The sequence below is a fragment of the Kitasatospora sp. SC0581 genome (assembly GCF_048159585.1).
Taxonomy (GTDB): domain Bacteria; phylum Actinomycetota; class Actinomycetes; order Streptomycetales; family Streptomycetaceae; genus Kitasatospora.
Map to the genome: position 1 here is coordinate 1 of NZ_JBLRWA010000033.1, position 55,983 is coordinate 55,983.

The window sequence follows — 55,983 nt, forward strand, 5'->3', positions numbered from 1 at the left end:
GGGGGGGGCGGCCGCCCCCCGCCCGCCCCGCCCGCGCCCCCCACTCCGCCCCCCGCCGCCCGCGGGGGGGGGGGGGGGGCCCCCCCCCCCCCCCCCCCCCCCCGCCGGTGCCCCGTCCCGCCGCTCCCCGGCGCGTCAGCCCGCCGTGCCGAGGAAGCTCTCCCAGCCGCCCGCCGGCGCCTGGCCGACGTTGAGCGAGCGCAGCTTGCGCAGGGTGGACTGGTCCTGCACCTCCAGCCACTCGACGAGCTGCTTGAAGGAGACCAGCCGGACGTCGGGCTTGCCCGCGATGGTCTTGAGGGTCTCCTCGACGGCGTCCATGTAGATGCCGCCGTTCCACTGCTCGAAGTGGTTGCCGACGAAGAACGGCGCGCGGTTGCCGTTGTACGCGCGCTCGAAGCCCGCCAGGTAGGAGTTGGTGGCCTGGGTGCGCCAGTCGCCGTACTTGGCCGGGTCGCCCTTGGTGCTGCCGGCGGACTGGTTGGCCAGGATGTTGTAGTCCATCGACAGGACCTGGAAGGTGTGCCCGGGGAACGGGATGGACTGCAGCGGGAAGTCCCAGACCTTGCCGTCCTGCACCTTCTGCGGCCATATCTGCAGGCCGCCCGAGGAACTGGCGTCGTACTTCCAGCCCAGCTTGGCGATGGTCGGCAGCAGCGCCTTCTGGCCCTCCAGGCACGGGGTGCGGCCGCCGATCAGCTCCTTCTTGTAGTCGAAGGGGAGCGGGTCGACATCGGTGAAACCGGTGTTGGTCCGCCACTGGGTGACGAAGCCGATCGCCTGGTCGATCTCGCTCTGCCAGTCCTCCGGGGTCCACACGTTGACCCCGTTCTTGTCCGGACGGCTGGAGCAGAAGTGCCCGTTGAAGTGGGTGCCGATCTCGTGCCCGGCCAGCCAGGCCTGGCTGACGAGCTTGAGCGTGCTCTTCACCGCGCCGTCCGACAGGTACGGGATGTCGGAGGCGCCGACCGAGTGCTTCGGCGGGTGGTAGAGGTCCGCCTTGCCCTTGGGCAGGGCGTAGATGCCCGAGAGGAAGAAGGTCATCGTGGCCTTGTGCTGCTCCGCCAGCTTCAGGAAGCGGGGGAACTGGCCGTCCTCGGTGCCGCCGGCGCCGTCCCAGGAGAAGACCACGAACTGGGGCGGCCGCTCGCCCGGCTTGAGCTTCTCGGGCTTGGGCTGGTTCGGCTGCGGGCCGGTGTCCGCGTTGGAACCGTCGCCGATCGGGGTGCCCTTGGGCACCACCGCCTGGGTGGGGTCGCCGCTGCCGCCCTGGGTGGTGCTCGCGCCGCCGGGGCCGGGGGAGGGGGAGCCCTGGCCCGAGCCGGACCCGCCGCTGGAGCAGGCCGCGACCGCGCCGAGGGCCGCGGTCGCGGCGGTTGCGCTGAGCACCGTCCTGCGCGAGATGCTGGTCATGGTCTCCCCTGGGTGCCGATACCGGTGGTGAGGGCGGCCCGCGGCCGCACCGGTCAAATCGGGCAATTGATGAATATTCCGCCGTTAGCATGTCATGTCGCCGCAGCGGTCACCAAGGTCGCCGAGCGCTGACGACTCTCAACACGCCGGGCGCGTACGGCTGGGCTGCGGGGATGCCTCGACTGTTGCCGTCCTGTGACGCTTCCCGCCCCGTGCGGTCCGGTCAGTACGCTACCGCCGGTCGGTCCGCTCCCCGCCGGAGTTCGTCAGCGTTCGGCCCGGTTGGTCGCCCTTTTGGGAAAACTTTTGCCCCTTGCTGGGCCGGGCAGCCCGAAGCCCGCTATGGGGCCGCTCCGGGCGGGCCGGGCGGGAGGGGAAAGGAGGGAGAGAAGGGGGAGAGGCGGCCGGGAGGGCCGTCAGAGCGCGGCGAGTCGCCGGGTGCGGCGCACCATGCGCGCGATCGCGGTGCTGATGGCGGTGGCCGCCGCGCAGGAGACCACGAGGCTCAGCCAGGCGGTGTTGAACCAGTGGCTGTTCAGCCAGCCCAGCGTCACGATGTAGGCGGCCCAGACCAGTGCCGCCAGTGCCGACCAGTGCAGGAACCGGTGCGGATGGGCGGGGGAGTGGCCGATGGCCAGGTCGAGGACGGTCCGGCCGGCCGGGACGAACCGCGCGACCACCACCATCGCGGCGGCCGCTCCGTGGGGGCGTTCGATCAGGGCCTCCTGGACCCGGGTCACACTGGCCGCCAGTTTCGGGCGCCGGGCGAGCCGGCGGTGCAGCACCGGGGCACCGCGCCGGGCCAGGTTCAGCAGCAGGAGGTCGCCCAGGAAGGAGGCCACCGCCACGCCCAGTCCGAGCATCAGGGGCGCGCCGTTGATCTGCGAGGTCTTGAGCACGGCCAGGATGACCAGCGTCCCGCTGGGGATGAATGGCAGGAGGGCGTCCCCGAGCACGGCGACGAGCGCCAGCGCGCAGATCCACGAGGATCCGATCGCGGCCACGAAGTTCAAGACCCTTTACTCCCTCCGTGCCTCCCGGGGGAGCAGGTGGCTGCAGGGGTCAACGCTAGCGCCTCGACTTTTCATGCCATGAAGCACCCCGGTATGGCATGGATCACGAGTGCTGATTCCGGCCGTGCCCCGAGGCGGCGGGGCCGTGCGTCCGGGCCGTATGTCCGGGTCGGCCGGGGTGAGGGGCGCCCGGGCGGCGGAGGGCCGCCGAAGCCGAACGAGCCCCCGGGGCGGGGTGCCGCGCCGAGGGCTCGCAGTGATCGTCCGGTGCTGGTCCAGCCCGACGATCTTGCTGGTGGAGTGCGGATCCCGCTCCGGCGGTCCGCCTCTGGGCCCAAGCCTGCCGGACGCCGACCCCCGGTCGCGAGGACCCGGGCTGGCGACTTCCGGCGCTGGCGGGAAGTCGCCAGCCGTGTTCGCCCACTGGCTCTCCGTCAGCCGAACGGTCGGTCGGACGCCCGTGCGAAATGGCCGAAACCCACTCGGACCGTGGCCGGACGACATCCCCGAGGCGGGAACAGCGAGCCCCCGGCCGTGGTTGACCCCGGTCGGCGACAGCGACCGGCGGACCACCCGGGCCCGCGCGGCCGGCCACGACGGCCGGCTCAAGGACGGCAGCCAGGAGGGCGGACGGGATGACCACCGAGGACCAGCAGGAGCACGGGGCCGAACCGGCGGCCGACACGGCGATCCGGGGCACCGTCCGGGGAACGGCACCCGCCCCGCTCTCCATCCTCGACCTGGCCACGGTCGGCGTCGGCCACACGCCCGCCGAGGCCCTCGCCGCCACCACCGAACTGGCCCGCCAGGCCGAACAGTGGGGCTACCACCGCTTCTGGGTGGCCGAGCACCACGGCATGCCCGGAGTGGCCAGCTCCACCCCCGCCGTCCTGCTCGCCCACCTCGGGGCCAACACCACCACGCTGCGGCTCGGCTCCGGCGGCGTCATGCTCCCCAACCACGCCCCGCTGGCCATCGCCGAGCAGTTCGGCCTGCTGGAAGCCCTGCACCCCGGGCGGATCGACCTCGGACTCGGCCGCGCCCCCGGCACCGACCAGGCCACCGCCCGGGCGCTGCGCCGCGGCCTCGCCGAAGGCGCGGACGACTTCCCGCAGCAGCTCGCCGAGCTGACCCACTTCCTCGACGGAGACTTCCCGGACGGCCACCCGTACGCCCGGCTGACGGCCGTCCCCAAGGGCGAGGGCCGCCCGCCGGTCTGGCTGCTCGGCTCCTCCGGCTTCAGCGCCCAGCTGGCGGGCCGCCTCGGCCTCCCGTTCGCCTTCGCCCACCACTTCAGCAGCGCCAACACCGTCCCGGCGCTGGACCTCTACCGCTCGTCCTTCCGCCCCTCCGCCGTGCTCGCCGAGCCGTACGCGCTGATCGGCGTGAGCGCGGTCGCCGCCGACGACGAGCCCTCGGCCCGGCGCCTCGCCCGCTCCGCGGCCCTCGGCATGCTCCGCCTGCGGCGCGGCAACCCCGGCCCGATCCCCACCCCGCAGGAGGCCGAGGAGTACCCGTACAGCCCGGTCGAGGCCGACTTCATCGACAGCTGGCTCGACAACGTCGTGCTCGGCGACCCGGGCCGGGTCGCCGACGGGCTGGAGGCCCTGCGCAAGCGGACCGGCGTGGACGAGCTGATGGTCACCTCCCACATCCACGGCCACGAGGCCCGGCTCCGCTCGTACGGCCTGATCGCCGAGGCGTACGGCCTGACGGCGACGGTGTGACGGCTGCGGCCTGACGGCTGTGGCGGGACCGACGGCCTGCGGTCCTGCTACAGCCGTGACCGCCGCCGGGAGGTTCGACGCCCCGGGCCGGCCGGGGCGCGGGCCGAGCGCCACGCGGTGGTGGGCCACACCACCGCGGGCCGGGCGGACCGACCCGTCGGCCCGCCGGCCCGCGGCTGTTGCTCACTGCGACCGGTTCGGCTTCGCCGGGGGCAGGCGAAGTGCCGGCTCCGGGCGGGCGTCGGCCGAGGCCCCGTCTCGTTCCGGCCCGCCCCTGCGGCTAGCGGCCCTGTAGGGCGGGGCGGCCGTCGCGGAGTATGGCCGCGACGAGTTCGGCCTCGCCGGGGCGGGCGAAGTACCAGCCCTGGGCGGTGTCGCAGCCGGTCAGCCGCAGGCGTTCGGCCTGGGCGGCGCTCTCGATGCCCTCGGCGGTGACGGTCAGGCCGAGGGTGTGGGCGAGCTGCACCATCGCGCCGACGATCTGCTCGTCCGCGTCGCTGCGGCGGGAGCCGAGTTCCGGGCGGCCGGGCCGGTCCGTCGGGGAGGGCTCGCGGAAGCCCTCGATGAAGGTGCCGTCGAGTTTGAGCACGTGCACCGGCAGCCGGGAGAGGTAGGCCAGGTTGGAGTAGCCGGTGCCGAAGTCGTCGATCGCGATCCGCACGCCCATGTCGGCGAGCGCCTGGAGGGCCTGGAGGGGCCGGCCGCCGGGGCCGAGCAGGGCGCTCTCGGTGATCTCCAGTTGGAGCAGCCGGGCCGGCAGGCCGGTGCGTTCGAGGGCCCGGGCGACGTCGGCGACGATGTCGGAGTCCCAGATCTGGCGGGCGGCGAGGTTGACGCTCACGAAGGTCTCGGTCTCGGGGAACTCGGCGAGCCACTGCCGGGCCTGGCGGCAGGACTCCTCCAGTACCCAGGTCCCGAGCGGCACGATCGCGCCGGTCTCCTCGGCGAGCGGGATGAAGCGGTCCGGGGAGAGCGTCCCGTAGCGGGGGTGGCGCCAGCGGACCAGCGCCTCCGCGCCGTGCACGGTGCCGTCGGCCAGGCCGACCAGCGGCTGGTACTCGATCGCGAACTCGCCGCGTTCCAGGGCCGGGCGGAGCGCGGTGGCGAGCAGCTGCCGGGTGAGCTGGTGGGCGCCGCGGTCCGGGTCGTAGAGGGTCCAGCGGGCGCGGCCATCGGCCTTGGACCAGTAGAGCGTGGCGTCGGCGTCCTTGACCAGGTCGGTCGAGGTGGTCTCGTGCACGGACCGTTCGACCACGCCGACGCTGGCGGTGACCACCAGCCGGTGCCCGGCCACGTCGAAGGGACGTTCCAGCACCTCCAGGATCCGGGCGGCCAGCTCGGTCAGCTGCTCGCTGCCCAGGCTGTCGGTGACCAGTACGGCGAACTCGTCGCCGCCCATCCGGGCCACCAGGTGGGTGTCGCGCCCGTCGAACCCGCGCCGCAGCCGGGTGGCGACGGCGATCAGCAGCTGGTCGCCGATGTGGTGGCCGAGCGCCTCGTTGATCGCCGCGAAGCCGTCGAGGTCCAGGTAGCAGACCCCGACCCGGCGTTCGTCCGGGGCGCCGACCGGGCCCGGCTGGTCGGCCGGTGCGAGGCAGGCGGCGTCGAGCCGCTCGAAGAAGTAGGTCCGGTTGGGCAGCCGGGTCAGCGGGTCGTGCAGGGCCTGGTACTCCAGCCGGTCGCCGAGCCGGCGCTGCTCGGTGATGTCCTCGACCAGCGCGAGGGTGTAGAGGGGGTCCCCGGCGCCGTCCCGGATCAGCGAGACGGTGACCTTGCTCCAGACCGTGTGGCCCTCGCGGTGCTTGAGCTGCTTCTCCACGCGGAACCGTTCCCGCTCGCCGCGGACGAGTTCGGAGAAGAGCCGGTCCGGCATGCCCTCCGGGTCGATGATCTCGTGCAGGTGGGTGCGGACCAGGTCGCCGACGCCCTGTCCGATCAGGGCGGCGAAGGCGGGGTTGACCTCGATGATCCGGTCCTCGGCATCGATCAGGGCCATGCCGATGACGGCGTCGCAGAAGGCGGCCCGGAACCGGGACTCGCTGGCCCGCAGCGCCGCCAGCAGCCGGTCGGTGTCGATGCTCTCCCGGCCGCTGCCACGGGTGAGCCCCCGCTCCCGGCGGGAGTCGCCGCTGAGCGGGGCCGCGCAGGTGGGGCAGAGCAGCGGCTCCGGCTCGGTCAGCGTCCCGAGGGCGGTGAAGGAGGTGACGGGCCCCGCGGCCGGCCCGGTGACGGATCCGCCGCCCGTTCCGCCGCCCGTTCCGCCGGTCGATCCGACGACAGGTCCGACGGCTGATCCGGCGGTGGGTCCCAGGGTCGGTTCAAGGGCCGGATCGAGGACCGGTTCCAGGACCGGAGAGGCGAGGTGGCGGTGGCACGGTGACTCCTCGTGCCGCCCGCCCGGGTGGTGTGCGTCGGCCCCCTCGTTCTGGCCCGGCACGGCATGCTCCCGTCCGCTGCTGACGCTTGACGATGTCCGGCCGGCCAGTCGGGACCCGGCGGTCGGCTCCGCACTCTGTCGTGGTCCTCGGAGTCGGTCCGCTGCGGGGCCGCCCGTCGTGGGGCGCCGGTGCGCGGGGACCCGCCTGAAGGACAGGGCGCTGCGGCCGATCATAGGCCGCGACGGCAACACGCGGTGACCGCCGCCAGGGTGATTCGCCCGCTTTGTGATCATGAATGGCGGTACGTGCAGACGCCCCCGGTGCACATCACATGATGTGCGCCAGGGGCGCGTGCGCTGAAGCCGCGCCCCTGGGCGCCGACCGTGCGCCGGACGCGGACCGGTCGCGCGCCGACCGCGGGCCGGACACCGGCCGGGAGCCGGACGCCGGCCGGTCCCCGAGGGGCGCGGAGAGGAAGAAGAGGAGAAGAGGGGTGCGGTTCAGGCCAGCTTGGCGGTGAGGGTGATGGTGGTGCCGGTCAGGGCCTGGCTGACCGGGCAGTTGGCCTTGGCGTCCTCGGCGGCCTTGACGAAGCCCGCCTCGTCCAGGCCCGGCACCGTGCCGGTGACGGTCAGGTGGATGCCGGTGATGCCCTCGCCCGGCTGGAAGGTGACGTCGGCCTGGGTCTCCAGCGTGGTGGGCGGGGTGCCGGCGCCGGTGAGGCCGTGGGAGAGGGCCATCGAGAAGCACGCCGAGTGGGCGCCGGCGATGAGCTCCTCCGGGCTGGTCTTGCCGTTGGCCTGCTCGGCGCGGGACGGCCAGGACACCGGGTACGTGCCGATGCCGGACGATTCGAAGGTCACCTGGCCCTGGCCGGCGACGAGGTTGCCCTCCCAGGCCGTACGGGCGGTGCGGGTGGTTGCCACGATCGGTTCCTCCAGTGCTGAGGGAGAGTGTTCGAGCGGTCACTTCCGGTCATGCGTGCCCCAGCCTACGGGCAGGGGCCTCCTCGCTCCGGCGTGTCACGCCGCAGCGGGGAGGCGGTGCGCGGTGCCGGCGGGCGGCTCCGGGGCGCTGTCCGGATCGTGGACGGTTCTGTTCGACGGTGCGGGGCCGGAGCGGGGGCCCTGTTAGATTTGCCCGGGCCCGAGCCCGGCCGGCGTACGGTCGGGCGCCCACTCCAGACACCGGGAGCCGCCCCGATGACGGACCACTCCACGACCCCCGACGCCGCTCTGCCCCAGGGGATCGACGACGCCGTACGGGCCGAGCTGGCCAGCCTGCGCGAGAGCATCGACAACATCGACGCCGCGGTGGTCCACATGCTGGCCGAGCGTTTCAAGGCGACCCAGCGGGTCGGTCGGCTCAAGGCCGAGCACAAGCTGCCGCCGGCCGACCCGGCGCGCGAGCGGGACCAGATCAAGCGGCTGCGGGAGCTGGCGGCGGGGGCGAAGCTGGACCCGGTCTTCGCGGAGAAGTTCCTGACGTTCATCATCGCCGAGGTCATCCGCCACCACGAGGCCATCGCCCGCGCCTGACCGGGCCGGAGCCCGCACGCCCGGAGGCCGGAGGCCCCCGCGCCCGGAGCCCGCACCCCACCCGGAGACGGAGGCGGAGCGAACCCCCGGCAGCGGGCCCCGGTCGTGCCCGGCCCCTCCCGGCTGTTCCCAGGTGACCCCCGGTGATCCCCGGTGCGACCCCCCGGGCTCCTCCGGGACACCCGGCGATGTCGGCGGCGGCTAAATGACCGATTTCGTCAGGCTCCACGGTTGGCGTAGCGTGCAGGTTTCCCCAGCCGGAGAGGTGGAGCAGCGACGATGGCGGTGAACCTGCCCGAAACGCCCAGCGGGGCCGGAGCCCCCAGCGGCTCCGCGTCGAACGTCCACGAGGTGTCCGGCGGCCGCGCCGAGGCCCGTCGTCGGGCGCGCGGTTCGCGCGGCCGTACGGACCGCCGCGCGGGCCGGCGTCCCCGGCCGTGGTGGATCGAGCTGCCGGTGATGGCGGCGGTCGGCCTGGTGGTCGCGCTGCTGATCAAGACCTGCCTGTTCCAGGTGTTCACCATCCCGTCCGGCTCGATGGAGAACACCCTGCGGATCGGCGACCGGGTCGGCGTGAACAAGCTGGCGCCGCTGACCGGCTGGGAGCCGGAGCCGGGGCAGCCGGTGGTGTTCAAGGACCCGGGGGGCTGGCTGCCGCCGCAGCCGACCGACCCGAACCCGGTCACCAACGCGGTGAGCTCGGTGCTCAGCTTCGTCGGCCTGGTGCCGCCGAAGGACGACAACTACCTGGTCAAGCGGGTCATCGCGACCGGCGGCCAGACCGTGCAGTGCGAGGGCACCACGCTGACCGTCGACGGTCGGAAGGTCGACGAGCCGTACCTGCACCCCGGGGACGACTCCTGCGCGGGGCTGGACTTCGGGCCGGTGAAGGTGCCCTCGGGCTACGTCTGGGTCGAGGGCGACCACCGCAGCGACTCCGCGGACTCCCGGTACCACCAGCACGGCCCGGGCGGCGGCGCCGTGCCGGTGGACAACGTGGTCGGCCCGGTGTCGGCCGTGGTGTGGCCGCTCAGTCACCTCGACTGGTTCGGCTGGACCGGCCGCTGATCCCGCGCTCGGCGGCCACCCGGTCGGGGGCCCCGGGCCCGGCGGCTCCAGAGCTGTCGGCCCCCGCGTCTGAACCCGATCCCGAACCCGTTTTCGAGCCCGTCCCCGAACCCGCCTCCGCGGGCTTGCTCGCCTGCGCCGCGAAGGCGCCGGTCAGCACCAGCAGGCCGCCCGCGATCTGCGGCACCCCGAGGTGCTCGCCGAGCAGCACCCAGGCCGTCACGGTGGCGACCACGGCCTCCAGGTTGGCGACCACCCCGGCGATCGGCGGCGAGAGGTAGCCGACCGAGATCACCCCGGTCAGGTAGGCGAGCACGGTCGCGATCAGGACCATCCACGCGGCCGGGACGAACGCGGGCAGGGTGTGCCCGTTCATCACCACCGACCCGCCGAGCCGGCTCCAGTCGGCCTGCCACGGCCGGGTGAGGACGGTGAGCAGCACCGCGCCGACGAGCAGCCCGAACGCGCTGACGGCGAGCGGGTCGACCGGGCGGTCGCCGTGCCGGCCGGCGTCGGCGAGCACGAAGTAGCCGACCTGGCAGAAGGCCGCGCCGAGGGCGAACAGCACGCCCAGCGCGTCGAAGCTCAGACCGTTCCAGACCTCGACCACGCAGGCCAGCCCGGCCACCGCGACGCCGGCGCCGATGGCCGCGCCGCGGGTGATCGGCTTGCGCTGGACGAACTTGACGTAGCCGATCAGCAGTGGCGGGCCGAGGTACTCGATGAGCAGGGCGACGCCGACCGGGATGCGGGAGATCGCCGCGAAGTAGCAGGCCTGGACGCCCGCCACGGCGAGCAGGCCGAAGCCGAGCAGCAGGCCGGGGCGGCGCAGGACGGCGTCCCGGTGCCGGTAGGCGATCGGGAGGAGTGCCACCGCCGCCCCGGTGACGCGGAGCCACACCACGTGCAGGGGGGAGAGTCCGGCCTCTATCAGCGGCTTGGCCGCGGTGCCGGAGCCGCCGAAGGCGAAGGCGGAGACGAGCGCGAGGCCGAGGCCGAGGGTTCTGCCCGAAGGGAGGGTGGGCGAGGCCGTTGATCTGTGCACGGCCGCATTGTGACAGTCATACCAATGATCGGGTAAGGCGCCATTCCGTCATTCGGTCCTGCCCTTCACCGTACGCAGCGGCGAAATCACTCGGCCCCGGCCGCCCGGTCTCAGCTGAGAGCGGGCGGCCGGGGCCGAGTGAACGGGCCGGGGTGAACGGACCCCCGTCAGCCCCCGGACCGGGACGAGGCGCCCGCCCCCGTGAGCGCGTCCGTCCCGCCCGTCCCGCCCGTGGGCTGGCCGGTCGGCTGGCTGGTCGGGGGCGCGGTCGGCTGGGTGGTCTGCGTCGGCTTCGAGGTGGGCCGGGGCGGCCGGGTGGGCTGGGTGGTGGGCTGGCTGGTCGGCGGGGCCGTCGGCGCGGTGGTCGCGCCGCCGTCGGTGCCGCCCGACGGGGTCGAGCCCGAGCCGTCGCCCGGCGCCGTGGTGGGGCCGGTGCTCGGAGCGCCGCTGGGGGCACCCGTCGACGGGGCGCTGCTCGGCGTGCTCGGGGCGGTCGGCAGGTCGGTGGCGCCCGAGGAGTCGCCGCCGGCCGGGGTGGCGAAGTCGCTGACCGGCTGGCCCTTGAGCGCGGCCTTCATGTAGCTGGTCCAGATCTGGGCCGGGAACTGGCCGCCGGCCGCGCCGTCGATGCCGCCGACGCCGCTCAGGCTGACCTGGGAGCCGTTGCCCGGGTCCTGGCCGAACAGGGCGACCGAGGTGACCAGCTCGGGGGTGTAGCCCACGAACCAGACCGACTTCTGGTCGTCGGTGGTGCCGGTCTTGCCCGCCACCGGGCGGCCGAGGCCCTTGGCCCGCCAGCCGGTGCCGCCCGGGTCGCTCACCACGCCCTGGAGCATCGAGGTGACCTGGTTGGCGGTGTCCTCGCTGATCGCCTGGGTGGTCTTGTGCGCGGGCAGCGCGACGTTCTCGCCCTCGCGGTCCACCGACTGCACCAGCCACGGGGTGATCTGCTTGCCGCCGTTGTCCAGCGTGGCGTACACGCCCGCCATGTCGAGCACGCTCGGGGTGGCCGCGCCCAGCGGGATGGACGGCACCGGGTCGAGGCCCGGGGTGTTGCCGGGCAGGCCCATCGCGACGGCGGTGTCCTTGACCTTCTGGAGCCCGGTGTCCTGCGCGAGCTGCGCGAACGCCGAGTTGACCGACCAGTCGGTGGCCTGCTGGAGGGTGATCTGGCCGTAGCTCTTGTCGCCCTCGTTCGGCGGCGCGTACGGGGTGCCCTTGCCGCCGCGGACCTTCCGGCCGCTGGTGCCGTCGTAGACCGTGCGCGGGGTGACGGTGCGACCCTCCTGGGTCTTGGCGTTGTTCTCGAAGGCGGCGGCCAGCGCGATCGCCTTGAAGGTCGAGCCGGCCTGGTAGTCGCGCCGGGTGGCGTTGTCGACGTAGTGCTTCACGTAGTCGACGCCGCCGTACAGGGCGACGACCGCGCCGGTCTTCGGGTCCACCGAGGCGGCGCCGGCCTGGGCGGCCGCGTCCTTCTTCCGCTTGTCCGGGTTCAGGCTGTCGTGCAGCTGGGCCTGGACGGAGTCCTGGAGGGCCTGCTGGCGGGCCGGGTCGATGCTCAGCTTGATCGTGTAGCCGCCCTTGGCCAGCTCGGTCTCGTTGATCACGCCGCTGGAGGTGAGGTACTGGGTGGCCGCGTCGACCAGGTAGCCGGCCTGGCCGGACAGGCCCGGGTTGGGCTGGGGGTCCCGGACCTCCGGGAAGGCGGTCCGGGCCCGCTCGTCCGCGGAGAGCCAGCCCTCCTTGACCATGCCGTCGAGCACGTAGTTCCAGCGGTTGACGGCGTTCTGCTTGCCCGCCGCGGTCGCGGTGGCGACGTCGTAGGCGCTCGGGGCGTTCAGCAGGGTGGCCAGGTAGGCGCCCTGGGCGGGATCGAGGGCGGACGCGTCGATGCCGAAGTACGCCTGGGAGGCGGCCTGGATGCCGTAGGCGCCGCGGCCGTAGTAGGAGGTGTTCAGGTAGCCGGAGAGGATGTCGTTCTTGCTCTCGGTGGCGTCCACCTTGATGGCGATGAACAGTTCCTTCACCTTGCGGGTGACCGACTGCTTCTGGTTCAGGTACGTGTTCTTCACGTACTGCTGGGTGATGGTGGAGCCGCCCTGGGTGCCCTGGCCCTTGGCGGTGTTGACCGCGGCCCGGGCCAGGCCCTGGACGTTGATCGCGCCCTCGTTGTAGAAGTTCCGGTCCTCGGCGGCCAGCGCGGCGTGCTGGGCGGCGGGGGAGACCTTGTCCAGGGAGACGTTCTGCCGGTTGGTCTGGCCGGTGCGGGTGAGCACCGAACCGTCCGCGTAGAGCCAGGTGTTGCTCTGGGCGGTGGCGGCGGCGTGCGCGTCCGGCACCTTCACCAGGGCGATCCCGAGGGCGAACAGACCGATGCCGAGCAGCAGCGCGGAGCCGAAGCCCAGCAGGGTCATCCGCCAGGTGGGTATCAGCCGGCGCCAGCCGGTGCGCTTCGGACGTCGCGGCTTCCTGCCGCCGGACCCGCCGGACCCGCCGGCCGGGCCGGTGGAGCGCTTGAGCCGTTTGACCGGCCGGAGACTGATCGACGGCGTGCGACGGCCGCCCTGGGCGTTTCTGGACAAAGCGCGGCCTTTCCTGCGGGCGCATCGAGGCAGCCCGGCACGGACGGGGACATCGGCGGTTGGGGACCTTTGTCCCGATTCCGGTTTTACTGCCCTGGACGAGCAGAACGGGCCGGATAGCTCCGGCGGATCGCCAATCGAGACCGACATCACACGCAAAACGGACGTCGGAGGCCAAAAAATCGGGGAGCCCCTCGCTGCTGCGAGAGGCTCCCCAAATGTCTGTGCGCCGCCAGGGACTCGAACCCCGGACCCGCTGATTAAGAGTCAGCTGCTCTAACCAACTGAGCTAGCGGCGCCTGCTGACCTGGAAAACAATACACGGTTCCGAGGGGTGCCTCGAACCATCACCGAGCCATCACCGAACCGTCGCCGGGCTGCCCCCGGGTCGTCCCCGGGTCGTGCCCGGGGCACCCGCGAACGACCCGGGCGGCGGCCGATCGATCCGTCCCTTTCCTTCCGGTTGGTCCGGAGTTCGCCGCTGGTTAGGGTGGAACGGTGCCCCGCCCCCAGCCAGGCCACCGCGCCGCGCGGACGACGGTCGCCACCCTGCTGCTGCTCAGCGCCGTGGCGTACACCGCCTGGGTGCTGGAGGTCGTGCTGAGCACCGGACTCGACCCGGTGCAGGCGTACATCAGCGAACTCGCCGCCGAGGACCAGCCGCTGGGCGGCCTGTTCCGGGCCACCGACCTGGCCGCCGGACTCTGCCTGCTCGCCGCCGCCGGCACCGCCCTCGCCACCGGTCGGGTCGGGGCCTCGCGGCGGCGGCGCTGGGCGCTGGCCGGCTGGTCCGCGCTCGTGCTGTTCGGCGCCGCGACCGCCGCCGACTCCCGGCTGCCGCTCAGCTGCGCCCCCACCAGCGACGAGATGTGCGCCGCCCGGGAGACCGCCGGGCTCGTCCCCGCCACCCACACCGCGCACGCGGTCACCAGCAGCCTCGCCATGGCCGGGGCGCTCACCGCACTGGTCTCGCTCACCGTGGCCGCCCGGCGCTACCACTGGTGGCCGCCGGTGCGCCGGTTCGGGCCCTGGCTGCTGGGCGCCGAACTGCTCGCCACCGGCTGGAGCCTCGCCTCGATCGCCGCCTTCCAGGCCGGGCACGGCACCTGGGCGCTCGGGGCCGGGCAGCGGCTCCAGGTGCTGCTGGTCGCGCTCTGGCTCGGCCTGCTGGCCCTCGGCGTCGCCCGCTCGGACGGTACGGACGAGGACGCCGAGGTGGACGAGGGGGACGAGCAGGCCGCGGGGCGGCGCCGACCGGCCGAACCGTCCCCGGGGCGGAGGCCGACATGAGCACCGCCGGACCGGAGGCCGTCGACCGGGCGCGCTTCCTGCGCGTCGACGGCGTCCCGCTGCACGTCCGCACCGAGGGCAGCGGCCCGGTCTGCCTGCTCTCCGGCGGCCTCGGCAGCAGCTGGTTCGACTGGGACCTGGTCGTCCCCTTCCTCACCCCGTACCGCACCGTGGTCCGCTTCGACCGGCCCGGTTACGGGCTGAGCGCCGGGGAGCCCGCCACCGGGCGGCCCGCGCCGACGGCGGCCGGCGAGGCCGGGCGGATCCGGGCGGTGCTGGACGGCCTCGGGCTGCGGGAGCCCTGCACCGTGGTCGGGCACTCGCTCGCGGGCTTCCACGTCGAGGCCTTCGCCCGGCTGCACCCCGAGCGGACCGCCGGGCTGGTGCTGGTCGACGGCAGCGTGGAGGCGGCGGCCCGGCCCTACCCGGCGCCCGCCGCGCGCGACCTGGCGGCCCGGGCGGCGGCCGGCGCCGCCACCGCCCTCGCCGTGCCCTACCTGCTGGGCCCGACCGCCCGCCGGGCCATGGCCCGGCTGTCCACCGTCCGCCGCGAGGACCTCGCCCCGGCGCCGCTGGTCCGGCACTGCTACCGCACCGGGCGGGCGCTGCGCGCGCTGCTGCGGGAGAACGGCCGCTACCTCGACACGGCCGCCGAACTGGACGAGCTGCGGCGCACCCGGCCGCTGGCCGAGGACCTGCCGGTGACCGTGCTGGCCGCCGACGACGGCTGCCGGACCCGCCGCACCGAGGACTGGCTGGCCCGGCAGCGGGAGCTGGCGGCACTGCTCGGGGCGGACTTCCGCACCACCGCCCCGGCCGGGCACCTGGTGATGTTCGACCGCCCGGACGCGGTGGCCTCGGCGGTGCTCGACACCCGCTGAGCGGTCGGCCCGGGTGCCGGGGGCCGCGAGGGCGGGTGCCGGAGCACGGATCAGCCCCCGGACTGGGACCTCCGCCGGGTGATCTCCCGCTTCACGGCCCGGGGGACCGGCAGGTCGCGGGCCAGCTGCCGGACGGCGTGCCGGGTCTCGGCGCCGTCCGGACCCCGGTAGAGCCGGCGCTCCAGCCCGGCCGCCCCGATCAGGCCGGCCAGCTGCCGGTCGCGCTCGTCGGCCGGATCGGTCGGATCAGCCGCACCGGTCGGACCAGAGAGACCAGTCGGACCAGAGAGACCGGAGAGCCCGGAGAGCCCGGCGCGCGCCAGCGTGGCCGCCGTCCGGGCGGCGATCAGCGCTCCGGCATCCGGCCGCACGGCCGTCCAGCGGCGGTAGGGCAGCCCGAGGAAGCGGTGGCTCCGGACGGTCAGCACGCCCTGCCCGACCATCCGGTCCAGGTGGTGGTGGGTCGCCCGGCCGTGCGGGTGGGTCAGCGCGCGCAGCGCGTGTTCGAGGGTCCGGGGCCGGCCCTCGCCCGCCTGCCCGAGGTCGGCCAGGACGGCGGCGGCGAGTTCGTCCTGGTCGCCCGGCGGCCGGTGTCCGGTGATCCGGCGCCCGTCGACGGTGATCGTGCCGGCCAGCTGGAGCTCGGCGAGGACGGCGCCCGCGACCGCCGTCGAGAGGGTGAGGGCGGGGATCCGAAGGCGTCCGTCCGCCGGGTCGGCGCAGAGCAGCAGCAGTTCCTCGGCCAGGGGCCGGGTGCCGGTGTCGGTGTCGGGGGAGTTCATGGGGAGAAGGCCTACCCGGCCCGGAAACGCCTCAGGCCGCCCACCGGAGTGGACGGCCTGAGACCTTGCCATGTGCGCCGCCAGGGACTCGAACCCCGGACCCGCTGATTAAGAGTCAGCTGCTCTAACCAACTGAGCTAGCGGCGCTTGCTGACGTCGAAGACTTTACACGCCGCCGACCGGATCCACCGAATCGTGTTCGAGTGATCACCGATTGTCACTGCCCCCGGGTTGCCGGCTCCGGGTGGTGGCAGGCCGCCTGGTGGTCCGCCCCGGGGGCGCCGAGCAGGGCCGGCCGCTCCTGTTCGCAGCGGGCCCGGTCCGCCGGTGCGGTGAGCGCGGCGTAGCGCGGGCAGCGGGTGCGGAAGACGCAGCCGGTGCGGCGCTCGGTGGGCGGGGGCGGGTCGCCGGCCAGCAGGATGCGGTCGCGGGCGCGCTCGGCGGCGGGGTCGGGCAGCGGGACGGCGGAGAGCAGGGCGCGGGTGTACGGGTGGCGGGGGCGGTCGAAGACGGCGGAGACCTCGCCCTGCTCGACCGTCCGGCCGAGGTACATCACGCTGACCCGGTCGGCGAGGTGCCGGATCACCGAGAGGTCGTGCGAGACGAACAGGTAGGAGAGGCCCAGTTCGGACTTGAGGGCCTGGAGCAGGTTGAGCACCCCGGCCTGGATGGAGACGTCCAGGGCGGAGACCGGCTCGTCCAGCACCAGCAGCCCGGGCCGGACGGCGAGGGCTCGGGCGATCGAGACGCGCTGGCGCTGGCCGCCGGAGAACTGGTGCGGGTAGCGGACGGTGTGCTCCGGGTCGAGGCCGACCTGGCGCAGCAGCTCGGGCACCCGGCGGGCGATCTCCTCGCGCGGGGCGCGCTGGGCGAGCAGTGGTTCGGCGACGATGTCGCCGATCGGCATCCGGGGGTCGAGGCTGGCCATCGGGTCCTGGAAGACGATCTGCACCCGGGCGCGGAGCCGGTGGGCCTCGGCCCGGGTGAGCGTCGCGGTGTCGTGGCCGAGCAGTTCGATCCGGCCGGTCTCCGGGGCGCCGAGCCGCAGCAGTTCGAACAGGGTGGTGGACTTGCCGGAGCCGGACTCCCCGACCAGGCCGAGGGTCTCGCCCTCCCGCAGGTCCAGGTCGACGCCGTCCACCGCGTACACCTCGCCGACCTTGCGCTTGAACACCGTGCCCTTGAGGAGGGGGAACGTTTTTTCCAGGCCGCTCACCGACAGCACCGGCGTCCGGGTGGAGCGGTCGACGGGGCCGGCGGCGGCCGGCGGCAGCTCCGGAACGGGGTAGACCTCGGCCGGCGCGGGCCGCCGCTCGGCGAGCTCCGCCGACCGTACGCAGGCCGACAGGTGCTCCTCCGTACCCTCCAGGGCGGGCTCGGCCGTCGTGCAGCGCTCCTCCGCGAGCGGGCAGCGCGGCGCGAAGGGGCAGCCCGGGGGCAGTTCGGCCATCGGCGCCGGAGCGCCGGGGATCGGTACGAGCGGACCGCCGCGCCCGTCCAGCCGGGGCAGCGCGCCGATCAGGCCGAGCGAGTACGGGTGGTGCGGGGCCGCGAAGAGCTCGTCCACCCCGGCCGTCTCGACCACCCGTCCGGCGTACATCACCGCGACCCGGTCGGCCGCCCCGGCGATCACCCCGAGGTCGTGGCTGACCAGGACGAGCGCCGCGCCGGTCTCCCGCTGGGCGGTGCGCAGCACGTCCAGCACCTGGGCCTGGATGGTGACGTCGAGGGCGGTGGTGGGCTCGTCGGCGAGCAGGATGTCGGGATCGTTGGCGACCGCCATGGCGATCATCGCGCGCTGCCGCATGCCGCCGGAGAACTCGTGCGGGAAGCTGTCCAGGGCCCGGTCGGGTGCCGGGATGCCGACCAGGTCGAGGAGTTCGGCGGCCCGGCGGCGCGCGGCGGCCCGGTCCACCCGCTGGTGGACGCGGACCGCCTCGGCGATCTGGTCGCCGATCCGGTAGACCGGGGTGAACGCGGACAGCGGGTCCTGGAAGACCATGGCGATCCGGCGGCCGCGGATCGCGGCGAGCTCCCGGCCCGGCAGCCCGACCAGTTCCCGCCCGTCCAGCCGCACCGAGCCGCTGACCCGCGCCGTGCCGGGCAGCAGCCCGAGCACGGACAGCGCGGTCACGGACTTCCCGGAGCCGGACTCGCCGACGATGCCGAGGGTCTCGCCGCGCCGCAGGGTGAGGTCCACCCCGCGGACGGCGGGGACCGGGCCGTCGGGCCCGGCGAAGTCGACCCGCAGGTCCCGGACGGCGAGCAGCGGGGTTTCGACGGTGGTGGTCACGGGAGCTTCCTACGGCTGGCAGGGCGGTGGGAACGGCGGGCGGACCGGGAACGGCGGGGCGCGGCCCCGGAGGTGGGGTCGAGGGCGTCGCGCAGCCCGTCCCCGATCAGGTTGACGGCGAGCACGAACAGCACCAGCAGCGCCGCGGCGAAGTAGAACAGCCAGGGGAACACCGGGGCCTCGCCGGTCCCGGCGGCGAGCAGGGTGCCGAGCGAGACGTCCGGCGGCTTGACCCCGAAGCCGAAGTAGGAGAGCGCGGTCTCGCTCATCACGGCGCCGCCGACCGCGATGGTGGCGTCGATGATGAGGAAGGAGGCGACGTTCGGCAGGATGTGCCGGCTGATGATCCGCAGCGGCCGTACGCCCATGAACCGTGCGGCGCGGACGAATTCGCGCTCGCGCAGGGAGATGGTCATCGAGCGGACCACCCGGGCGGTGATCATCCAGTTGAACAGCGCGAGCAGCAGGACGAAGGCGATCCAGCCGGCGCTCTTCAGCCGGGACGAGACGATGGTGATGACCAGGAAGGCCGGGAAGACCAGCAGCAGGTCCACCAGGAACATCAGCGCCCGGTCGGCCCAGCCGCCGAAGTAGCCGGCGCAGGCGCCGACGACGGAGGCCAGCACGGTGGAGAGCAGCGCCACCAGCAGTCCGATGACCAGGGACTTCTGCAGGCCGCGGACGGTCTGCGCGAAGACGTCCTGGCCGACCCCGTTGGTGCCGAACCAGTGCTCGGCGGACGGGGGTTGGTGCAGCGCGGAGAAGTCCGGGGCGGCGTAGTCCCAGGGTGTGAGGTACGCGCCGCCGAAGGCGAGCAGGAACAGCAGCAGGACGATGACGGCCCCGGCGACGGCGCCGCGGGCGGCGAGCAGCCGGCTGAGGACGAGCCGGCCGCGGCCGGTGCCCCGGGGGGCGGTGGCCGGGGCGGAAGGCTCGGCGACGGTGGTGGTCATTCGGCTCTCCTCCGGTCAGGACCGCACGCGCGGGTCGAGGGCGGCGTGCAGGGTGTCCGCGAGGAAGCCGGAGACGAGCACGACGACGGCGGTGAACAGGTTGATCGCCACCACCGAGTTGACGTCCTGTTCGTTGATCGACTTGATCAGCCACTCGCCCATGCCGTGCCAGCCGAAGATCGTCTCGGTGAAGATCGCGCCGGTGAAGATGCCCAGGAAGCTGTAGGCGAACATCGTCGACATCGGGATCACCGCGGTGCGCAGCCCGTGCTTGAGCAGTGCCCGGCCGCGGGTCAGGCCCTTGGCCTCGGCGGTGCGCAGGTAGTCGGAGCCGAGCACGTCGAGCATGGTGCCGCGCTGGTAGCGGCTGTAGGTGGCGAGGCCGCCGAGGGCCAGCGAGATGGTGGGCAGCAGCAGGTGCAGCGCCCAGTCGGCGAGGTGGGCGCCGAGGCCGCCGGCGAGCCCGGGGGTCTCGTAGCCGGTGAACGGGACCACCTCGTGGCCGGCCGCGTCCTTGGCGGCGATGGCGCCGTTCTTGAGGAACAGCGCGACCAGGAAGACCGGGGTGGAGAGCAGCACGAAGGACAGCACGGTGAGCAGCCGGTCGGAGATCCGGTACTGGCGCACCGCGCTCCACGCCCCGGCGGCGACGCCGAGGACCATGCCCAGCAGGCTGCCGAGCAGCAGCAGCCGCAGCGAGACCCAGACCCGGCGGCCGAAGTCGTCGGTGACCGGGGTGTCGTGGATGGTCCGGCCGAGGTCGCCCTCCAGCAGCCCGCCGGCCCAGTGGCCGAAGCGCTCGACCACCGGGGTGCGGTCGTTCAGGTTGAGCGCGGTGAGCTGGCGCTCGACCGATTCGACGGACGGCCGGGGGACCTTGGCCTCGAAGTAGGTGCGCGGCTGCAGGGCGGTCGCGGAGATCGCGTACGCCAGGAAGACGGCGGCGATCAGCAGCACCGCGTAGTAGCTCAGCCGTTTCGCCAGGAAGCGGAGCATCAACGGCCGCCCGTCGCGGTGCGGGTGGGGCCGACGCGTCTGGTGGGCATCGGGTGGTGGCCTCCGGTCCGGGCCCGGTGGGGGCGTCGGGTGGCAGGGTTCGTCGGGGTTCGTTCTGGTTCGTCGGATCGTCAGATGACGTTGTTCGTCGGACAGTTGGGAAAACGCAGGTCAGAGTGAAGCACCCGGGCACTGAGGCGGTGTTGCGCCCGTGTTGCCGCGTGTGACTTTTCGATCAGGTGTGCCCTCCTCCCCCTGGTGGCGGATCTGATCCGCTGTTACCTTCTGCTCGCCCGGTGCCGAATTGGCTGCCCACGCTCAAGCCCCGTCACACCTCTCGCGCCCCAACTCCCGTCATCGATCCCAGGGGGACCCTCATGGACGCTTCCACCACGGCCCGCCGCCTCGGCCGGGCCGCCGCGCTCGCCGTCGCCGTCGCGCTCGCGGTCACCGCGTGCACCTCGGGCGGGGCCGGCTCCGCCGACAAGGTGGCCAAGAGCGAGCCGCCGAGACAGGACTCCGAGGACGTCAACCCCAAGGCGCCGGACCAGATCAAGGACGGCGGGGAGGTGCGCTTCCAGCTGGACCAGTGGATCACCCAGTGGAACCCGCTCCAGGTGGACGGCGGCTCCTACACCGACACGGTGAACCTCATCCGCGCCCTGGAGCCCTCGCTCTTCCGCACCGACGCCTCCGGCGCCTTCCGGGCGGACCCGGACTACCTGGTGGGGGCCGAGGTCACCTCGACCTCGCCGCAGGTGGTCACGTACAAGCTGAACCCCAAGGCCACCTGGTCGGACGGCAAGCCGCTGAGCTACCTGGACTTCAAGGCCGACTGGCAGGCGGGCAACGGCAAGGACCCGGCGTACAACATCTACGACCCGTCCGGCTACGAGCTGATCTCCGCGGTCGAGCAGGGCGCCGACCCGAGCGAGGTCAAGGTCACCTTCTCGGAGCCGTACGCGGACTGGCAGAACCTGTTCCGCCCGCTGATCCCGGCGGCCGGCATCGCCACCCCGGACGACTTCAACAAGGGCTGGGTGGAGAAGGTCCCGATCACCGCGGGCGCGCTGAAGATCGGTGTGGCGGACAAGACCGCGCAAACCATCAGCCTGGTGCCGGACCCGGCCTGGTGGGGCACCCGGGCCAAGCTGGACAAGATCACCTTCCGGGTGATGGACAAGGCCGCGAGCATCCAGGCGTACCTCAACAACGAGATCGACTTCGCCTCGGCCGGCACCGCCGCCGCGTACGGGCAGCTCAAGAACGCCAAGGACACCGTGATCCGGGCCGCCAGCCCGTGGGACGAGGTGCACATCTCCTTCGGCGGCACCGGCGCGCTGGCGGACCGGACGGTCCGCCAGGCACTCGGCAAGGCGCTCGACCGCTCGGCGCTGATCAAGATCGCCAACAACGGGGTGCCGGTGGAGTTCAAGCCGCTCGGCAACCACATCATCATGCCCAACCAGACCGGCTACCAGGACAACTCCGGTGAGTGGGCGACCTTCGACCTGGCCGCGGCCAAGAAGCTGCTCGACCAGGCCGGCTGGAAGGAGTCCGGCGGCGGCCAGCCGCGCACCAAGGACGGCAAGCCGCTGGAGCTGCACTGGGTGCTCAGCGACGGCACCGCGCAGGCCCAGCTCGACCTCGCCACCGCGGCGGCGGCGATGTGGCAGGCGGCCGGGGTCAAGGTCGACCTGGACAAGGTGGCGGCCAACGACTACTTCGCCAAGTACGTCACCCCGGGCAAGTTCGACATCGCGAGCTGGCGCAACACCGACTCGTTCCCGAACTCCAAGAGCCTGGCCAACTTCCGCCTGCCGGTGGGCGACAACACCTTCAGCAACCCCTCCCGGCTGGGCACCCCGGAGATCGACGCGCTGCTGAAGAAGGCGGCCGGGACGGTCGACCCGGCGGAGGCCGCGAAGCTCTACAACCAGGCGGACGCGAGGATCTGGGAGCTCGGCCACACCGTCGAGCTCTACCAGCGGCCCGCTGTGGTGGCGACCCGCAAGGGGCTGGCCAACTACGGCGCCTTCGGTCTCGCCCAGGAGGACTACAGCAAGCTCGGCTGGGAGAAGTAGCCGCCGCCGGGGCGGGGCGGGCCGCACGGCAGGCGCTGGCGAGCAGCGCGGTGATCACGAGGCCGGTGGCGCGGACGCGGGGGGATCGGCTCCGCCGCCCCCGCAATCCCGCCACCCGCCTTGACCTTCCGCGTTGCCCGCACGCCACCCGTGTCGTGGGGCCCGGCAGGGCCCGCGCTCTTCCAACCGGGGAAGAATCTAGCGGCGCTCCGGTCGCTCGCGACGCAGCGCGCGGGGCGCGCCCGGAAACCCGCCGCGCTGTCACCCGGTTCGCGCACCGGAGCGTCAACTACGGCTGACGGCAAGGAAAAAAGGGGACATACGGGGCCATCGTACCCGGGGGCGCGCGGACATTCCGGGCCGCGCCGGAGCGTGCACAGCTGTTGCGCCCGCGTGCACAGCCGTCGCGCCGGTGCGTGCGCCGGGCCGGGGCCGCTGCCAGGATGCGCGGGACGGTCCCCCCGCCCTCCTCCCGACTCCCCGGAGCAGCTCCGATGGCCAGTGACCCCGCCGCGACGGCACGCCCCAGCCACCCCGTCGATCCGCCGCCGGTGCGCCGGATGGTCCCGCGCGACCGGAGCGAGCCGCACCGGGTCGCCACCCCGCTGGAGCTCTTCTTCGACCTCTGCTTCGTGGTCGCGGTCGGCCAGGCCGGGCGCGAACTGGCGGGCTCGCTGGCGGCGGGGCACTACGGCGACGGCCTGCGCGGCTTCGTGCTGGCCTTCTTCGCGATCTGGTGGGCCTGGATGAACTTCACCTGGTTCGCCTCCGCGTACGACGTCGACGACGTGCCGTACCGGATCACCACGCTGGTGCAGATCGCCGGGGTGCTGATCCTCGCCGCCGGCGTGCCGCGGATCTTCGCCGCCCAGGACCTGACACTGGGGATCGTCGGCTACGTGGTGATGCGCCTGGCGATGGTCACCCAGTGGCTGCGCGCGGCCGCCTGCGAACAGGGCCCGGCGCGCCGGGTCGCGCTGGGCTACGCGGTGGGGATCACGCTCTGCCAGGCCGGCTGGGTGGTGGTGCTGTTCCTGCCGCAGGACGTCCGGCTGTACCTCTTCCCGGTCGGGGTGCTGTGCGAGCTGGCCGTGCCGGTGGTCGCCGAGCTGTGGAGGCAGACCCCCTGGCACCCGCACCACATCGCCGAGCGGTACGGGCTGTTCACCCTGATCGTGCTCGGCGAGACGGTGGCGGCGGCGACCGTCGCGGTGCAGTCGGCGGTGGACGAGCACGAGGAGCTGGGCCGGCTGGTGCCGGTGGCGGTCGGGGGGCTGCTGATCTGCTTCGCGGCCTGGTGGATCTACTTCGCCCGGCCCGTCCACGAGCACCTGCGCTCCAACCGGCAGGCGCTGGTCTGGGGGTACGGGCACTACCTGGTGTTCGGCTCGGCGGCGGCGATCGGCACCGGGCTGGAGGTGGCGGTGGAGTCGGCGGTGCACCAGGCGCACATCTCCGAGACCGCCGCCACCGCGACGGTCACCGTGCCCACCGCGCTCTACCTGGTCACGGTCTGGTTCCTGCACTCCCGGCACACCAAGCGGGGTGCGGCGGCCCAGTCGGTGGCGCCGACGGGGGCCGCGCTGGTGCTGGCCTGCACCGCGCTCGGCGGCTCCGGGGTGCTCGCGGCGGGCCTGGTCTGCGCGCTGATGGTGGCGGTGGGCGTGCTGGTCCACGGCCGGGAGAGCAGGCGGGCGGGCGCCCGCCGGGCCTACTGATCCGCGGTGCGTACCGATCCACGGGGCACGCCCAGTCCGAACCGCTCAGTCCGAACCGCCCTGCCCGCCCCGCCCGTCAGCCGACCCGGCCCAGCAGCACCGGCTCGTGCCGCGCCAGCCAGTCCAGGTAGGCCGGGTTGACCTTGGCCAGATCCAGGTAGGCGGCCCGCAGTTCGCCGTACAGCGCGTCCAGCGCGGGCGGGCTGAGCACGCGCGGACGCCAGGTGAACAGCAGCCGGACGGCCAGCGGGTCCCCGTGCACCGGGCGGACCACCGTGCCGGGCCCGGGCAGCGAGGTGGGCTGGCAGGGGCGGACGGCCTCGCCGGAGGCGACCAGTTCGGCGGCGGTGGCGTTGTCCCGCACCTGCAGCACCCGGGGGTTGAGCCCGGCCTCGGTGAACACCCGGCGCATCGCCGCGTACTCGTGGTCGGCGGTCGGGTCGACCATCCAGGTGTCCTCGGCGAGGTCGGCCAGGTGGACGACGTCGCGGGCGGCGGCCGGGTGCCCGGCGGCGAGCGCGACGAACTGCGGCTCCCGGGCCATCAGCACCCGGTGCTCGGCGTCCGGCGGCACCCGCAGCGGGAAGCCCTCGCACTCGTGCACGAAGGCCACGTCCAGCTGGTCGGCGGCGACCATCCGCAGCAGCGCGCTGGCCGAGATGTCCACGTGGATGGTGGTGTCGGTGTCCGGCAGCCGCTCGTGCACCCGGCGCAGCCAGGCCGCGACCGCCCGGCTGCCGACGCTGCCGATCCGCAGCCGCCGCTGCCGGCCGGGGCCGGCCGAGTCCCGCGCCTCCTGGCGGGCGGCGGCCACCAGGGCGGCCATCTCGGTGATCACCGGCCGGGCCCGGGAGAGCACCGAGTGGCCGAGCGCGGTGGGCCGGCTGCCGGTCTGCTCGCGGGTGAACAGGGTGCCGCCGATGGCCCGTTCGATGCGGTGCAGCTGGGTGGTGAGGGAGGGCTGGGTCATGCCGAGCTGGAGCGCGGCCTTGCGGAGGCTGCCGCTGTCGGCGATCGCGCACAGCACCCGGAGGTGTCTCACGTCGAGCTCCACGTCGGGAGCATAGACGCCGTCGCACCCCTTCGCCAAGGACATGACAGGCATTCAAGGCATGCCGAAGGGCCGGCCGACGGACCGACCGGCTGAACGGCCGACGGATCGACCGGTGCGCCGCACGACGGCACCGGGCCGCTATGCGGTGGTGCTATCGCCGGTTGGCATCATCCGCGACGGCCCCGCCCGGGTCGAAGCTCGGGGGCAGCAACCCGCCCCTCGGCCACCGCCCGGGGCGGCCCCCACCGTGCGCCCCGGCCGGGCCCGGCCCCCATCGGGCCCCGGCGAGCCGGCGCACCGCGAAACCGGAGTCCCCACATGAAGCGATCCGTGCTGTCCGCAGCCCTGGGCCTGACCCTCGCGGCCGGCCTGGCGGTCCTGCCCGCCACCGCCGCGAACGCCGCTCCCGCCGCCCCGGCCGTCCAGGGCTACACCCCCTCGACGTACGCCGGTTCGGCCGCGGAGGCGGCGAACAACCAGGCCTTCTTCCAGGCCGTGATGGCCTCGGCCAAGGCCAAGCAGGCCGCCAACCCCGGCCTGGCGACCGTCACCGTCACCTACGACACCGCGAACGCGCCCTCCTTCACCAGCCAGATATCCCAGGCCGCGCAGATCTGGAACAGCTCGGAGACCAACGTCCGGCTCCAGGCGGCGAGCGGCAGCGGCGACTTCTCGTACTACGAGGGCAACGACAGCCGCGGCTCCTACGCCAGCACCGACGGCCACGGCCACGGCTACGTCTTCCTCGACTACCAGCAGAACCAGCAGTACAGCTCGCTCCGCGTGGTGGCGCACGAGACCGGCCACGTGCTCGGCCTGCCCGACGACTACTCCGGCCCGTGCAGCGAGCTGATGTCCGGCGGCGGCCCCGGCCCGTCCTGCACCAACCCGTACCCCGACGGCAACGAGCGCAGCCAGGTCGACTACCTCTGGGCGAACGGTCTCGCGGCGCGGAACTGACGCGAGCGGCAAGCGGGTTCGGGGTGGCGGGCCGCTCGGCCGGAATCGAGCGGCCCGCCACCCCGGGTACTTCCCCGGACCGGAGCCTAGCCGCCGCCGGAACGGAATGCCAGGGGCACGATTGAGTCAAGGCGAGGAAAAGACAGCTCAAATCGACTCCATAGCAGGGGTATTGAACGGTGCTATCGCGGGTTGGCATCATCCGCGCACGCGCCGGGTTGCCCGAAGCTCTGGGGACACCACCCGTTGACCAGGTGTTCCCCCCGGCCGGCCCCCAACCGGCCACGTCACCTCAGGAATCGGAGCCCCCACATGAAGCGATCCGTGCTGTCCGCCACCCTCGGCCTCGCCCTCGCGGCCGGCCTCGCCGTGCTGCCCACCACCGCCGCCGCGGCCGCGACGCCGACCGCCCCGGCCGTGCAGGGCTACACCGCCACGACGTACGCCGGTTCGGCCGCGGAGGCGGCGAACAACCAGGCCTTCTTCCAGGCCGTGATGGCCTCGGCCAAGGCCAAGCAGGCCGCCAACCCGGGCCTGGCGAGCGTCACCGTCACCTACGACGCCAGCTCCGCCCCCTCCTTCCGCAACCAGATATCCCAGGCCGCGCAGATCTGGAACGGCTCGGTCGCCAACGTCAAGCTGCAGTCCGGTTCGGCCGCCGACTTCCGCTACTACGAGGGCAACGACAGCCGCGGCTCCTACGCCAGCACCGACGGCCACGGGCGCGGCTACGTCTTCCTCGACTACCAGCAGAACCAGCAGTACAGCTCGGTGCGCGTGGTGGCGCACGAGACCGGCCACGTGCTCGGCCTGCCGGACCACTACTCCGGCCCGTGCAGCGAGCTGATGTCCGGCGGCGGCCCCGGCACCTCCTGCACCAACCCGTACCCGAACACCACCGAGCGCAGCCGCGTCAACTCGCTCTGGGCGCGCGGCTGACCCGGGCGCTGAACCCCGGGCGCTGAACCCCGGACGGTGAACCCCGGACGGTGAACCCCGGACCGGCCGCCTCGGCGCGGCCGGTCCGGGGCCTCGGCGCTTCCCGGGTGCGATCCGGTCCGGGGCCTCGTCGCTCCCCGGCGTTGTCGGTGCCGCGTGCGAGCATGCGGCCGAGACCCGTACGCCCCGACCGCCAGGAGCCACCGCCATGCCCCGTTCCGCCCCCGACCGGCTCGCCGACCTCCCGTACGCCGAGCTGCTGCGCCCGCACACCGGGCCGCTGCGCGCCGACGAGCGGTACGACACCGCGCACTTCGACGGCGGCGAGCACACCGACGAGTCGGGCGCCGGGGCGGCCTTCCTGGAGTGCGCCTTCACCGGTGTCGCGCTCAGCGGGGTCAAGCTGCGCCAGGCCCGGTTCAACGAGGTGTGGGTGCAGGCCGGCCGGTGGGTCGCCTGCGACCTGAGCGACTCCGAGTGGCAGGACAGCTCCTTCGTCGGCGGCGTGCTCGCCGGGGTCGCCGGGTACGGCTCGGCGCTGCGCCGGGTGGTGTTCCGGGGCTGCAAGCTGGAGGCGGTCAACCTGCGCTCGGCCGTCCTGCGGGACGTCGTCTTCGAGGACTGCCTGCTGCGCGACGTGGACTTCGGCGAGGCGAAGCTGACCGGGGTGTCCTTCCCCGGCTCCACGCTGGAGGAGGTCCGGCTGCGCGGCGCCACGCTGAGCCGGACAGACCTGCGGGGCGCCGTCCGGCTCGGCCTGGTCGACGGCCACCAGGGGCTGCGCGGGGCGGTCATCAGCTCGCTCCAACTGATGGAGCTGGCCCCCCAGTTCGCCCACGCGCTGGGGATCGAGGTCAAGGACCGCTGAGCACCTGAGCCCCTCCGCGCGTTCAGCCGGGCGTCGCTCGGTGACGCCCGGGCGAACAGTCCGCCAAACCTGCCGTCGGCACCTGGTGGGCCGGTCGGGCCGAGGTGGAGACTTCTCCGCGATCGATGGCCCCGACTTGTGCACACAACATCGCCAGCGAAGGGACGGACCGGTCTGATGGCCGAGTTGAGTCGTAGGAAGTTCGTCACGCTGTCCGGCGCCGCCGCGGCAGGCCTCGCCGTGGCCGGCACCGGAGCCGCGGGGCCCGCGGGGGCCGCCCAGGGAAGTGGCGCGGCTCCCGCTTCCACCGCCGCGCTCAGCGCGACCGGCACCATCACCGACGCCCGGCACGTGGTGATCCTGATGCAGGAGAACCGCAGCTTCGACCACTACTTCGGCACGCTGCGCGGCGTGCGCGGCTTCGCCGACCGCAGCGCCATCCAGATCTCCGGCGGCTACAGCGTCTTCAACCAGCCGAACGGCCTGCTCGCCCGCCAGTACCCCTGGCAGTTCAGCCAGACCAAGCCGGCCGGCGGAGCGGACCCGGAGCGCCTCGCCCAGTGCAACGGGGACCTCAGCCACGGATGGGGTGACCAGCACAAGGCCTGGAACGGCGGCAAGATGGACTCCTGGGTCGCCGCCAAGGGCAACGTCCGCACGCTCGGCTTCCTCACCCGCCAGGACATCCCGTTCCACTACGCCCTGGCCGAGAACTGGACGATCTGCGACGCCTACCACTGCTCCGTGCTCAGCGCGACCGGCCCCAACCGCACCTACCACTGGTCCGGCCAGATCGACCCGGCCGGCACCGCGGGCGGCCCGGCCTACGACGGCGGCGACGAGAAGGGCCTGCGCTGGCAGACCTACGCCGAGGCGCTGGAGAGCGCCGGCGTCAGCTGGAAGGTCTACCAGAACGCCGCCGACAACTACGGCGACAACGCCCTGGCGTACTTCACGAACTTCACGGGCGCCCAGGCCGGCAGCCCGCTGGCCGTCAAGGGCATGGGCTCGGTGCCCAAGGTCACCGGGCGGACACCGGACGACATCGCCGCCGCCATCAAGGCCGACGTGCTGGCCGGGACGCTGCCGCAGGTGAGCTGGATCGTCCCCGACCAGGCCTCCTCCGAGCACCCGTACGCCACCCCGGTGGACGGCGCGCACTTCGTCCACATGGTGATCGACGCGCTCAACGCGGACCCGAACGTCTTCGACTCGTCCGTCCTGTTCATCAACTACGACGAGAACGACGGCTTCTTCGACCACGTCCCGCCGCCCGCCGCCCCGGCCGGCACCCCGGGCGAGTTCTACAACGGCACCAACATCGGCCTCGGCTTCCGCGTCCCGCTCATCGCCGTCTCGCCGTGGACCCGCGGCGGCTGGGTCAACTCCGAGACCTTCGACCACACCTCGGTGCTGCGCTTCCTGGAGACCTGGACCGCCGCCCTCGGCAAGCCCGCCACCTGCCCGAACATCAGCGACTGGCGCCGCCGGGTCTGCGGCGACCTCACCAGCGTGTTCGACTTCGCCAACCCGGTCTACGGCCTGCCCGCGCTGCCCGACACCTCGCAGACCATCGGCCTGTCCGCCTGCGGCCCGCTGCCCAACCCGGCCCCGGTGAACAACCAGCTCCCGGTGCAGGAGTCCGGCACCCGCCCGGCGCGCGCCCTGCCGTACCAGCCGAACGCCAACCTGGACCACCTGGAGTTCGGTTCCGGCGGGGTGATGAAGGTCTGGATCGCGATGGACAACGGGGGCGCCGCCGCCACCAAGTCCGCGCACTTCGCGGCCTACGCCAACGCCTACCGCGGCGGCGGTCCCTGGCAGTACACGGTGGACCCGGGCGGCAGCACCAGCGACTTCTTCAACTGCGGCACCAACTTCGGCGGCGGCCCGTACGACCTCACGGTGGTCGGCCCCAACCGCTTCCTGCGCCGCTTCAAGGGCGACGCGACGAAGGCGGGCAAGAACGCCGCCGTCACCGCCTCCTACGCGGTCGAGCCGGGCACCGGCAAGCTCGCGCTCTACTTCAAGCTCGCCAACTCCGGCAGCACCCCGATCACGTTCACGATCGCGTCCAACAACTACCGCACCGACGGCCCCTGGACGTACCAGGTCCCGGCCGGCGGCAGCGTCAGCGACTTCTTCAACGCCGTGGCGTACAGCAACGGCTGGTACGACTTCACCGTGACGGTGGATGCGGACAGCACCTGGTCCCAGCGCTTCACCGGCCACCTGGAGACCGGCGCTCCCAGCGTCACCGGCTGACCGTCGTTCCCACCGCGCCGAACGGGGCCCCACTCCTCCGCCGAGAAGTGGGGCCCCGTGTCACCGCCGCCAGAACAGGTGGTGGGCCACACCGCTCGGGCTGGGGACGACCTCCAGGTGGAACCGGTCGAGCAGCTCGTCGGGGGACTCCCAGAGCTTCAGCCCGGTGCCGAGTTCCAGCGGGGAGACCGCGATGTGCAGGGAGTCCACGAGGTCGGCGTCGAGGAACTGGCGGATGGTGGTGACCCCGCCGCCGAGGCGGACGTCCTTGCCGTCGGCGGCCTCCCGGGCCTGCTTGAGGACGGTGGCCGGATCGCCGTCGACGAAGTGGAAGGTGGTGTCGGAGAGCGTGAACGACGGCCGGGTGTGGTGGGTCATGACGAACACCGGCGTACGGAACGGGGGCTCGGCACCCCACCAGCCGCGCCACTCGTGGTCCTGCCACGGCCCGCGCTGGGGGCCGAACTTGTTGCGGCCCATGATCTCGGCGCCGATGTTGCGGTCGAAGTCCCGGGTGAAGTAGTCGTCCAGGCCCCGGCTGCCGCCGGGGTCGGTGCGCATCGGCCAGCTCGCGGTGGCCCCGGCCCAGGAGAAGAGCCGCTCGGGGCGGTCGAGGCCGAACGGCAGCTCGAAGCTCTGGTGCTCGCCGGCCGCGACGCCGTCAGCGGAGACGTTGAAGTTCATGACTCTGAGCAGTTGGTTCATGACTGGGGCTCCTGTCCCGTGATCGTGCGGCGGGGTGCCGCACACCGGGACGTCGGAGCGGACCCGGCGGGATTGACGTCGGGCCCGGGATTTTTCGAGGACTTCTCTCGGGGGCGGTCCGGGCCCGTCAGGCGAACGGGCCCCGGGGGAACCACGGGTCGTGGACCTCGCGGGGCCCGTCCGGGGTCAGCAGGGTGAGGCCGAGCGCGCCGGAGGCGTACTCGGCGAGCTGCACCGAGCCGTGCCGGGTCTCCAGTTCGGCCTGCACGGGCACCGGCAGCTTGGTCAGGGCCCGCCGCAGCTGCAGGGCGTCCCGCCGGCTGATCGGCTGCGGCGCGCGCAGCACCAGCCGCAGCGGGCTCATCGGCCCGGCCACCGGCACGCCGCTGCCCAGCTCGTAGCCGACCGCGCCGATCGGGCCCCAGGGCAGCCGGTGGTCCGCGACCAGCCGGCCGACCTCGGGCAGCAGGGCCAGGGCCGGGATGCCGGCGAGCCGTTCGGGGGCCAGGTGCCCGCGCCGGTCGGGGAGCTGTTCGGGCCGCAGGGTCCGGGCCACCGCCGCCCAGGGGGCCAGGGCGTCCAGCCGCTGGCCGGGGCGCGGGCCGCGCACGGTCACCGGGAACCACAGCTCGGGCGCGGCCTCCGGGTCGCGGGTGCAGCGCTGGGGGTGCGGCAGGTCCACCGGGTTGCCGACCACGGCGGGCGCCCGGCCGACCGTCACCCAGGGGTGCGCCCGCAGCACGGCCCGTGCCCAGTCCGGCAGTTCGCCGCCCGCGAGGGGCCGCAGCGAGCTGGGGCACTGCATCAGCAGCAGGTCGTGGGCGCCGGGCAGCCGGCCGTCCAGGGCGGCCAGCGGGCCGACCCGCCGGCGCGGTCCGTCGTGCTGGTCCTCGGCGGTGCGCCGGGCGGGGCTTCCGGGGTGTACGACGGTCACTGCGGGCTCCAGGGGGTGGCGTGGATGTCGCCGACGGCCACCACCCTCCGCCCGTCCGGCGGCTCCCGGCTACGGCCCTTGGACGCGTTCACCAGGGACCAAAGGCTCAAGGTGCGCCCGTCCGTGCCCGGTGTGAGAGTGGGGGACAGCCCGGCATTCCGTCGTTCCCCCCGGAGGAGGAGCCATGGGCATCTTCGACAGGTTGTTCCACCGGCCGCAGCACGAGTCCGTCGGGCAGGAGTCCGCCCAGCGGGCCGCCCTCGCCCACGACGAGGCCGCCGACGCGTACGGCGACGACATCGAGCGCACCCGGGAGCAGCAGGAACGGCTCGCCCAGGAGGAGGCCGACCGGCGCGCCGCCGAGAACATGACCGCCGAGGGCGACCCCTGGGGCTGAGCCCGGAGTTCAGGCCGTACGCGGCGGCAGCGGCGGGCGGCGCAGGTCCGGCCGGGGGGTGTCGGCGGACGGCGGCTCGGCGGCGGGGGCGTCCTCCAGCAGCTCCAGGGCCAGCTGGACGGCGGCGACCAGCTCCGGGTGGCGCCCCCGGGCCCAGTCGCGCGGGGTGCGCAGCACGTGCACGTCCGGTTCGACACCCCGGTTCTCCACCGTCCAGCCGAGCCCGCCGCCGAACCAGGAGGCGTTCTTCGGCACCGAGATCTGGGTGCCGTCGCCGAGGGTGTGCCGCCCGCTCATCCCGACCACCCCGCCCCAGGTGCGGGCGCCGATCACCGGGCCGAGCCCGAGCAGCTTGATCGCCGCGATGATCACGTCGCCGTCGGAGCTGGTGGCCTCGTCGGCCAGCGCCACCAGCGGTCCGCGCGGTGCGTGCCGGGGCCAGCGGACCGGGCGGCGGTCCCGGGTGAAGTCCCAGGCCAGGACGTGCCGGGAGAGTTTCTCCAGGACGAGTTCGGAGACGTTGCCGCCGGCGTTGCCGCGGACGTCCAGGACCAGCGCGGGCTTGTCCAGTTCGCGCCGCAGGTCCCGGTTGAACTGCGCCCAGCCGGAGCCGCCGAGGTCCGGGATGTGCAGGTAGCCGCACCGCCCGTCGCTGAACTCGCGGACCAGGGAACGCCGTTTGGCCACCCAGTCCTGGTAGCGGATGGGCCGCTCGTCGACCAGCGGGGTGATCACGATCCGCCGCACCGGGCCGTCCGGGGCGCCGCGCAGGGCCAGTTCGAGCGTCGTGCCGCCGGTGCCGGCCAGCAGCGGCAGCGGTCCGCGCAGCGGGTCCACCGGGCGGCCGCCGACCTCCAGGAACTCGTCGCCGTCCCGCACGCCCTGGGCGGCGAGCGGGGCGCGGGCGCGCGGGTCGGAGGTCTCGCCGGGCAGCACCCGGTCGACCAGCCAGCGGCCGTCGGGGGAGCGGTGGGCGTTGGCGCCGAGCAGGCCGAGCGGCTGCTGGGCGAGCACCGGGCCCTCGGCGCGCCGGGAGGGGGTGACGTAGGCGTGCGAGGTGCCGAGTTCGCCGAGGAGTTCGCGCAGCAGGTCGGCGAAGTCGTCGGGGGAGCAGACCCGGTCCAGCAGCGGCTCGTACTGGGCGACCAGTGCGGGCCAGTCCAGGCCGGACATCCGCTCGTCCCAGAACTGGTCCCGGACGATCCGGGCCGCCTCGTGGTAGGCCTGGCGCCACTCGGCGGCCGGGTGCACGGTGTGGGTGATCCGGCGCAGGTCGACGGTGGTGCCGGCGGTGGGGGCGGCGACCGGGACCACCCGCAGCGTCCCGGCCGAGTAGACCGCGATCGAGCCGCCGTCCCCGGAGACCGCGTAGCCGTCCAGCTTGTCGACCAGCGTGCTGCGGGTGCCCCGGGCCAGGTCGAAGTGCTCCAGCGAGGGGCGCCCCGAGGTGTCCTCCGGGCTGGCGAAGGTCTGCCCGAGGGTGCCGGAGATCGGCCAGCGCAGCCAGACCAGGCCGCCGCGCACCGCGTCGGTGGCCGAGTACTTGGAGGCGATCACCGGGAACTGGAGCAGCCGCTCGCCGATGCCCTCCGGGTCGACCCGGACGGTGCCGTCGCCGCCTTCGCCGTGCGCGGCGCCGTCCTCGGGCGGGGCGGTGAACGGTGAGGGGGTGTCGGCGGCGAGCGGGACGAGGTACGGGCGGCAGCCGACCGGGAAGGAGAGGTCGCCGGTGTGCACGTCGTGGACCGGGTCGAAGCCGCGCCAGGACAGGAAGGCCAGGTAGCGGCCGTCCCGGGTGAACACCGGCTGCTCGTCCTCGAACCGGCCGTCGGTGACGTCGGTGGTCGCCGCGGACGCGTCGGCGCGGGTGAGCCGGATGCGGCGCAGCGAGCGCCCGGCGACCGGCTCGGACCAGGCGGTCCAGTGCGAGTCGGGGGAGAAGCGGGCGCCGGTGACCGGCCCGTAGCCGGAGGCGGCCAGTTCGCGCACCCCGCCGTCGGCGGCGGAGACCAGCAGCAGCCGCCCGTCCGAGGTGGTGGCGGCGAGCCGGCTGCCGTCGGGGGAGGCGGTGAGCTCCAGGACCCGGCCGATCCGCCCGGCGGCGAGCACCCGGTGGCGGTGCTGCTCCGAGCGGGGGTGCCCCGGCAGCGGCACCACCTCGATCGCGTCGGCGCCCTCGGCGTCGGTGACCCAGGCCGCCTCGCCGGTGTGCCCGAGCAGCACCGGCAGCCGGGTGCGCACCCCGGGGGTGTCGGCGAGCGCCCGGGCCGGGCCGTCCTTGTGGGTGAGCCAGTACTGGCTGCCGCGCACGGTGACCACCCCGGCCCGGCCGGTCTGGTCGCAGGCGAGGTCCTTGACCTGGCCGGCGGCGCTGACCTGGTACGGGCGGCGGCCGGCCCGGGCGCCGCCGAGCGGGACGTGCAGCCGGCGCGGGGCGGGGGCGGCCAGGTCGTCCAGCAGCCAGAGGTCGCCGGCGTGCTGGTAGACGATCCGGGTGCCGTCGGTGGCGGCCTCGCGGGCGTAGTAGGAGGCGTGGTCGGTGTGCCGGCGCAGGTCGGTGCCGTCCGGGCGGCAGGAGTAGACGTTGCCGATGCCCTCGTGGTCGGAGAGGAAGGCGATCCGGTCGCCGAGCGGGCCGCCGACCGGCATCGGTGCGGCGAGGTGCCCGGTGTGCCCGGGCAGGATCCGGTCGCCGTCCACCCAGAGCCGGCCGGTGGCGCCGCCCCGGTAGCGCTTCCAGGCGGCCGGCCCGTGCGGGGCGGCGCCGGTGAGCAGCACGGTCCGCTCGCGGCTCATCTGGGCGTCGCCGACCGGCCCCCAGGGCATCCGGCGGCCGGGGGAGCCGTCCGGCGGCAGGGCGTGTGCCCAGGTGTAGTGGCCGAAGGGCTCGTGGTAGGAGGTGACGGCCAGCACCTCGCCGTCCGGCAGCCAGCCGCGCACCCGGGTGTCCTGACTGCCCCAGAAGCTGAGCCGGTCCGCCGGGCCGCCCTCGACCGGGGCGGTCCACACCTCGGGGGTCAGGGCGAGCCAGCTGGTCCAGGCGAGGGTGGTGCCGTCGGGGGAGAAGCGGGGGTGGCTGACCCGGGTGCGGTCGCAGCCGACCCGCCAGGCCCGGCCGGTGCCGCCGCCGTCGGCGTCCAGCGGGGCGATCCAGACGTCGTCCTCGGCGGTGAAGGTGAGCAGGCCGCCGTGCAGGTGGGGGTGGCGGAGGTAGCCGGGCGGGGTCACGCCTCCATCCTTCGACGGGGTGTCACCTCCGGCAACCGGAGGCAACCGGGGGTGGCCGGGGGCGGCCGGGGGCCGGTGGGCCGGGGCCGTCCGAACCGGTCTGGACCATTGACACCTCCCGGCCGGATCCACTTCAGTGGTCTAGTCCAACTTGGGTGCCAGGCCGGGCCGTTCCCCCCACTGGCCCGTGCTCCGGCGTGCCCTCGGACGTCCCCCACGACCGCGCCATCGCAGGAGCACCCGCATGCGCAGAACCCTTCCCGGACAACGCCGTGCCACCATCGCGGCCGGCACCGCCTCCGCCGTCGCCGCGGCCACGCTGGTCGGCGTCACACTCGGCCTGGCGCCCACCGCCTCGGCCGGCGAGTTCCTGGTTAACGGCGGCTTCGAGTCCGGCTCACTCGGCCCCTGGAGCTGCTCCGGCAACTCCGGCGGCGTCGTCACCAGCCCGGTGCACGGCGGCAGTCGCGCGCTCGCCGCGGCCGCCACGGCCGGCGACACCGCCCAGTGCGGCCAGACCGTCACCGTCGCCCCGAACACCACCTACACGCTCAGCGCCTACGTCAACGGCTCGTACGTCTACCTGGGCGTGGACGGCGGCGGCCCGAGCACCTGGACCCCGGGCACCGGCGGCTCGTACCAGAAGCTCAGCCTCAGCTTCACCACCGGCGCCACCCAGACCAGCGCCACCGTCTACACCCACGGCTGGTACGGCCAGGGCACCTACTACGCGGACGACATCTCGCTGGACGGGCCGGGCGCGCCCAGCCCGACGCCCACGCCGACGCCCACCGGGACGGCCTCGCCGACCGCCTCGCCGACCGCGACCCCGACGGGCACACCGACCGGGACGCCCACCGGCACCCCGACCGGCACGCCCACGGGCACCCCCACGGGGACGCCCACCAGCCCGCCCGCCGGCAGCCACGCCCTGGTCGGCTACCTGCACGCGAGCTTCGCCAACGGCGCCGGCTACACCCGGATGGCCGACGTCCCGAACTCCTGGGACTTCATCAACCTGTCCTTCGGCGAGCCCACCTCCGTCACCTCAGGCGACATCCGCTTCAACCGCTGCCCGGCCACCGAGTGCCCGACCGTCGAGTCGGACGACGAGTTCAAGGCCGCCATCGCCGCCAAGCGGGCCCAGGGCAAGAAGGTGCTGATCTCGATCGGCGGCCAGAACGGCCAGGTCCAGCTGACCAGCACCGCCGCCCGGGACACCTTCGTCAGCTCGGTCTCGGCGATCATCGACAAGTGGGGCCTGGACGGCCTGGACATCGACTTCGAGGGCCACTCGCTCTCCCTCAACACCGGTGACACCGACTTCAGGAACCCGACCAGCCCGGTCATCGTCAACCTGATCTCCGCGGTGAAGACCCTCAAGGCCAAGTACGGCCCGGGCTTCGTGCTGACCATGGCGCCGGAGACCTTCTTCGTCCAACTCGGCTACCAGTACTACGGATCCGGCCCCTGGGGCGGCCAGGACCCGCGCGCCGGGGCGTACCTGCCGGTCATCCACGCGCTGCGCGACGACCTCACCCTGCTGCACGTCCAGGACTACAACTCCGGCTCCATCATGGGCCTGGACAACCAGTACCACTCGATGGGCGGCGCCGACTTCCACGTCGCGATGACCGACATGCTGCTCAAGGGCTTCCCGGTGGCGGGCAACGCGAACAACGTGTTCCCGGCGCTGCCCGCCTCCAAGGTCGCCATCGGCATGCCGGCCACCACCAACGCGGGCAACGGCTACGTCGCCCCGGCCGAGGTGAACAAGGCGCTCGACTGCCTCACCAAGCTGGCCAACTGCGGGACCTACGTGCCGCGTTCGGGCGCGCAGCCGAACCTGCGCGGGCTGATGACCTGGTCGATCAACTGGGACCGGTTCGGCGGCCAGGAGTTCTCCAAGAACTTCAACGGCTACTTCGGCCGCTGAGCAGCCGAGTCCCGGGCCGGCTGATCCGCTGACCCGGCCGCCCGCGGGACCGTGCTTGAACCTGACACCGGTGTGAGGTCCAAGCATGGTCCCCATGGCGACCACACAGCTCACCACCCCGGTACCCCCCAAGCCCTTCCCGCTCCCCGCCCTGCTCGCCCTGGCCACCGCCGTCTTCGTCACCGGCCTCACCGAGAACCTGCCCGCCGGGGTGCTGCCCGGGATGAGCGAGGCACTCGGGGTCAGCGAGTCCGCGGCCGGGCAGACCGTCACCGTCTACGCGATCGGCTCCGCCGTCACCGCGATCCCGCTCAGCGCGGCCACCGCCGGCTGGGGCCGCAAGCGGCTGCTGCTCACCGCGATGGCGGGCTTCGCGGTGGCCAACACCGTCACCGCGGTCTCCACCAACTACCCGCTCACGCTCGCCGCCCGCTTCCTCGCGGGCGTCGCGGCCGGCCTCGCCTGGGCCCTGCTGGCGGGGTACGCGCGCCGGCTGGTGCCGGTCGACCAGCAGGGCCGGGCCATGGCGGTGGCGATGGCGGGTGTGCCGGTCGCGCTGTCGCTGGGAGTGCCGGTCGGCACCTTCCTCGGGCAGGTGCTCGCCTGGTGGGTGCCCTTCCTGGCCATGACGGCACTGGCGGTCGCCGTGATCGGCTGGATCGCGGCGCTGCTGCCGGACCAGCCCGGGCAGCCGGCCGGTGCTCACCGTGACGGTGCTCTGGGTGCTCGCGCACACCATCCTGTTCACCTACATCGCGCCCTTCCTGGACCGGGCCGGCCTCGGCGGCGCCACCGGCACCGTGCTGCTGGTCTTCGGGCTGGCCTCGCTGGCGAGCGTCTGGCTGGTCGGCGCCCACATCCACCGCCAGCTGCGGCAGCTGACGATCGGCGGCGCGCTGCTGGTCGCCGTGACCGCGGCCGTCCTCGCGGTGGCGTCCGGCAGCACGCCGCTGGTGTACGCCGCGGCGCTGTTCTGGGGCCTCGGCTGGGGCGGCGCCCCGACCCTGCTCCAGACCGCCCTCGGCGACGCGGGCGGGGAGCGGGCGGACGCCGCCCAGGCCGTCCTGGTGACCCTGTGGAACGCCGCGATGGCGGGCGGCGGCGTGCTCGGCGGCCTGGTCCTGAGCGGCCTGGGCACCGGCGCCCTGCCCTGGACGGTGCTCGCGCTGATGCTCCCCGTCCTCGCGGTGGCCACCGCCGCCCGCCGGCACGCCTTCCCGTCGGTCCGGGGTTAGCGCCGCATCAGCCGGTTCACCTCCTCGACCACCTCGGGGGACGCCTTCGCGAGCGCGCCGGAGTCGTACGGCGGCTGGGGGTCGTACTCGATCAGCAGCTGGATCGCCTGGGCGACGGTGTCCCCGGCGATCCGGCCGGCCAGCGTCAGCGCGAGGTCGATCCCGGCCGAGACCCCGGCGGCGATGGCGTACTTGCCGTCGATGACGACCCGCTCCGTCCCGGTCGGCTCCGCCCCGTACCCGGGCAGCCGGTCGAGGACGCCCCAGTGGGAGGTGGCCCGGCGGCCCTCCAGCAGCCCGGCGGCGCCCAGGATCAGCGAGCCGGAGCAGACCGAGGTGGTCCAGGTGGTGGTCGCGTCGATCCGGCGCACCCAGTCGAGCACGGCCCGGTCCTTCAGCTGGGCCTCCGTCCCGGGCCCGCCGGGCACCAGCAGCAGGTCGGCCGAGTCGACCTCGTCCAGGGCGGCGTCCGCGGTGAGCGCCAGGCTGTGCACGTCGTTGCGGACCGGCCCCCGTTCGGCGGCGGCGAACACCACCTCGGCGCCGGGGAGCCGGGACAGCACCTCGTACGGGCCGACCGCGTCCAGGGTGGTGAACTCGGGGTAGAGCAGGATGGCGATGCGCATCAGTGACCTCCAGTGGGTTCGGGTCGGAAGCGGCGTCGGTACTCGGCGGGCGGGGCGGCCAGGGCCCGGACGAAGGCGCGCCGCATCGCCTCCGGGGTGCCGTAGCCGCAGGAGCGCGCGATCTCCTCGATGCCGTGGTCGGTGTCCTCCAGCAGCCGCCGGGCGGCCTCCAGCCGGACCCCGTCCACGTACCGGCCCGGGGTCACCCCCACCTCGGCGGCGAAGGCCCGGGCGAAGTGTCGCGGCGACAGCGCCGACCGGTCGGCCAGCGCCTCGACCGAGAGGTCGGCCTCCGGGTGCTCGGCGATCCACCGCTGCACCTCGCGCAGCGGCTGCCGGGCCGCCACCTGGGCGGCCAGCTGGGTGCTGAACTGGGCCTGGTTGCCCGGCCGGCGCAGGAAGACCACCAGGTGGCGGGCGACCAGCAGGGCCGTCTCGCGTCCGAGGTCCTCCTCGACCAGGGCCAGCGCCAGGTCGATCCCGGCGGTGACCCCGGCCGAGGTGGCGATCCGGCCGTCCCGGACGTGGATCGGGTCCGGGTCCACCTCGACGTCCGGGAACCGCCGGGCCAGCTCCTCGCCGTAGGCCCAGTGGGTGGTCGCCCGGCGCCCGGCCAGCAGCCCGGCCTCGGCGAGCAGGAAGGCCCCGGTGCACACCGACACCACCCGCTCGGCCGCTCCGGCCAGCTCCCGGATCCGCTCCACCAGGGCCGGGTCCGGGCGCCCGGTGTCCATCCCGCCGGGAACCAGCAGGGTGTCCACCGGCCCGACCCCGGCCAGGTCCGCGTCCGGCAGCAGCCGCAGTCCGCTGTGGCTGCGCACCGGCCCGCCGCCGGGGGAGGCGGTGGTGACCCGGTAGGCCGCGGGCTGCCCGGCGGCCCGGCCCGCCCCCGCGAACACCTCCAGGGGGCCGGTCACATCGAGGCTCTGCACGCCCTCGAAGAGGACGATGACCACGCTGTGCGCTCTCATACGGCCAGCCTCCCAACGGGGAGCGGTGGCAGCAATGACCTGCTTCCCACCTTTCCTGCCATCCGGCGCGTGCGGGAGCGGGGGCGGGGGCGCGTGCGGCGGCGCGGGAGCGGAGGGGCGCGTGGGCGGACGGCGGGACCCGTACGGGCGTACGGCGGAAACCGCGCGGGCGTACGCCGAAACGCGGGAAGGCCCCTCGCTCTCGCGAAGGGCCTTCCCGCTGTCTGTGCGCCGCCAGGGACTCGAACCCCGGACCCGCTGATTAAGAGTCAGCTGCTCTAACCAACTGAGCTAGCGGCGCCTGCTGACGTGGAGAACATTACCTGGTCAGCGGCTGAAACTCACAATCGGCCCGGGGCGGGGAGCCCGGCACGCTCACATGGTCAGCACCACCTTGCCCCGGACGTGCCCGGAGCCGACCAGCCGGTGGGCCTGGGCGACCCGCTCGATCGGGAACGACTCCTCGACCTCCAGCCGCAGTGCGCCGGCCTCCCAGAGCTTCACCAGCTCGGCCAGCCGCCCGGCCGTCCGCTCGCCCCGCAGCGCCCGGACGCCCAGCCGCTCGGCGCCCGGGTAGTCGACCACGGTGCCGATCCGGTCCCGGTCGGCGACCAGTTCGACAGAGGCCTCCAGGGCGCCCCGCCCGGCGGCGTCGAAGGCCGCGGTCACCCCCTGCGGCGCCGCCGCCCGGACCCGCTCCACCAGCCCCTCGCCGTACGCGACCGGTACCGCGCCCAGCTCCCGCAGGTACGCGTGGTTGCGCTCGCTCGCGGTGCCGACCACGGTGGCGCCCCAGGCCCGGGCCAGCTGGACGGCGACCGTGCCGACCCCGCCCGCGGCGCCGTGCACCAGCACGGTGTCGCCCGGGCCGACGCCCAGCTCGGTGAGCGCCAGGTGCGCGGTCTGGCCGGAGGCGGAGAGCGAGCCGGCCTGCTCCCAGGGCATCCCGGCGGGCTTGGCGACCAGCCGGCCGGCGTCGACCGCGACCCGGTCGGCCTGGCAGCCCAGCACCCGGAAGCCCAGCACCTCGTCCCCGACCCGCCAGTCGCCGGCGTCCGGTCCGAGGGCGTCGACCACCCCGGCGAACTCGTTGCCGAGGACGAACGGCGGCTCGACCGCCAGGCCCGGCGGACGGAACCCCTCCCGGATCGCGAGGTCCACCGGCTGCACCCCGGCCGTGTACACCCGTACCCGTACCTCGCCCGGCCCGGGCTCCGGGTCGGGCACCTCGGTGACCCGTAGGACCTCAGGACCGCCGCTCCCCGTCACGGTGACCGCTTTCATGCCTTTTCCCGCCCCTTCTCGATCCTTCTCGAACCTTCGTGAGCCTTCTTGATCCATCCGTTGTCGACGATCCTCGGGCCTGAAGTGCGCTTGAGGTCAAGCTTTTGTTCAGCGTGTCGACACTGATGGGCGCATTGTCAGATTTATCCTGGACGGCGCTCAGCCGTCCGTCGTCGAGAGGAACCTCCCCGTGGGCCAGCTGCCCCTGTTCTTCCTGGTGCTGCTCGCCTCCGTGGTGACCATGCCGCTCGGTCGGAAGACCGGAGTGCCACAACCGGTGCTGATGACCCTGCTCGGCATCGTCATGGCGCTCGTCCCGCAGATCCCGGACGTCAGCATCGAACCCGAGCTGATCCTCCCGCTGGTCCTGCCGCCGCTGATCTTCGCGGTGGCCCGGCGCTCCTCGGTGCGCTACTTCAAGGCCAACGCCCGTTCGATCCTGCTGCTGGCGATCGGCCTGGTGGTGGTCACCACGGTCGCCGTGGCCGGTGCCGTGCACTGGCTGCTGCCCGCCCTGCCGCTGGCCGCCGCCATCGCGGTCGGCGCGCTGGTCTCCCCGCCCGACCCGGTCGCCGCCGTCGCGGTGGCCGGCAGCGTGGGGCTGCCCCGCCGCCTGGTGGCGATCCTGGAGAGCGAGGGGCTGTTCAACGACGTCACCGCGATCGTCATCTACTCGCTGTCCATCGAGGCCATGGTCAGCGGCGACTTCTCGGGCGGCGACGCGGTGCTGCGCTTCGTGCTGTCCGCGGTGCTGGCCGTGGTGGTCGGCGTCGCGCTCGGCTGGGTCAACACCAAGCTCGCCGAGCGCCTGGACGACCCGACCCAGCAGGTCGCGCTCAACCTGCTGGTGCCCTTCGCCGCCTACACCCTGGCCGAGGAGATCCACGGCTCCGGCGTGCTCGCCGTCGTGGTCTGCGCGCTCTACCTCGCCGAGCGGGCCTCCGACGCGGACGCCGTCGCCTACCGGCTGGTCGGCAACGCCTTCTGGGAGGTGGTCGAGATCCTGATCACCGGCGTCGCCTTCGGACTGATCGGCCTGGAGCTGGCCACCGTGCTCAAGGAGGCCGGCCGCGGCTGGACCGGCTTCATCGGCGACGCCGCCGTGGTCATCGCGGTGGTCGTGGCGGTCCGGCTGCTCTGGCTGCTGCCGGCCGGCTGGCTGTCGAAGCGGCTGCGCTCCGGCGACGAGGAGGACACGCCGTTCAGCTGGAAGGAGAGCGTGATCCTCTGGTGGTCCGGCATGCGCGGCGTGGCCACCGTCGCCCTGGCGCTCGCCATCCCGCTCACCCTGCACTCCGGCGAGGACTTCCCCGAGCGCGGCCGGCTGGTCTTCATCGCCTTCAGCGTGGTGCTCTTCACCCTGTTGGTGCAGGGCCTCACCCTGCCCTGGCTGGCCAAGCGGTTCGAGCTGGACATCGACCAGGACAAGCACGAGCAGGCGGTGCGCCAGCTCTGGTGGCGGGCCGCCAAGGCCGGGCTCAACCGGCTCGGCGAACTGGAGGAGCAGGACCGGCTGCCCGCCGAGGTCGCCGACCGCCTGCGGGACCGTCAGCACGACCGGCTGGCCCGGCTCTGCCCGGAGAACTACGCCGAGGAGGAGGCCGCCGAGGCCAAGCTGCGGATGGCCCAGTGGCGGGCCGCCCGGGACGTCGAGCAGGAGATGATCGCCGCCTCCCGCCGCGAGATGCTCGCCGCCCGCAGCGAGCCCGGCGCCGATCCGGAGCTGGTCGACGAGGTGCTGCGCGGACTCGACCTGCGCTCCGAACGGAAGTGACGGGGCGGCAGCCGGGGCCGGGCGGAATGCGCACGACCGGCCCCGGGGTTGCATAGGCTGAACCCGGGCAGGCCGTCAACGGAGTCGGCGCACCACCAGTACCCGCACGACCTCGGCGAACCCTCACGCCTGGCCCTGCCGGTTTCTGCACCCAGATGAATCGAGGACCCACCGATGTCGGAGACCCGCGCCGACGCCCGCACCCCGCTCGACCGCACCCCGCAGTGGGCCGCCCTGGCCAAGCACCGGACCGAACTGGGCGCCACCCACCTGCGCGAGCTGTTCGCCGCCGACCCGGAGCGCGGCCGCCGCTACACGCTCCAGGTCGGCGACCTGCACGTGGACTACGCCAAGCACCTGGTCACCGACGAGACGCTGGGGCTGCTGCGCGAGCTGGCCGCCGCCACCGGTGTCGCCGAGCTGCGGGACGCGATGTTCCGCGGTGAGAAGATCAACAACACCGAGCACCGGGCGGTCCTGCACACGGCGCTGCGCGCCCCGCGCGGCGCCGTGGTCGAGGTCGACGGCGAGAACGTGGTGCCCGCGGTGCACGCCGTCCTCGACAAGATGGCCGCCTTCGCCGACCGGGTCCGCAGCGGCGAGTGGAAGGGCCACACCGGCAAGCCGATCCGCACCGTCGTCAACATCGGCATCGGCGGCTCCGACCTCGGCCCGGCGATGGCCTACGAGGTGCTCCGCTCGTACAGCAAGCGCGACCTCGACGTCCGCTTCGTCTCCAACGTGGACGGCGCCGACCTGCACGAGGCGGTCCGCGACCTCGACCCGGCCGAGACGCTGTTCATCGTCGCCTCGAAGACCTTCACCACCATCGAGACCATCACCAACGCGGTCTCCGCCCGGGACTGGCTGCTCGGCGGCCTGGGCGCCGGCACCGAGGCGGTGGCCAAGCACTTCGTCGCGCTGTCCACCAACGCCCGGGGCGTGCAGGACTTCGGCATCGACACGGCCAACATGTTCGAGTTCTGGGACTGGGTGGGCGGCCGCTACTCCTACGACTCGGCGATCGGCCTCTCGCTGATGACCGCCATCGGCCCGGACGCCTTCCGCGAGATGCTGGACGGCTTCCACCTGGTCGACGAGCACTTCCGCACCGCCCCGCCGGAGCAGAACGTCCCGCTGCTGCTCGGCCTGCTCGGCGTCTGGTACGGCGCGTTCTTCGACGCCCAGGCGCACGCGGTGCTGCCCTACTCGCACTACCTGTCCAAGTTCACCGCCTACCTCCAGCAGCTGGACATGGAGTCCAACGGCAAGTCGGTGACCCGCGACGGCACCCCGGTGGACTGGCAGACCGGCCCGGTGGTCTGGGGCACCCCCGGCACCAACGGCCAGCACGCCTACTACCAGCTGCTGCACCAGGGCACCAAGGTCATCCCGGCCGACTTCATCGGCTTCGCCAAGCCGGTCGCCGACCTGCCCGCAGGCCTGGTCGCCCAGCACGACCTGCTGCTGGCCAACTTCTTCGCCCAGACCCAGGCGCTGGCCTTCGGCAAGACCCCGGAGGAGGTCGCGGCCGAGGGCGTGCCCGCCGAGCTCGTCCCGCACAAGACCTTCCAGGGCAACCACCCGACCACCACCCTCCTGGCCGGCGAGCTCACCCCCTCGGTGCTCGGCCAGCTGGTCGCCCTCTACGAGCACAAGGTGTTCGTCCAGGGCGCGATCTGGAACATCGACTCCTTCGACCAGTGGGGCGTCGAGCTGGGCAAGGTGCTCGCCAAGCGGATCGAGCCGGTGCTGCTCACCGGCGAGGGCACCGAGCAGCTGGACAGCTCCACCGCCGAGCTGGTCGCCCGCTACCGCGCGCTGCGCGGCCGCTGAGCCCGCGTCGTCCCGGGCCGTCCGCTCCGGCGGGCGGCCCGGGACGCTCCTCCGGCCGTGGAAACCCGGGACGCCGGAACGCCGGAACGCCGAAACGCCGAAACGCCGAAACGCCGAAACGCCGAAACGCCGGAAGGCCCTTCGCTCTCGCGAAGGGCCTTCCGGCTGTCTGTGCGCCGCCAGGGACTCGAACCCCGGACCCGCTGATTAAGAGTCAGCTGCTCTAACCAACTGAGCTAGCGGCGCCTGCTGACAGAGAAGACTCTAGCAGCGCCGTGCGGCCGAGCCAAAATCGAATAACGGCCGCCCCGCGTTCACCCCCCGGTCACGACGGCCGCCCCGGCGGGAACCGGCGCGCCCGGCTCGCGCGCCGCCCGGACGCAGGCCCACAGCACCACCGCGGCGCCGGGCAGCCGGGGGTCGCGCCGCTCCGGCGCGACGATCCACCGGCCGGCGCCCTGCCCGGGGGAGTCCGGGCTGTTCACCATCCGCTGCAGGGGCGGCACGGTCACCGCGTCCCCCTTGCCGTGGCACAGCAGCGGCGGCACGTCCCGGGCCCACTCCTCCCAGGCCAGCAGCCGGCGCAGCCGGGGCGCCGCGCCCGGCTGGACGAACAGCAGCAGCCGCCCCCGGTGGACGGCCACCGGCCCGCAGCCCGGCCCGGACGCCCACAGCTCGTCCAGCACCCGGCGGCCGAACAGCGCCGGCATGCTGATCACGTCGAAGGCGCGCCCGCAGGGCAGTACCGAGGGCGCCCAGGGGCGGCTCTCCCACAGGGCGCGCATGCTGCGCGGGTACTCGCTGGCGGAAGCGAGCCAGGCCTCCCCGGCCGCGCCGACGCACTCCACCGACGGGTGCATCACCGACGGGTACGACACCGACTGCTGCGTCACCGATTGCTGCGTCCAGATCTCCACGGAGAGCAGCCTGTGCGGCGCACGCCCCCGGTGCGACGGAAAGCGCGGTTCGCCGGACAGCGCGGCGGGGGACGGCGTACCCTTCCCCGCCGCGCATATGCCAGGGGCCCGTGTCGGCCGCGGGCGCTCAGTCCTCGTGCCGGCGCGGCTGGAGCAGGGTGCGGCCGTACTCGATCATCTTCGCGGCGTAGTCCGGGGTCCAGTCCGCCCGCCGGGCGACCTCGGCGTCGGACAGCGCGTCGAACCGGCGCGGGTCGGCGAGCTGCGCGGCGGCGACCGCCTGGAAGTCCGTGGCCCGCTCGGCGGCGGCCCGGAAGGCCAGGGCCAGCTCCGTGGAGCGGCGCAGCAGCTCCGCCGGGTCCTCGATCGACTCCAGGTCGAAGAATCGTTCCGGCTCGGGTTCGGCGGACTGCGGCTCGAACAGCAGCTGTACCGGACGCAGGCGCCTGGTGGGCTCGGACGACTCTGGGGAGTCGGGCATGGACGGACACCTCCGGGTTTCGGGTGGGGGTGGGGGAAATCTGCTCCGGGCTGCGCCGCCCGGTCGTGGCCGCCGTCCATTGTCTCGCGGCGGGGGCCCGTAGCGGAACGGTGCGCACGCGAGCGCTATTCCCCGGCGCACGCCGGGCGCGCGACTCGTGCGCCGCGCTTCCGGATCGCATGCGAACCGGTTGTCCGGGTGCGCCCGGTGCACCCGGTGCGCCCGGGCTGCCCGACGAAGCCGAGGCAGCCGACGAAGCCGACGAAGCCGACGAACCGGAGAGAACCCCCATGCGTGTGAGAAGAGGCCTGACGGCCCTCGCCCTGTCCGTCCTGTCCCTGCTGGGCGCCCTGCTCGCGGTCGCCGCCTCCGTCGCCCCGCCCGCCGCGGCCGCCGAGACGGCGCTGGTGGTCACCGGGGAGCCGAGCGCCCCCGGCGGCGCCTCGACGGCGACCTGCCCGGCCGGCACCCACCTGACCGGCGGCGGCTACCGGCTCCAGCCGGACGCGGACGGTCCGGTGCGCGCCGACGGCCCCACCGCCGACGCGCGCGGCTGGAGCGCGCAGGCGGAGCGGGGGTCGGTGGTGGCCTACGCCGTCTGCGAGACCGAGGACTGACCCCGGCGGCCGGCCGGACGGGCCTCAGCGCAGGTGGACCCGGTGGCGGCTCAGGTGCTCCAGCACCTGGTGGTTGGCCTCCCAGCCGTCCGGAAAGGCCACCGGGACGCCCAGCTGCACCGGCTCGGTCGCGGGGTGCTCGTCCAGCAGCTCGGCGATCCCGGCCCGGGCCACCACGATGCAGGCGTGCCGGTGCCGGGAGGCGAGCACGCAGAGCCGGCCGGTCTCCAGGTGGAAGGCGGTCGCGTCGGGGCGCCCAGAGAGCGGGTGCAGCACCACGGTGACGTCGTACTCGCGGCCCTGCAGGCGGTTGGCGGTGTCCACCGTGACGGCCGGACCGGCCGCGCCGTCCACTGGCACGCCCGCCTTGAGCAGGGCCGCGCGCACGGCCGCCGCCTGGTCCCGGTGGGCGGTGCCGACGGCGACCCGGTCCGCGGTGAGCGGGGCCTCGCCCTGCTCGGAGTGGGCGGTCAGGCCCCGCTCCAGCAGCCGGCGGACGGTGGCCGCGACGGCCGCCACGGCCTGCGGGTCGGTCCGTACGGTGTGCCGGGCGGGCAGTTCCAGCAGGGCCCAGCCGTGCTCGGCGGCCCGGTCGATCACCGCGTCCAGCGCCGAGCCGTCCGGGCGGACGGCGGCCGTCAGCCGGCGGTCGTCCGGGCCGGTGCCGGAGCGGAACGGCGTGTACGGGTAGAAGGCCCGCGAGATCAGCGGCGCGGCGCTGGCGGGCAGCCGCCAGGAGACCGGCAGCCGGTGCGGCTCGATCTCCGGGTTGTGCGCCAGCATGGTGACCACCGCGCTGCCGGACGGGTCGTACGACAGCCCGGCCCACTGCTCGGTGCCGACCACGGTGAACGGGTCCAGCTGGCCCGGGTCGCCGACGAACAGCGCCCGCTCGAACAGCCGGGCCACCGCGAGCAGGGCGTCCGAGCGCATCTGGTACGCCTCGTCGACGATCGCGTGCCGCCAGGGCGCCTCCGTCCGCACCCACTGCCACTTGGCCGAGGTGGAGATCACCACGTCGTGCTCGACCAGGTCGGCGACCTTGTCGGAGGGCGTGACGTTGGCGTGCTTCAGCACCTCCGGGCCGGGCCGGGAGTCCGCGGCGTGCAGCCGGCCGATCGTCAACTCCGGCGCCTTCTCGGCCAGTCGGCCCACCAGGTCGTCCACCTGGCCGTTGGTCTGGGCGACGATCATCAGCCGCTCGCCGGCGCCGACCAGCTCGCGGGCGGCCCGCACCACGAGCGTCGACTTCCCGGCGCCGGGCGGGGAGTCCACCACCACGCCGCGCGGGGCGCCGGCCGGCGGACGGACGGTGGCCGCCAGGATCCGGGCCACCGCGGCGTCGGCGGCCGCGCCCGGGGCCTGCTCGGGGATCGAGGCGGTCATCACTCCCACTCCTCGGAGACGGACGGGGCGGGTACGGGCGCGGCGCCGGGCGGGCCGCCGTGGGTCCAGGGGGTGTCGTCCGGCTCGGGCAGCGGCGCGGACTGGCGCACCGTCAGCTCGAACAGGGTGAAGGTGACCGGCTCGCCGGGCTCGGGCAGGCTGCCCGGCTCCGGCTCCTTCCTGCGGCCCATGCCGGAGAGCACCCGCAGGGTGAGGGTGCCCTCGGCGGTGTCCACCGCGACGATCTCGGCCTTCTGCGGGCTCGGGCCGTGCACCCGGTGCACCTCCCGGCCGAGGTCCGCGTGCGGGCGGTCGGCGGTGCGCAGGGTGACCAGCGGGCGCGGCTTGGGGGAGCGGCCGGTGGTGTCCCAGTCCGGCACCACCTCCGTCACCACGCCGCTGAACGCCTCGCCGGACAGCCGGTGCTCGGCCATCGCCAGCGGGTCGTCCAGCGCCTCCTGGACGTCCAGGCGGGCCTGCTCGCGCTCGCGCTGGGCGAGCTTGCGGGCGGCGGTGACGGCGTCGTCCTGCCGGGGCTGCGGCGGCTCGCCGGCCGCCAGCCGGTCCCGGTGGCCGGTGTAGGACCAGCGGTCGCCCGTCCAGCGCTCCGCCAGGTGACCGGCCGGCGGCAGGGCGCGCAGCAGGTCCAGGCCCTGCCAGACGTCCCGCCAGGTGGGCAGCAGGACCGACGCCAGCGCCTCCTCCAGCGCCGTCACCGCCGCCCGCACGGCCGTCCGGGCGCGCGCGGCGGCGGCCTCGTCGCGCTGCTCGGCGCTGTGCTGCAGGGCGCCCACGGCGGAGTCGTAGCGGGTGATCGCCGGGGCCAGCACGAACTCGTCGAAGCGCGGGTCGGTGGCCGGGCCGGCCGGCGGGTGCAGCAGCTGTCCCCGGTCGTCCCGGGCGGACTCGGCCAGCTCGGCCGCCCGCCCGCCGGTCAGGCCGTCCGGCGGGCGGTGCCAGGCGAGCCGGGCCGCCAGGTGCTGGTCCTCCAGGTGGCTCTGGCCGGTCGCCCAGTGCCGGGCCAGCAGGCCGGTCATCGGCAGCAGCAGCGAGGAGCCGGGCACCTGGGCGCGGTCGGTGAGGTGGGTCAGCCAGCGGCCGAGCAGCGGCACCCGGACCGGCGCCGGGTACGGGCCCGGCTCCTCGTCCTCGGCGGTGCGGCGGAAGCGGGTCGAGCGGCCGATCAGGGCCAGGTGGTGCACGCCCGCGCCGTTCGGCACCACCAGCTGCGGGGCGTCCGCGCACAGCTCGCGGAACACCTGGGTCTTCTCGCCGGTCTCCGGGTCCTTCTCGGAGCCCTCGATCTGCTCGACGTCCTCGGCGAAGGACTCCAGGTAGGGCAGCAGGTCGGCGGCCAGCTCGGCCAGGAAGTCGAACCGCAGGGTGCGGTTGAGCGGCTGCGGCACCAGGTGCAGCCGGGGCGCGTCCCGGTCGGTGCCGAGCATCACCGCGAGCGGCGCGCCGGACTCGCCGGCGGCCGTCAGCGGGACCAGCACCATCGGGCGGTCGGACAGGTGCCGGTGCCGGACGGTGGCCAGCGGCTCGGCCCGGCCGCTGCGGACGGCCTCCAGCCGGGCGAGGGTGGTGAGCAGACTCATGCGCGAGCCCCTTGGTTTTCCGCCCCCATGGCGCCGGCGCCCAGGGCTTCGGCGCGCAGGGCGGCCGCGTAGGCCAGGCGCTCGGCGGCGTCGTCCGCGCCGTCCAGGTCCTCGCTCTTGGTGCCGGCGGCGGCCAGCGCCTCGGCGACCGTACGGATGCTGCCCAGCTCGCCGCGCACGCCCCGGCCGAGCTGCTCGACCCGGTCGTCGCAGCGGGCCCGGGCGCGGCAGTGGAAGCCGAGTTCGCAGGTGGAGAGGCAGTCCGGGCTGTACGCGGCGGGCACCGCCTCGACCGAGGCGGCCAGCTGTTCGGTGGTCCGGGCCGGCGCGCCGTCCTCGTCGGCGGCCAGGTCGAAGTCGGCGTCCGCCGGCAGCGCCGCCAGCAGCCGGCCGATGCCGGTCATCCGGCCCAGCTGGCGGCGGGTGGTGGCCAGTTCGCGGCGGACGTCCACGGCGACCGCGGTCGGCCGGTTGCCGAAGTCCTTCGGGCAGACCAGCAGCACGCTGGTGCGCGGGCTGCCCGGCAGCCGCTGCTCGGTGTACGGGTCCTCGGCGAGCGGCTGCCCGGCCGCCGCGGCGGCGAGCCGCTGGAGCGCCAGCACGTACACGGCGGCCTGCCGGGCGGCGGCGCCGACCTTGGCCGGGTCCGCGCCGCCGTCCAGCACCGGGAAGGACTTGATCTCGACCACGGTGCACCGCCCGCCGTGCACCACCAGCGCGTCCGGCTCCAGGTAGGCGGTGCTGCCGGCCACCCCCAGGCGCAGCATCGGGTGGTCCAGCAGTGTCCAGGCCTCCGGGTCGGCGGCGGCCAGGGCCAGCGCCTCGGCCGTCCGGTCGGCGCGCACGGCCGGGCCCGAGCGGTGCAGCAGGTCCGGCACCAGGAGCGGGGCGTGGCCGTCCGCCGGGAGGCCCAGGTGGTGGCGGAGCGGCTCCAGCAGCGGGGCGTAGCCGTCGGCCTTCAGCCGGGACTCGAAGATCACGCCGCGGGCGATGGCGAAGGGGGACTGGCCGAAGGGGGCCGGGCGGCCGAGCCGGGCCGCCAGCACCGACTTGTCCACCCCGGCCGCGTCGAGCACGGCGCGGCGGTGGCAGCCCGGGTTGGCGGCCAGCGCGGCGAGGGAGCGGGCGTTCAGACTGCGCTGCGGGGCCGGTCCGCGCAGCTCCGCGAGCCGCTGGGCGAGCGGCTCAGCGGGCCCGCGCGGCGGGACGTTCGTCGAGACGTTCATGGTGCGGCCCAGTGTCGCATCCGGGTCCGACAACGCGGTGCGGACCGGCCGTTGGAGAGGCGGTCCGCGGCCGGAACCGGACGTCCGCCGCCCCCGGTCCGCGGCCGGAACCGGACACCTGCCGCCCCCGGTCCCGCGGCCGCCGGGACGGGCCCCTCGATCGTGGTCGCCGCCCGGGTGGGGGATCATGGAGCCCGGTGCTCAATGGTGAGACCGACCGACCGTTGCCACCGCCCCGTCGCTAGGAGTCCCCATGCCCGCCCGCATCGTGCTGGTCCGCCACGGCGAGACCGAGTGGTCCGCCACCGGCCGCCACACCGGCCGCACCGACATCCCGCTGACCGAGGAGGGCCGGGCGATGGCCCGGGCCCTCGGCGCCCGCCTCGCCAAGGCCCCCTGGAACGGGCTGCCGGACGCGCTCGTCTACACCAGCCCGCTCGGCCGGGCCAAGGAGACCTGCGAGCTGGCCGGCTTCGGCGACCGCGCGGTGGAGCGTCCGGAGCTGATGGAGTGGGACTACGGCCGGTACGAGGGCCGCACCGGCGCGGACATCCGCTCCAGTGACCAGCCCGGCTGGCTGATCTGGCGCGACGGGGTGCCCGGCGGCGAGAAGCTCTCCGAGGTGGCCGCCCGGGTGGACGCCTTCCTGGCCGGCCTCAACGAGGAGCACGGCGTCCCCGCCCCGGACACCACCGTGATGCACTGCGCCGACCGGGACGTGATCCTGTTCGCCCACGGCCACCTGCTGCGCATCCTCACCGCCCGCTGGCTGGGCCTGCCGCCCGAGTACGCCCAGCGGTTCAAGCTCGGTACGGCCGCGCTGTGCGTGCTGTCCTGGGAGTACGGCGCCCCGGCGGTGGAGGTCTGGAACGACCTGTCCCACCTGGAGGGCCTGGCCGCCGGGCACTGAGCCGGCTGTGCCGGGCGGCTCCGGGACCCGTCGAGGCTAGGCCGGGCGGCGGGGCTCAGGCGGCCGCCGCCCGGTCGTAGTCGGTCAGGAACCGGCGCACCTCGGGCACCGCGACGTGCGGGCGCAGCCGCCCGGCGGTGTCCGCGAGCATGCTCCGGATCCGGGCCGAGCGGACGGCGCCGAACAGCGCGACGGCGGCCGAGCCGTGGTGCGCCGCCCCCGCCAGGTCCCCGCGACCGAGCCGGTCGTGGGCCAGCTCGGCGGTGTACAGCACCCGGTTGCGGACGAAGTGCGGCTTCTGGAGCGCTATCGCCAGCCCGGCCTGCTCGCTGGCGCGGTCCCAGTCGCCGAGCGCCGACCAGCACTGCGACTGGAGGCCGGCGATCTCGGCCTCGCCGAAGAAGGACATCCACTCCGGGTCCCGCCCGCCGGGGCCCCGGTCGAACAGGGCGTACGCCCGGCCGAGCGCGCGCTCGCAGGAGACGCGGTCCTGGAGCAGCGCCCAGGCGCCGGCCTCGCGCATGGCCAGCAGGGCGAGCAGCCGCTCGGAGCCCAGGCCCCGGGCGGCGACCTGCCCGGCCTGGGCGGCGCGCAGCGCCTCGCGCGGGCGGCCGGCGTCCCGGGCCAGGAAGGCGCTGTTGCAGAAGACGTGCGCCTCCAGGGCGGAGTCCCCGGCCATCCGGGCGGTGGCGAGCGCCTCGGAGTAGAACGAGCGGGCGTCCGCGAGCCGGTTCGAGTCGTGGGCCAACCAGCCGACGGAGATGGCGAGTTCGCCCGCCCCGGTCTGCAGTCGGCGTTCCGTCTCCGGGCTGTACTCGCACTCGTTGAGCAGCACGTACGCGTTGCGCAGCGACCGCCCGGCGAGCTCGTACAGGGCGTCGGCGCCGTGCGCGTCGTCGGCCAGCCGGATCTCCCGGACGGCCTGTTCCACGCCGAGCACCTCGGCGGCGCCGACCCGGCGCAGCGGCCCCACCGGCCCGGGCCGGCCGGGCACCAGCGGTTCGCCGCCGAGCAGCGACGGCGCGGTGAACTCCGCACCGGGGAAGGCGCCTTGGCCGGCGAGCGCACCGGGGGCGCCGTCGGCGCCGGCCTGCCGGCCGGCCGCCGAGGCCGGTCGGTCGATGCCGATCACGGAGGCCAGCGCGGTGGTGCCGCCGGCCAGGAACGTACGGCGACGCACGTCGTCGTTCTCCTCGTCGAGATTGGGCGATCCATCGGGCCCCCTGGGCACCGTCCCGCGGCTCGGCCACGGGGGCCCGTCCGGTGCGGCTGGATCCGTGTACGGCGAGGCAGCGTACGGGAGTTGAGTGGAGAGAGGTGAGCGCGGGGCGGGCGGGGGCGGGAACGTCGGGTGGAGCGGAGGGGGTTCGTTCCACCCGACGGACCGGTCCGCCGGGCGGCGGCGGACGGAGGTCCGGGGGGCGAAGCCGAGGTCGGTGAGCGCGCGGTCCGGCCACATGTGCCGGAACACCCGCTCGTAGGCGTAGTTGGGGCAGCGGATCTCACCGGACTCGACCCGCCCGACGTACCGGGCGTCGCAGGACACGTGCTCGCCGATCTCGCGGGCGGCCCTGCGGACGGCCGTGGCGAACTCGCCGGGAGAGCGGTCGCCGCGCAGTGCGCGCATCACGGCGTTGGGGGACGGACGGTTCGGCTCGGCCGGTGGGGTGGCTGCCATGGCGCCGAGAGTACTCGGAGTCACCGAGCGGACACATTCGGTTGGTGGGACATATCGTGTCAATCCCGGGTAAAAAGGGCGATGTTGCGGGGTATCCGCCATGAAATGCCATGCCTTGCTGTAATGCGCCCCGTGGCCTGCGCCACGACCCCCGCGTTGTCCTGGTACGAGGAAGAAGCCCACGCCGTCGCCCGGCCCGTCCCAGCCGGGTGGCCCCTCCCAACGGCTGTGCTTCCGGACCCGACGAGGTACAGGAGAGCCCATGATGGCCACCGGACTGCCGCAGTACCGACCCGTCCCCGGGGGAGTGCTCGCCGGCGCGGCCCCCGCCCTGCTCCCCGAACCCGCCGACGACCGGCTCTCCGGCCGGGGACCGGTCGAAGGCGGCCGCCTCCCCCGCGGCGGCCACCGGCGCGAGCGCACCGTCCCCGAGGAGGGAGCCGTCGTCAGCGCCTGCGACACCGTGACCGTCGCCCTGCGGCACGGCCTGGAGGCCGTCGACATCCTGAGACTGCGCCGCGCCTGCGGAGTCGTCCTGCAGAGCCGCAACGGCAGCACCGTCTCCTTCCTCGTCCCGGCCGGCACCTGGGAGACCTGGCACCTGCCCGGCAGCTCCTGTACCGCGGGCGCCCTGCTGCCCGCCGCCACCGACCCGCGCTGGGTGATCCCGCCCTCCGGCACCGGCCGCACCGCCCGCCCCACCGACGCCTGGGTCCTCCGATCCGCCCTCTGCGAGGCCGCCTGCACACTCACCGCGGGCGGCCTCGGCCCGTTCTAGCGGGCGTGCCGCGCGGACCCCGCCGGGCCAGTCGACCTCCGGCCGGGCCCCCGTGGCACGCCCCTGACCAGCGGACGTCCCCCGGCGGCGGCGATAATGGCCGCCATGGGACGAAGCAGCAGAGCCGCACGCGGACCGGAACCCGAGGCCACCACCGGACCGGGCGGACGCACCCACGCCCAGGGCCCGCTCAGCCGCCCCGTCGGCTCCGGCCTCGCCGAGCTGCGCCCCGACCGCGACCGCCCCGCCGCCTGGTCGCTGCTGATCGACGGCGCCCCGCAGTCCCTCGTCGACCTCGCCGACCCCACCCGCCTCGGCTTTGAGTACCAGCGCCGGCTCGGCCACCTGATCGACCTGGTCGCCCCGCCCGGCCGCCCGCTCACCGTCCTGCACCTCGGCGGCGGCGCCCTCACCCTCGCCCGCTACACCGCCGCGACCCGGCCGCGCTCCCGCCAGCAGGTCGCCGAGATCGACACCGCGCTCACCGAACTCGTCCGCGCCGAACTCCCCCTGGAACGCGGCTGGCAGATCAAGGTGCGCGGTGCGGACGCCCGCGGCGTGCTGGAACGCACCCCCGAGGACAGCGTCGACCTGGTGATCACCGACGTCTTCTCCGGGGCCCGCACCCCGGCCCACTGCACCACCGTCGAGTTCACCACCCTCGCCGCCCGCGCCCTCGCCCCCGGCGGCTGGTACGCCGCCAACATCGCCGACGGCGGCGCCCTGCCCTTCGCCCGCTCCCAGGTCGCCACCCTCGCCGCGGTCTTCCCCGAGCTCTGCCTGATCGCCGACCCCGCCGTGCTGCGCGGCAAGCGCTTCGGCAACCTCGTCCTGGCCGCCGCCCACACCCCGCTGCCGATCGCCGAACTCACCCGCCGCGCCGCCTCCGACCCCGCCCACGCCCGGGTCGAACACGGCCGCGCCCTCACCGACTTCGCGGCCGGCGCCGTCCCGGCGACGGACGCCACGGCGGCCCCGTCCCCGGAACCGCCGCCGGGGGTGTTCCGCTGACGGGCCGCTCGTCGGCGTAGGGGCCCGGCGGTCCTGCGGGTGCTTCTCCGCACCGCTTCTCCGCGCCTGCTCCGCCGGCCGTAAAACCGTTTGCCGACGACCGAGTCGCGGCCGACAATGGCGCTGCCGTCCGGCCAGCGACCCGAGGGGGCGTCATGGAGATCAGACCGGCCCGGCCGGAGGAGGCCGCGCTGCTCACCGGCATCGCGCTGCGGTCCAAGGCGTACTGGGGCTACGACGAGGCGTTCATGGCCGCCTGCCGGGCGGAGCTGACGGTGGACGCCGGTGTGATCGAGCGGTCGGCCACGGCGGTGGCCGAGGACGGCGGGCGGGTCCTGGGCTTCGTCTCGCTCTCCGGGGCGCCGCCGACCGGGTCGCTGGACTTGCTCTTCATCGAGCCCGAGTCGATCGGCCGTGGCGTCGGCCGCGCGCTGTTCGAGCGGGCGAGGGGCCTGGCCGTGGCACTCGGCCTGTCTCGGCTCACCATCGAATCCGACCCGAACGCCGAGCCGTTCTACCTCGCGATGGGCGCCATCCGGATCGGCGCCGTCCCGTCCGGTTCGATCCCGGGGCGCGAACTCCCGCTGCTGGCCGTGGAGCTGGCCACG

At 74.3% G+C, this 55,983-nt stretch carries 43 protein-coding genes, 4 tRNA genes and 1 pseudogene (1 of these 48 only partly in view); 21 read left to right on the plus strand and 27 right to left on the minus strand.

The features are described from left to right. Positions 1–135 precede the first annotated feature (135 nt). Positions 136–1,413: a lipoprotein gene (locus ACLWS4_RS32020; RefSeq protein WP_049649680.1), complete on the minus strand. Its 1,278-nt coding sequence runs from the start codon at positions 1,411–1,413 to the stop codon at positions 136–138. Positions 1,414–1,829: 416 nt separating this feature from the next. Then, positions 1,830–2,417, minus strand: coding sequence for a DedA family protein (locus ACLWS4_RS32025; protein ID WP_234348218.1), 588 nt, complete (start codon positions 2,415–2,417; stop codon positions 1,830–1,832). Between the two features lie 644 nt (positions 2,418–3,061). Between ACLWS4_RS32025 and ACLWS4_RS32030 the strand changes: the two genes are divergently transcribed. Beyond that, on the plus strand, positions 3,062–4,153 hold the full coding sequence (locus ACLWS4_RS32030; RefSeq protein ID WP_388047477.1) for an LLM class flavin-dependent oxidoreductase: 1,092 nt from the start codon (positions 3,062–3,064) through the stop codon (positions 4,151–4,153). A gap of 280 nt (positions 4,154–4,433) precedes the next feature. Here ACLWS4_RS32030 and ACLWS4_RS32035 read toward each other — a convergent pair whose 3' ends face one another. Together ACLWS4_RS32035 and ACLWS4_RS32040 are read right to left on the minus strand one after the other, a co-directional pair. Continuing rightward, positions 4,434–6,590 carry a putative bifunctional diguanylate cyclase/phosphodiesterase gene (locus ACLWS4_RS32035; protein ID WP_416875971.1) on the minus strand — a complete coding sequence of 719 codons (2,157 nt, stop codon included), beginning with the start codon at positions 6,588–6,590 and terminating at the stop codon, positions 4,434–4,436. A gap of 441 nt (positions 6,591–7,031) precedes the next feature. Beyond that, the gene (locus tag ACLWS4_RS32040; protein ID WP_049649677.1) at positions 7,032–7,457 is read right to left on the minus strand and encodes an OsmC family protein; all 426 of its coding nucleotides are present in this window, start codon (positions 7,455–7,457) and stop codon (positions 7,032–7,034) included. Between the two features lie 276 nt (positions 7,458–7,733). On the opposite strand from ACLWS4_RS32040, the gene ACLWS4_RS32045 reads away from it, so the two are divergent. Next, positions 7,734–8,069: a chorismate mutase gene (locus ACLWS4_RS32045; RefSeq protein WP_416875972.1), complete on the plus strand. Its 336-nt coding sequence runs from the start codon at positions 7,734–7,736 to the stop codon at positions 8,067–8,069. A 279-nt stretch (positions 8,070–8,348) separates the two neighbouring features. Beyond that, positions 8,349–9,137 (plus strand): signal peptidase I, encoded by a 789-nt coding sequence (gene lepB, locus ACLWS4_RS32050; RefSeq protein ID WP_063780047.1) that lies wholly within the window; start codon positions 8,349–8,351, stop codon positions 9,135–9,137. Here lepB and ACLWS4_RS32055 read toward each other — a convergent pair. From ACLWS4_RS32055 to ACLWS4_RS32065, 3 genes are all read right to left on the minus strand, one after another. Further along, on the minus strand, positions 9,100–10,182 hold the full coding sequence (locus ACLWS4_RS32055) for an EamA family transporter (RefSeq protein WP_416875973.1): 1,083 nt from the start codon (positions 10,180–10,182) through the stop codon (positions 9,100–9,102). The two genes, lepB and ACLWS4_RS32055, sit on opposite strands and share 38 nt — an antisense overlap. A gap of 167 nt (positions 10,183–10,349) precedes the next feature. Continuing rightward, positions 10,350–12,764 (minus strand): transglycosylase domain-containing protein, encoded by a 2,415-nt coding sequence (locus ACLWS4_RS32060; RefSeq protein ID WP_416875974.1) that lies wholly within the window; start codon positions 12,762–12,764, stop codon positions 10,350–10,352. Positions 12,765–12,989: 225 nt separating this feature from the next. After that, positions 12,990–13,063 (minus strand) — tRNA-Lys (locus tag ACLWS4_RS32065). 199 nt (positions 13,064–13,262) lie between these two features. Here ACLWS4_RS32065 and ACLWS4_RS32070 point away from each other — a divergent pair. Both ACLWS4_RS32070 and ACLWS4_RS32075 read left to right on the plus strand, forming a co-directional pair. Further along, positions 13,263–14,054 (plus strand): DUF998 domain-containing protein, encoded by a 792-nt coding sequence (locus ACLWS4_RS32070; protein WP_416875975.1) that lies wholly within the window; start codon positions 13,263–13,265, stop codon positions 14,052–14,054. After that, on the plus strand, positions 14,051–14,935 hold the full coding sequence (locus ACLWS4_RS32075; protein WP_380744401.1) for an alpha/beta fold hydrolase: 885 nt from the start codon (positions 14,051–14,053) through the stop codon (positions 14,933–14,935). Before ACLWS4_RS32070 ends, ACLWS4_RS32075 begins: the two co-directional genes overlap by 4 nt. A gap of 50 nt (positions 14,936–14,985) precedes the next feature. Here the strand turns inward: ACLWS4_RS32075 and ACLWS4_RS32080 are convergent, their stop codons facing one another. The 5 genes from ACLWS4_RS32080 to ACLWS4_RS32100 all read right to left on the minus strand — a co-directional run bounded on the left by ACLWS4_RS32080 (position 14,986) and on the right by ACLWS4_RS32100 (position 19,959). Further along, positions 14,986–15,717 (minus strand): GOLPH3/VPS74 family protein, encoded by a 732-nt coding sequence (locus ACLWS4_RS32080; RefSeq protein ID WP_416875976.1) that lies wholly within the window; start codon positions 15,715–15,717, stop codon positions 14,986–14,988. A 73-nt stretch (positions 15,718–15,790) separates the two neighbouring features. Continuing rightward, positions 15,791–15,864, minus strand: a tRNA-Lys gene (locus tag ACLWS4_RS32085). A gap of 70 nt (positions 15,865–15,934) precedes the next feature. Then, the gene (locus ACLWS4_RS32090) at positions 15,935–18,010 is read right to left on the minus strand and encodes a dipeptide ABC transporter ATP-binding protein (protein WP_416875977.1); all 2,076 of its coding nucleotides are present in this window, start codon (positions 18,008–18,010) and stop codon (positions 15,935–15,937) included. Continuing rightward, positions 18,007–18,963: an ABC transporter permease gene (locus tag ACLWS4_RS32095; protein ID WP_416875978.1), complete on the minus strand. Its 957-nt coding sequence runs from the start codon at positions 18,961–18,963 to the stop codon at positions 18,007–18,009. The genes ACLWS4_RS32090 and ACLWS4_RS32095 overlap by 4 nt, the downstream gene beginning before the upstream one ends. A gap of 15 nt (positions 18,964–18,978) precedes the next feature. Further along, the gene (locus ACLWS4_RS32100; protein WP_380778875.1) at positions 18,979–19,959 is read right to left on the minus strand and encodes an ABC transporter permease; all 981 of its coding nucleotides are present in this window, start codon (positions 19,957–19,959) and stop codon (positions 18,979–18,981) included. A 377-nt stretch (positions 19,960–20,336) separates the two neighbouring features. Here ACLWS4_RS32100 and ACLWS4_RS32105 point away from each other — a divergent pair, with 377 nt between their 5' ends. Together ACLWS4_RS32105 and ACLWS4_RS32110 are read left to right on the plus strand one after the other, a co-directional pair. Further along, positions 20,337–22,043: an ABC transporter family substrate-binding protein gene (locus ACLWS4_RS32105; RefSeq protein ID WP_387827510.1), complete on the plus strand. Its 1,707-nt coding sequence runs from the start codon at positions 20,337–20,339 to the stop codon at positions 22,041–22,043. 494 nt (positions 22,044–22,537) lie between these two features. Next, positions 22,538–23,761: a low temperature requirement protein A gene (locus ACLWS4_RS32110; protein WP_416875979.1), complete on the plus strand. Its 1,224-nt coding sequence runs from the start codon at positions 22,538–22,540 to the stop codon at positions 23,759–23,761. A 76-nt stretch (positions 23,762–23,837) separates the two neighbouring features. Here the strand turns inward: ACLWS4_RS32110 and ACLWS4_RS32115 are convergent, their stop codons facing one another. Beyond that, positions 23,838–24,815, minus strand: coding sequence for a LysR family transcriptional regulator (locus ACLWS4_RS32115; RefSeq protein WP_380778881.1), 978 nt, complete (start codon positions 24,813–24,815; stop codon positions 23,838–23,840). A gap of 318 nt (positions 24,816–25,133) precedes the next feature. Between ACLWS4_RS32115 and snpA (ACLWS4_RS32120) the strand changes: the two genes are divergently transcribed. The 4 genes from snpA (ACLWS4_RS32120) (at position 25,134) to ACLWS4_RS32135 (ending at position 29,847) form a co-directional block, all read left to right on the plus strand. Continuing rightward, the gene (gene snpA, locus ACLWS4_RS32120) at positions 25,134–25,775 is read left to right on the plus strand and encodes a snapalysin (protein ID WP_416875980.1); all 642 of its coding nucleotides are present in this window, start codon (positions 25,134–25,136) and stop codon (positions 25,773–25,775) included. 312 nt (positions 25,776–26,087) lie between these two features. Next, the gene (snpA, locus tag ACLWS4_RS32125; RefSeq protein WP_049652228.1) at positions 26,088–26,714 is read left to right on the plus strand and encodes a snapalysin; all 627 of its coding nucleotides are present in this window, start codon (positions 26,088–26,090) and stop codon (positions 26,712–26,714) included. Positions 26,715–26,922: 208 nt separating this feature from the next. After that, complete coding sequence (locus tag ACLWS4_RS32130) at positions 26,923–27,582, plus strand: pentapeptide repeat-containing protein (protein ID WP_049652227.1); 660 nt, start codon at positions 26,923–26,925, stop codon at positions 27,580–27,582. A 177-nt stretch (positions 27,583–27,759) separates the two neighbouring features. Beyond that, on the plus strand, positions 27,760–29,847 hold the full coding sequence (locus tag ACLWS4_RS32135; protein ID WP_416875981.1) for a phosphocholine-specific phospholipase C: 2,088 nt from the start codon (positions 27,760–27,762) through the stop codon (positions 29,845–29,847). A 60-nt stretch (positions 29,848–29,907) separates the two neighbouring features. Here the strand turns inward: ACLWS4_RS32135 and ACLWS4_RS32140 are convergent, their stop codons facing one another. Together ACLWS4_RS32140 and ACLWS4_RS32145 are read right to left on the minus strand one after the other, a co-directional pair. Beyond that, positions 29,908–30,552: a dihydrofolate reductase family protein gene (locus tag ACLWS4_RS32140; protein ID WP_416875982.1), complete on the minus strand. Its 645-nt coding sequence runs from the start codon at positions 30,550–30,552 to the stop codon at positions 29,908–29,910. Between the two features lie 127 nt (positions 30,553–30,679). Further along, positions 30,680–31,486 (minus strand): phosphoribosyl-dephospho-CoA transferase MdcG domain-containing protein, encoded by an 807-nt coding sequence (locus ACLWS4_RS32145; protein WP_117487882.1) that lies wholly within the window; start codon positions 31,484–31,486, stop codon positions 30,680–30,682. A 184-nt stretch (positions 31,487–31,670) separates the two neighbouring features. Here ACLWS4_RS32145 and ACLWS4_RS32150 point away from each other — a divergent pair, with 184 nt between their 5' ends. After that, a complete protein-coding gene (locus tag ACLWS4_RS32150; RefSeq protein WP_049651940.1) occupies positions 31,671–31,883 on the plus strand; it encodes a hypothetical protein in 213 nt (70 codons plus the stop codon). Positions 31,884–31,892: 9 nt separating this feature from the next. On the opposite strand, the gene ACLWS4_RS32155 is transcribed toward ACLWS4_RS32150, so the two are convergent. Continuing rightward, positions 31,893–35,111 (minus strand): S41 family peptidase, encoded by a 3,219-nt coding sequence (locus ACLWS4_RS32155; protein WP_416875983.1) that lies wholly within the window; start codon positions 35,109–35,111, stop codon positions 31,893–31,895. 244 nt (positions 35,112–35,355) lie between these two features. Between ACLWS4_RS32155 and ACLWS4_RS32160 the strand changes: the two genes are divergently transcribed. Continuing rightward, positions 35,356–37,047 carry a chitinase gene (locus ACLWS4_RS32160; protein ID WP_416875984.1) on the plus strand — a complete coding sequence of 564 codons (1,692 nt, stop codon included), beginning with the start codon at positions 35,356–35,358 and terminating at the stop codon, positions 37,045–37,047. Positions 37,048–37,141: 94 nt separating this feature from the next. Then, positions 37,142–38,282: pseudogene (locus ACLWS4_RS32165) on the plus strand (MFS transporter). On the opposite strand, the gene ACLWS4_RS32170 reads toward ACLWS4_RS32165, so the two are convergent. The 4 genes from ACLWS4_RS32170 to ACLWS4_RS32185 all read right to left on the minus strand — a co-directional run bounded on the left by ACLWS4_RS32170 (position 38,279) and on the right by ACLWS4_RS32185 (position 41,163). Beyond that, complete coding sequence (locus ACLWS4_RS32170; RefSeq protein ID WP_416875985.1) at positions 38,279–38,908, minus strand: DJ-1/PfpI family protein; 630 nt, start codon at positions 38,906–38,908, stop codon at positions 38,279–38,281. The pseudogene ACLWS4_RS32165 and the gene ACLWS4_RS32170 sit on opposite strands and share 4 nt — an antisense overlap. Beyond that, positions 38,908–39,879 (minus strand): GlxA family transcriptional regulator, encoded by a 972-nt coding sequence (locus tag ACLWS4_RS32175; protein ID WP_049651944.1) that lies wholly within the window; start codon positions 39,877–39,879, stop codon positions 38,908–38,910. Before ACLWS4_RS32175 ends, ACLWS4_RS32170 begins: the two co-directional genes overlap by 1 nt. A 227-nt stretch (positions 39,880–40,106) precedes the next feature. Continuing rightward, positions 40,107–40,180, minus strand: a tRNA-Lys gene (locus ACLWS4_RS32180). Between the two features lie 74 nt (positions 40,181–40,254). Continuing rightward, positions 40,255–41,163 carry an NADP-dependent oxidoreductase gene (locus ACLWS4_RS32185; protein ID WP_416875986.1) on the minus strand — a complete coding sequence of 303 codons (909 nt, stop codon included), beginning with the start codon at positions 41,161–41,163 and terminating at the stop codon, positions 40,255–40,257. A 190-nt stretch (positions 41,164–41,353) separates the two neighbouring features. Here ACLWS4_RS32185 and ACLWS4_RS32190 point away from each other — a divergent pair, with 190 nt between their 5' ends. Both ACLWS4_RS32190 and pgi read left to right on the plus strand, forming a co-directional pair. Beyond that, positions 41,354–42,937 (plus strand): Na+/H+ antiporter, encoded by a 1,584-nt coding sequence (locus ACLWS4_RS32190; protein ID WP_074005109.1) that lies wholly within the window; start codon positions 41,354–41,356, stop codon positions 42,935–42,937. 174 nt (positions 42,938–43,111) lie between these two features. Further along, the gene (gene pgi, locus ACLWS4_RS32195; protein ID WP_074005110.1) at positions 43,112–44,773 is read left to right on the plus strand and encodes a glucose-6-phosphate isomerase; all 1,662 of its coding nucleotides are present in this window, start codon (positions 43,112–43,114) and stop codon (positions 44,771–44,773) included. Positions 44,774–44,945: 172 nt separating this feature from the next. Here pgi and ACLWS4_RS32200 read toward each other — a convergent pair. The 3 genes from ACLWS4_RS32200 to ACLWS4_RS32210 form a co-directional block, all read right to left on the minus strand. After that, positions 44,946–45,019, minus strand: a tRNA-Lys gene (locus ACLWS4_RS32200). Positions 45,020–45,087: 68 nt separating this feature from the next. After that, complete coding sequence (locus ACLWS4_RS32205) at positions 45,088–45,633, minus strand: bifunctional DNA primase/polymerase (protein ID WP_049651953.1); 546 nt, start codon at positions 45,631–45,633, stop codon at positions 45,088–45,090. A 184-nt stretch (positions 45,634–45,817) separates the two neighbouring features. Beyond that, positions 45,818–46,171, minus strand: coding sequence for a hypothetical protein (locus ACLWS4_RS32210; RefSeq protein WP_074005111.1), 354 nt, complete (start codon positions 46,169–46,171; stop codon positions 45,818–45,820). Between the two features lie 290 nt (positions 46,172–46,461). Between ACLWS4_RS32210 and ACLWS4_RS32215 the strand changes: the two genes are divergently transcribed. Beyond that, complete coding sequence (locus ACLWS4_RS32215; RefSeq protein ID WP_049651948.1) at positions 46,462–46,788, plus strand: hypothetical protein; 327 nt, start codon at positions 46,462–46,464, stop codon at positions 46,786–46,788. Positions 46,789–46,812: 24 nt separating this feature from the next. Here the strand turns inward: ACLWS4_RS32215 and ACLWS4_RS32220 are convergent, their stop codons facing one another. From ACLWS4_RS32220 to ACLWS4_RS32230, 3 genes are read right to left on the minus strand one after another with little or no spacing between them, the layout of a single operon-like run. Next, complete coding sequence (locus tag ACLWS4_RS32220; RefSeq protein WP_375877328.1) at positions 46,813–48,174, minus strand: AAA family ATPase; 1,362 nt, start codon at positions 48,172–48,174, stop codon at positions 46,813–46,815. Then, positions 48,174–49,772, minus strand: a complete 1,599-nt coding sequence (locus tag ACLWS4_RS32225) for a hypothetical protein (RefSeq protein ID WP_416875987.1) — start codon at positions 49,770–49,772, stop codon at positions 48,174–48,176. Before ACLWS4_RS32225 ends, ACLWS4_RS32220 begins: the two co-directional genes overlap by 1 nt. Then, positions 49,769–50,998, minus strand: a complete 1,230-nt coding sequence (locus ACLWS4_RS32230; protein ID WP_416875988.1) for a hypothetical protein — start codon at positions 50,996–50,998, stop codon at positions 49,769–49,771. Before ACLWS4_RS32230 ends, ACLWS4_RS32225 begins: the two co-directional genes overlap by 4 nt. 253 nt (positions 50,999–51,251) lie before the next feature. Between ACLWS4_RS32230 and ACLWS4_RS32235 the strand changes: the two genes are divergently transcribed. After that, positions 51,252–51,908, plus strand: a complete 657-nt coding sequence (locus tag ACLWS4_RS32235) for a histidine phosphatase family protein (RefSeq protein ID WP_074005115.1) — start codon at positions 51,252–51,254, stop codon at positions 51,906–51,908. 55 nt (positions 51,909–51,963) lie between these two features. On the opposite strand, the gene ACLWS4_RS32240 is transcribed toward ACLWS4_RS32235, so the two are convergent. Further along, positions 51,964–53,586, minus strand: coding sequence for a tetratricopeptide repeat protein (locus ACLWS4_RS32240; protein WP_375877331.1), 1,623 nt, complete (start codon positions 53,584–53,586; stop codon positions 51,964–51,966). A gap of 262 nt (positions 53,587–53,848) precedes the next feature. Between ACLWS4_RS32240 and ACLWS4_RS32245 the strand changes: the two genes are divergently transcribed. The 3 genes from ACLWS4_RS32245 to ACLWS4_RS32255 form a co-directional block, all read left to right on the plus strand. Then, complete coding sequence (locus ACLWS4_RS32245; RefSeq protein WP_310593138.1) at positions 53,849–54,364, plus strand: hypothetical protein; 516 nt, start codon at positions 53,849–53,851, stop codon at positions 54,362–54,364. Positions 54,365–54,469: 105 nt separating this feature from the next. Next, a complete protein-coding gene (locus tag ACLWS4_RS32250) occupies positions 54,470–55,375 on the plus strand; it encodes a spermidine synthase (protein ID WP_049657326.1) in 906 nt (301 codons plus the stop codon). A gap of 155 nt (positions 55,376–55,530) precedes the next feature. Then, positions 55,531–55,983: the 5' portion of a GNAT family N-acetyltransferase gene (locus tag ACLWS4_RS32255; RefSeq protein WP_416875989.1), read on the plus strand. The gene runs 6 nt beyond the window's last position; only the first 453 of its 459 coding nucleotides appear in the window; it begins with the start codon at positions 55,531–55,533; the stop codon falls past the right edge of the window.

Excerpts from the sequence above, each read along its gene's own strand:
- ACLWS4_RS32020 (WP_049649680.1), bottom strand. The coding sequence starts at position 1,413 with ATGACCAGCATCTCGCGCAGGACGGTGCTCAGCGCAACCGCCGCGACC.
- ACLWS4_RS32030 (WP_388047477.1), top strand. The coding sequence starts at position 3,062 with ATGACCACCGAGGACCAGCAGGAGCACGGGGCCGAACCGGCGGCCGAC.
- ACLWS4_RS32045 (WP_416875972.1), top strand. The coding sequence starts at position 7,734 with ATGACGGACCACTCCACGACCCCCGACGCCGCTCTGCCCCAGGGGATC.
- lepB (WP_063780047.1), top strand. The coding sequence starts at position 8,349 with ATGGCGGTGAACCTGCCCGAAACGCCCAGCGGGGCCGGAGCCCCCAGC.
- ACLWS4_RS32075 (WP_380744401.1), top strand. The coding sequence starts at position 14,051 with ATGAGCACCGCCGGACCGGAGGCCGTCGACCGGGCGCGCTTCCTGCGC.
- ACLWS4_RS32080 (WP_416875976.1), bottom strand. The coding sequence starts at position 15,717 with ATGAACTCCCCCGACACCGACACCGGCACCCGGCCCCTGGCCGAGGAA.
- ACLWS4_RS32095 (WP_416875978.1), bottom strand. The coding sequence starts at position 18,963 with ATGACCACCACCGTCGCCGAGCCTTCCGCCCCGGCCACCGCCCCCCGG.
- ACLWS4_RS32100 (WP_380778875.1), bottom strand. The coding sequence starts at position 19,959 with ATGCTCCGCTTCCTGGCGAAACGGCTGAGCTACTACGCGGTGCTGCTG.
- ACLWS4_RS32105 (WP_387827510.1), top strand. The coding sequence starts at position 20,337 with ATGGACGCTTCCACCACGGCCCGCCGCCTCGGCCGGGCCGCCGCGCTC.
- ACLWS4_RS32110 (WP_416875979.1), top strand. The coding sequence starts at position 22,538 with ATGGCCAGTGACCCCGCCGCGACGGCACGCCCCAGCCACCCCGTCGAT.
- snpA (WP_416875980.1), top strand. The coding sequence starts at position 25,134 with ATGAAGCGATCCGTGCTGTCCGCAGCCCTGGGCCTGACCCTCGCGGCC.
- snpA (WP_049652228.1), top strand. The coding sequence starts at position 26,088 with ATGAAGCGATCCGTGCTGTCCGCCACCCTCGGCCTCGCCCTCGCGGCC.
- ACLWS4_RS32130 (WP_049652227.1), top strand. The coding sequence starts at position 26,923 with ATGCCCCGTTCCGCCCCCGACCGGCTCGCCGACCTCCCGTACGCCGAG.
- ACLWS4_RS32135 (WP_416875981.1), top strand. The coding sequence starts at position 27,760 with ATGGCCGAGTTGAGTCGTAGGAAGTTCGTCACGCTGTCCGGCGCCGCC.
- ACLWS4_RS32140 (WP_416875982.1), bottom strand. The coding sequence starts at position 30,552 with ATGAACCAACTGCTCAGAGTCATGAACTTCAACGTCTCCGCTGACGGC.
- ACLWS4_RS32150 (WP_049651940.1), top strand. The coding sequence starts at position 31,671 with ATGGGCATCTTCGACAGGTTGTTCCACCGGCCGCAGCACGAGTCCGTC.
- ACLWS4_RS32160 (WP_416875984.1), top strand. The coding sequence starts at position 35,356 with ATGCGCAGAACCCTTCCCGGACAACGCCGTGCCACCATCGCGGCCGGC.
- ACLWS4_RS32170 (WP_416875985.1), bottom strand. The coding sequence starts at position 38,908 with ATGCGCATCGCCATCCTGCTCTACCCCGAGTTCACCACCCTGGACGCG.
- ACLWS4_RS32175 (WP_049651944.1), bottom strand. The coding sequence starts at position 39,879 with ATGAGAGCGCACAGCGTGGTCATCGTCCTCTTCGAGGGCGTGCAGAGC.
- ACLWS4_RS32185 (WP_416875986.1), bottom strand. The coding sequence starts at position 41,163 with ATGAAAGCGGTCACCGTGACGGGGAGCGGCGGTCCTGAGGTCCTACGG.
- pgi (WP_074005110.1), top strand. The coding sequence starts at position 43,112 with ATGTCGGAGACCCGCGCCGACGCCCGCACCCCGCTCGACCGCACCCCG.
- ACLWS4_RS32205 (WP_049651953.1), bottom strand. The coding sequence starts at position 45,633 with ATGCACCCGTCGGTGGAGTGCGTCGGCGCGGCCGGGGAGGCCTGGCTC.
- ACLWS4_RS32210 (WP_074005111.1), bottom strand. The coding sequence starts at position 46,171 with ATGCCCGACTCCCCAGAGTCGTCCGAGCCCACCAGGCGCCTGCGTCCG.
- ACLWS4_RS32215 (WP_049651948.1), top strand. The coding sequence starts at position 46,462 with ATGCGTGTGAGAAGAGGCCTGACGGCCCTCGCCCTGTCCGTCCTGTCC.
- ACLWS4_RS32220 (WP_375877328.1), bottom strand. The coding sequence starts at position 48,174 with ATGACCGCCTCGATCCCCGAGCAGGCCCCGGGCGCGGCCGCCGACGCC.
- ACLWS4_RS32225 (WP_416875987.1), bottom strand. The coding sequence starts at position 49,772 with ATGAGTCTGCTCACCACCCTCGCCCGGCTGGAGGCCGTCCGCAGCGGC.
- ACLWS4_RS32230 (WP_416875988.1), bottom strand. The coding sequence starts at position 50,998 with ATGAACGTCTCGACGAACGTCCCGCCGCGCGGGCCCGCTGAGCCGCTC.
- ACLWS4_RS32235 (WP_074005115.1), top strand. The coding sequence starts at position 51,252 with ATGCCCGCCCGCATCGTGCTGGTCCGCCACGGCGAGACCGAGTGGTCC.
- ACLWS4_RS32240 (WP_375877331.1), bottom strand. The coding sequence starts at position 53,586 with ATGGCAGCCACCCCACCGGCCGAGCCGAACCGTCCGTCCCCCAACGCC.
- ACLWS4_RS32245 (WP_310593138.1), top strand. The coding sequence starts at position 53,849 with ATGATGGCCACCGGACTGCCGCAGTACCGACCCGTCCCCGGGGGAGTG.
- ACLWS4_RS32250 (WP_049657326.1), top strand. The coding sequence starts at position 54,470 with ATGGGACGAAGCAGCAGAGCCGCACGCGGACCGGAACCCGAGGCCACC.